This window comes from Streptomyces sp. AK010, assembly GCF_014207295.1.
GTDB lineage: Bacteria > Actinomycetota > Actinomycetes > Streptomycetales > Streptomycetaceae > Streptomyces > Streptomyces massasporeus.
The window spans coordinates 620,249-677,374 of record NZ_JACHCX010000001.1; the positions used below are offsets into that span (position 1 = coordinate 620,249).

54 protein-coding genes and 2 pseudogenes (1 of these 56 running past the window's edge) are annotated in these 57,126 nt (G+C 69.4%); 32 read left to right on the forward strand and 24 right to left on the reverse strand.

From position 1 onward, the window contains the following. Positions 1-889: pseudogene (locus HDC93_RS38075) on the reverse strand (hypothetical protein); the annotation flags it as partial. Positions 890-987: 98 nt separating this feature from the next. After that, a complete protein-coding gene (locus tag HDC93_RS02835) occupies positions 988-1,239 on the reverse strand; it encodes a helix-turn-helix domain-containing protein (protein WP_185006774.1) in 252 nt (83 codons plus the stop codon). 32 nt (positions 1,240-1,271) lie between these two features. On the opposite strand from HDC93_RS02835, the gene map reads away from it, so the two are divergent. Both map and HDC93_RS02845 read left to right on the forward strand, forming a co-directional pair. Next, on the forward strand, positions 1,272-2,039 hold the full coding sequence (gene map, locus HDC93_RS02840; RefSeq protein ID WP_185006776.1) for a type I methionyl aminopeptidase: 768 nt from the start codon (positions 1,272-1,274) through the stop codon (positions 2,037-2,039). Between the two features lie 179 nt (positions 2,040-2,218). Further along, positions 2,219-4,753: an ATP-dependent Clp protease ATP-binding subunit gene (locus HDC93_RS02845; RefSeq protein ID WP_185006778.1), complete on the forward strand. Its 2,535-nt coding sequence runs from the start codon at positions 2,219-2,221 to the stop codon at positions 4,751-4,753. 74 nt (positions 4,754-4,827) lie between these two features. On the opposite strand, the gene ggt is transcribed toward HDC93_RS02845, so the two are convergent. Next, the gene (ggt, locus tag HDC93_RS02850) at positions 4,828-6,636 is read right to left on the reverse strand and encodes a gamma-glutamyltransferase (RefSeq protein WP_185006781.1); all 1,809 of its coding nucleotides are present in this window, start codon (positions 6,634-6,636) and stop codon (positions 4,828-4,830) included. Between the two features lie 104 nt (positions 6,637-6,740). Between ggt and HDC93_RS02855 the strand changes: the two genes are divergently transcribed. Both HDC93_RS02855 and HDC93_RS02860 read left to right on the forward strand, forming a co-directional pair. After that, the gene (locus HDC93_RS02855) at positions 6,741-7,505 is read left to right on the forward strand and encodes a hypothetical protein (protein ID WP_185006783.1); all 765 of its coding nucleotides are present in this window, start codon (positions 6,741-6,743) and stop codon (positions 7,503-7,505) included. A gap of 115 nt (positions 7,506-7,620) precedes the next feature. Then, entirely contained in the window at positions 7,621-9,189 is a 1,569-nt protein-coding gene (locus HDC93_RS02860) for a CocE/NonD family hydrolase (protein WP_185006785.1), read from the forward strand. 223 nt (positions 9,190-9,412) lie between these two features. On the opposite strand, the gene HDC93_RS02865 is transcribed toward HDC93_RS02860, so the two are convergent. Both HDC93_RS02865 and HDC93_RS02870 read right to left on the reverse strand, forming a co-directional pair. Further along, complete coding sequence (locus tag HDC93_RS02865) at positions 9,413-10,156, reverse strand: amino acid ABC transporter ATP-binding protein (RefSeq protein ID WP_185006787.1); 744 nt, start codon at positions 10,154-10,156, stop codon at positions 9,413-9,415. 140 nt (positions 10,157-10,296) lie between these two features. Next, complete coding sequence (locus HDC93_RS02870; RefSeq protein WP_185006789.1) at positions 10,297-10,704, reverse strand: DUF6278 family protein; 408 nt, start codon at positions 10,702-10,704, stop codon at positions 10,297-10,299. A 217-nt stretch (positions 10,705-10,921) separates the two neighbouring features. Between HDC93_RS02870 and HDC93_RS02875 the strand changes: the two genes are divergently transcribed. Further along, positions 10,922-12,703: an SGNH/GDSL hydrolase family protein gene (locus HDC93_RS02875; RefSeq protein WP_185006791.1), complete on the forward strand. Its 1,782-nt coding sequence runs from the start codon at positions 10,922-10,924 to the stop codon at positions 12,701-12,703. Positions 12,704-12,821: 118 nt separating this feature from the next. On the opposite strand, the gene HDC93_RS02880 is transcribed toward HDC93_RS02875, so the two are convergent. From HDC93_RS02880 to HDC93_RS02900, 5 genes are read right to left on the reverse strand one after another with little or no spacing between them, the layout of a single operon-like run. Beyond that, on the reverse strand, positions 12,822-13,601 hold the full coding sequence (locus tag HDC93_RS02880; protein WP_185006793.1) for an exodeoxyribonuclease III: 780 nt from the start codon (positions 13,599-13,601) through the stop codon (positions 12,822-12,824). A 43-nt stretch (positions 13,602-13,644) separates the two neighbouring features. Next, a complete protein-coding gene (locus HDC93_RS02885) occupies positions 13,645-14,280 on the reverse strand; it encodes an MBL fold metallo-hydrolase (RefSeq protein ID WP_185006795.1) in 636 nt (211 codons plus the stop codon). A gap of 34 nt (positions 14,281-14,314) precedes the next feature. After that, a complete protein-coding gene (gene pcaC, locus HDC93_RS02890; RefSeq protein WP_185006797.1) occupies positions 14,315-15,622 on the reverse strand; it encodes a 4-carboxymuconolactone decarboxylase in 1,308 nt (435 codons plus the stop codon). Positions 15,623-15,652: 30 nt separating this feature from the next. Beyond that, complete coding sequence (locus tag HDC93_RS39570) at positions 15,653-16,072, reverse strand: HNH endonuclease signature motif containing protein (protein WP_185006799.1); 420 nt, start codon at positions 16,070-16,072, stop codon at positions 15,653-15,655. A 38-nt stretch (positions 16,073-16,110) separates the two neighbouring features. After that, positions 16,111-17,247, reverse strand: coding sequence for a tyrosine-type recombinase/integrase (locus HDC93_RS02900; protein WP_311774473.1), 1,137 nt, complete (start codon positions 17,245-17,247; stop codon positions 16,111-16,113). A 1,071-nt stretch (positions 17,248-18,318) separates the two neighbouring features. Here HDC93_RS02900 and HDC93_RS02905 point away from each other — a divergent pair. Then, positions 18,319-19,332: an NAD(P)H-dependent glycerol-3-phosphate dehydrogenase gene (locus HDC93_RS02905; protein ID WP_185006801.1), complete on the forward strand. Its 1,014-nt coding sequence runs from the start codon at positions 18,319-18,321 to the stop codon at positions 19,330-19,332. Positions 19,333-19,459: 127 nt separating this feature from the next. Further along, positions 19,460-20,017 (forward strand): HD domain-containing protein, encoded by a 558-nt coding sequence (locus tag HDC93_RS02910; RefSeq protein WP_185006803.1) that lies wholly within the window; start codon positions 19,460-19,462, stop codon positions 20,015-20,017. 15 nt (positions 20,018-20,032) lie between these two features. On the opposite strand, the gene HDC93_RS02915 is transcribed toward HDC93_RS02910, so the two are convergent. Next, positions 20,033-20,503, reverse strand: a complete 471-nt coding sequence (locus tag HDC93_RS02915) for an NUDIX hydrolase (protein ID WP_037706353.1) — start codon at positions 20,501-20,503, stop codon at positions 20,033-20,035. 15 nt (positions 20,504-20,518) lie between these two features. Beyond that, positions 20,519-21,268: a helix-turn-helix transcriptional regulator gene (locus HDC93_RS02920; RefSeq protein WP_185006970.1), complete on the reverse strand. Its 750-nt coding sequence runs from the start codon at positions 21,266-21,268 to the stop codon at positions 20,519-20,521. Positions 21,269-21,376: 108 nt separating this feature from the next. Here HDC93_RS02920 and HDC93_RS02925 point away from each other — a divergent pair, with 108 nt between their 5' ends. Then, entirely contained in the window at positions 21,377-22,066 is a 690-nt protein-coding gene (locus HDC93_RS02925; protein WP_185006805.1) for an HAD family hydrolase, read from the forward strand. A 40-nt stretch (positions 22,067-22,106) separates the two neighbouring features. Here HDC93_RS02925 and HDC93_RS02930 read toward each other — a convergent pair whose 3' ends face one another. The 7 genes from HDC93_RS02930 to HDC93_RS02960 form a co-directional block, all read right to left on the reverse strand. Beyond that, positions 22,107-22,676, reverse strand: a complete 570-nt coding sequence (locus HDC93_RS02930) for a bifunctional 2-polyprenyl-6-hydroxyphenol methylase/3-demethylubiquinol 3-O-methyltransferase UbiG (RefSeq protein ID WP_185006807.1) — start codon at positions 22,674-22,676, stop codon at positions 22,107-22,109. Continuing rightward, positions 22,673-23,983: an MFS transporter gene (locus tag HDC93_RS02935; protein ID WP_185006809.1), complete on the reverse strand. Its 1,311-nt coding sequence runs from the start codon at positions 23,981-23,983 to the stop codon at positions 22,673-22,675. The genes HDC93_RS02930 and HDC93_RS02935 overlap by 4 nt, the downstream gene beginning before the upstream one ends. 77 nt (positions 23,984-24,060) lie before the next feature. Then, a complete protein-coding gene (gene hemC / locus HDC93_RS02940; RefSeq protein ID WP_185006972.1) occupies positions 24,061-24,966 on the reverse strand; it encodes a hydroxymethylbilane synthase in 906 nt (301 codons plus the stop codon). A 233-nt stretch (positions 24,967-25,199) separates the two neighbouring features. Beyond that, positions 25,200-27,191, reverse strand: coding sequence for an ABC transporter ATP-binding protein (locus HDC93_RS02945; protein ID WP_185006811.1), 1,992 nt, complete (start codon positions 27,189-27,191; stop codon positions 25,200-25,202). Continuing rightward, a complete protein-coding gene (locus tag HDC93_RS02950) occupies positions 27,188-27,757 on the reverse strand; it encodes an NUDIX hydrolase (protein WP_185006813.1) in 570 nt (189 codons plus the stop codon). Before HDC93_RS02950 ends, HDC93_RS02945 begins: the two co-directional genes overlap by 4 nt. An 85-nt stretch (positions 27,758-27,842) precedes the next feature. After that, positions 27,843-28,973: an NUDIX hydrolase gene (locus HDC93_RS02955; RefSeq protein WP_185006815.1), complete on the reverse strand. Its 1,131-nt coding sequence runs from the start codon at positions 28,971-28,973 to the stop codon at positions 27,843-27,845. Next, positions 28,963-29,394, reverse strand: coding sequence for an NUDIX domain-containing protein (locus HDC93_RS02960; RefSeq protein WP_185006817.1), 432 nt, complete (start codon positions 29,392-29,394; stop codon positions 28,963-28,965). Before HDC93_RS02960 ends, HDC93_RS02955 begins: the two co-directional genes overlap by 11 nt. A 1,313-nt stretch (positions 29,395-30,707) precedes the next feature. Here HDC93_RS02960 and HDC93_RS02965 point away from each other — a divergent pair. The 9 genes from HDC93_RS02965 (at position 30,708) to HDC93_RS03005 (ending at position 38,598) form a co-directional block, all read left to right on the forward strand. Next, positions 30,708-31,142 (forward strand): NUDIX domain-containing protein, encoded by a 435-nt coding sequence (locus tag HDC93_RS02965; RefSeq protein WP_107405494.1) that lies wholly within the window; start codon positions 30,708-30,710, stop codon positions 31,140-31,142. Positions 31,143-31,179: 37 nt separating this feature from the next. After that, positions 31,180-33,066 (forward strand): radical SAM/SPASM domain-containing protein, encoded by a 1,887-nt coding sequence (locus HDC93_RS02970; protein WP_185006819.1) that lies wholly within the window; start codon positions 31,180-31,182, stop codon positions 33,064-33,066. Beyond that, positions 33,063-33,689: a hypothetical protein gene (locus HDC93_RS02975; RefSeq protein ID WP_185006821.1), complete on the forward strand. Its 627-nt coding sequence runs from the start codon at positions 33,063-33,065 to the stop codon at positions 33,687-33,689. The genes HDC93_RS02970 and HDC93_RS02975 overlap by 4 nt, the downstream gene beginning before the upstream one ends. After that, on the forward strand, positions 33,686-34,420 hold the full coding sequence (locus tag HDC93_RS02980) for a hypothetical protein (RefSeq protein ID WP_185006823.1): 735 nt from the start codon (positions 33,686-33,688) through the stop codon (positions 34,418-34,420). The genes HDC93_RS02975 and HDC93_RS02980 overlap by 4 nt, the downstream gene beginning before the upstream one ends. A gap of 5 nt (positions 34,421-34,425) precedes the next feature. After that, positions 34,426-35,061, forward strand: coding sequence for a hypothetical protein (locus tag HDC93_RS02985; protein ID WP_185006825.1), 636 nt, complete (start codon positions 34,426-34,428; stop codon positions 35,059-35,061). An 11-nt stretch (positions 35,062-35,072) separates the two neighbouring features. After that, positions 35,073-35,969: a protein kinase domain-containing protein gene (locus tag HDC93_RS02990; protein WP_185006827.1), complete on the forward strand. Its 897-nt coding sequence runs from the start codon at positions 35,073-35,075 to the stop codon at positions 35,967-35,969. Between the two features lie 114 nt (positions 35,970-36,083). Next, positions 36,084-36,248, forward strand: coding sequence for a hypothetical protein (locus HDC93_RS02995; RefSeq protein WP_167347975.1), 165 nt, complete (start codon positions 36,084-36,086; stop codon positions 36,246-36,248). Between the two features lie 104 nt (positions 36,249-36,352). After that, positions 36,353-37,273 (forward strand): aKG-HExxH-type peptide beta-hydroxylase, encoded by a 921-nt coding sequence (locus tag HDC93_RS39220; protein ID WP_185006830.1) that lies wholly within the window; start codon positions 36,353-36,355, stop codon positions 37,271-37,273. Between the two features lie 50 nt (positions 37,274-37,323). Further along, on the forward strand, positions 37,324-38,598 hold the full coding sequence (locus tag HDC93_RS03005; RefSeq protein ID WP_185006831.1) for a serine hydrolase: 1,275 nt from the start codon (positions 37,324-37,326) through the stop codon (positions 38,596-38,598). A gap of 422 nt (positions 38,599-39,020) precedes the next feature. Here HDC93_RS03005 and HDC93_RS03010 read toward each other — a convergent pair whose 3' ends face one another. Beyond that, positions 39,021-39,494 (reverse strand): TrmO family methyltransferase, encoded by a 474-nt coding sequence (locus HDC93_RS03010; protein ID WP_185006833.1) that lies wholly within the window; start codon positions 39,492-39,494, stop codon positions 39,021-39,023. A gap of 38 nt (positions 39,495-39,532) precedes the next feature. Beyond that, a complete protein-coding gene (locus HDC93_RS03015) occupies positions 39,533-40,150 on the reverse strand; it encodes a hypothetical protein (RefSeq protein ID WP_260419358.1) in 618 nt (205 codons plus the stop codon). 289 nt (positions 40,151-40,439) lie between these two features. Between HDC93_RS03015 and HDC93_RS38085 the strand changes: the two genes are divergently transcribed. After that, positions 40,440-40,643, forward strand: coding sequence for a hypothetical protein (locus HDC93_RS38085; protein ID WP_260419359.1), 204 nt, complete (start codon positions 40,440-40,442; stop codon positions 40,641-40,643). A gap of 252 nt (positions 40,644-40,895) precedes the next feature. Here HDC93_RS38085 and HDC93_RS03025 read toward each other — a convergent pair whose 3' ends face one another. The 3 genes from HDC93_RS03025 to HDC93_RS03035 are packed head-to-tail and all read right to left on the reverse strand — an operon-like array spanning position 40,896 to position 43,810. Further along, entirely contained in the window at positions 40,896-41,477 is a 582-nt protein-coding gene (locus HDC93_RS03025; RefSeq protein WP_185006835.1) for a GNAT family N-acetyltransferase, read from the reverse strand. 15 nt (positions 41,478-41,492) lie between these two features. Beyond that, positions 41,493-42,374: an aminoglycoside phosphotransferase family protein gene (locus HDC93_RS03030; RefSeq protein ID WP_185006837.1), complete on the reverse strand. Its 882-nt coding sequence runs from the start codon at positions 42,372-42,374 to the stop codon at positions 41,493-41,495. After that, positions 42,371-43,810, reverse strand: coding sequence for a helix-turn-helix transcriptional regulator (locus HDC93_RS03035; protein WP_311774479.1), 1,440 nt, complete (start codon positions 43,808-43,810; stop codon positions 42,371-42,373). The genes HDC93_RS03030 and HDC93_RS03035 overlap by 4 nt, the downstream gene beginning before the upstream one ends. 49 nt (positions 43,811-43,859) lie before the next feature. Here HDC93_RS03035 and HDC93_RS03040 point away from each other — a divergent pair, with 49 nt between their 5' ends. The 14 genes and pseudogenes from HDC93_RS03040 to HDC93_RS03105 form a co-directional block, all read left to right on the forward strand. Further along, positions 43,860-44,396 (forward strand): hypothetical protein, encoded by a 537-nt coding sequence (locus HDC93_RS03040; RefSeq protein WP_185006839.1) that lies wholly within the window; start codon positions 43,860-43,862, stop codon positions 44,394-44,396. Positions 44,397-44,462: 66 nt separating this feature from the next. After that, complete coding sequence (locus tag HDC93_RS03045) at positions 44,463-45,998, forward strand: ISKra4 family transposase (protein WP_185006841.1); 1,536 nt, start codon at positions 44,463-44,465, stop codon at positions 45,996-45,998. A gap of 212 nt (positions 45,999-46,210) precedes the next feature. After that, positions 46,211-46,711 carry an ATP-binding protein gene (locus HDC93_RS03050; protein WP_185006844.1) on the forward strand — a complete coding sequence of 167 codons (501 nt, stop codon included), beginning with the start codon at positions 46,211-46,213 and terminating at the stop codon, positions 46,709-46,711. A gap of 653 nt (positions 46,712-47,364) precedes the next feature. After that, positions 47,365-48,030: a DUF6415 family natural product biosynthesis protein gene (locus HDC93_RS03055; protein ID WP_185006846.1), complete on the forward strand. Its 666-nt coding sequence runs from the start codon at positions 47,365-47,367 to the stop codon at positions 48,028-48,030. Positions 48,031-48,342: 312 nt separating this feature from the next. Continuing rightward, positions 48,343-48,834 (forward strand): LuxR C-terminal-related transcriptional regulator, encoded by a 492-nt coding sequence (locus HDC93_RS03060; protein ID WP_054243485.1) that lies wholly within the window; start codon positions 48,343-48,345, stop codon positions 48,832-48,834. After that, positions 48,831-50,000, forward strand: a complete 1,170-nt coding sequence (locus HDC93_RS03065; protein ID WP_185006848.1) for a protein-L-isoaspartate O-methyltransferase — start codon at positions 48,831-48,833, stop codon at positions 49,998-50,000. Before HDC93_RS03060 ends, HDC93_RS03065 begins: the two co-directional genes overlap by 4 nt. Further along, entirely contained in the window at positions 49,990-50,832 is an 843-nt protein-coding gene (locus HDC93_RS03070) for an SAM-dependent methyltransferase (RefSeq protein ID WP_185006850.1), read from the forward strand. Before HDC93_RS03065 ends, HDC93_RS03070 begins: the two co-directional genes overlap by 11 nt. 303 nt (positions 50,833-51,135) lie before the next feature. Beyond that, positions 51,136-51,444: pseudogene (locus HDC93_RS38090) on the forward strand (NUDIX domain-containing protein); the annotation flags it as partial. A 321-nt stretch (positions 51,445-51,765) separates the two neighbouring features. Then, complete coding sequence (gene fxlM, locus HDC93_RS03080) at positions 51,766-52,989, forward strand: methyltransferase, FxLD system (RefSeq protein ID WP_185006976.1); 1,224 nt, start codon at positions 51,766-51,768, stop codon at positions 52,987-52,989. A gap of 102 nt (positions 52,990-53,091) precedes the next feature. Continuing rightward, entirely contained in the window at positions 53,092-53,232 is a 141-nt protein-coding gene (gene fxlA, locus HDC93_RS03085; protein WP_185006979.1) for an FxLD family lanthipeptide, read from the forward strand. A gap of 107 nt (positions 53,233-53,339) precedes the next feature. After that, on the forward strand, positions 53,340-53,471 hold the full coding sequence (locus tag HDC93_RS03090; protein ID WP_185006852.1) for an FxLD family lanthipeptide: 132 nt from the start codon (positions 53,340-53,342) through the stop codon (positions 53,469-53,471). A gap of 37 nt (positions 53,472-53,508) precedes the next feature. After that, positions 53,509-53,685 (forward strand): FxLD family lanthipeptide, encoded by a 177-nt coding sequence (locus HDC93_RS03095; protein WP_185006854.1) that lies wholly within the window; start codon positions 53,509-53,511, stop codon positions 53,683-53,685. An 85-nt stretch (positions 53,686-53,770) separates the two neighbouring features. Next, positions 53,771-56,875 (forward strand): lantibiotic dehydratase, encoded by a 3,105-nt coding sequence (locus HDC93_RS03100; RefSeq protein WP_185006856.1) that lies wholly within the window; start codon positions 53,771-53,773, stop codon positions 56,873-56,875. Continuing rightward, a protein-coding gene (locus HDC93_RS03105) for a lanthionine synthetase C family protein (RefSeq protein ID WP_185006858.1) crosses the window boundary here: on the forward strand, positions 56,862-57,126 show its 5' portion. The gene runs 995 nt beyond the window's last position; 265 of the gene's 1,260 nt are visible here — the first part of the coding sequence; its start codon is at positions 56,862-56,864; its stop codon lies beyond the right edge, outside the window. The genes HDC93_RS03100 and HDC93_RS03105 overlap by 14 nt, the downstream gene beginning before the upstream one ends.

A 57,126-nucleotide genomic window follows, 5' to 3' on the forward strand; every position in this document is an offset into this window, starting at 1 on the left:
GGTGGGAGAACCCCTCGGATGTGGCACCGGCGGCGGGTTCTCCGAAGGCGCTACGGCTCTGCGGGTGCTGTCGGGCGGGCCATCCGGTCTCGCGGGCGACGGAGCCGGGGCGGCCTGAGGGTCCCGGGGCCGGGTCGGGTGCGACACCAGCGGCCGCCTCTCCGGAAACGCCTCGGACGACCGGGTGGTGCCCGCCGGGCCCCCCGGCCTCCGGGTCGGCAGCGCCGTACCGGCCCGTCGCCCCTGCGGTCGAGCCCGTGCCGCCGCGCTGCGGAGCGCCAACCGGCGATGCCGTCCCGGCACCACGCAGTCCGGCGCCGTCGCCCCACCCCGCCGGGGGCACACCCCGCTCTCCCCACTCCACGGGGACCACCCCCCGCTCGCGCCGGTCGACGTGAGCCAGCCGTGCCCGGAGCTCCTCGCAGCGGGCCGCGGCGCGTTCGTGGTCGTCGCGTGCCCAGGCCAGGTCCAGGCGCAGGGCGTCGGCCTGTTCGGGGGTCGTGGCCGAGGTCAGGTGGCGGGCGAGGGCGGCCTGGCGTTCGGCGGCGTACTTCTGGTCGCGGAGCATGACGTCGAGGCGGTCGCCGAGGGCGTCGCGGCCCCCGGGCCGGGTGTCGTGCACGGCGAGCGCGGCGGCGTGCAGGGCGCGGGCGAGCTCCGTCTCCGGGCCGGCTCCGCCCGGGCCGTACTGCCCGGTGAGGTCCTGCAGCAGCGCCTCGACCACGTCCCAGGGCGGCACGTCACGCCCCTCGAGGCAGGCCCGCATGCCCTCCGGGTCGCGCTGCCAGAACACCGCGCACCAGCCGCCGGACGGATCGAGGCGTGCCAGCAGGCCGTCCAGGTAGGTCACGAACTCGCCGACTTCAGCCGGGAGTTGATCCGCCGCCATCGCTCAACTCCCGTGAGGCCGGAGCATTCCGCCCCGTAGGCAACACCAGTCGTGTTACGGACGTGCTACGGGGAGTTTTCACACGCGGCGCGGGTTCCTCAGAGGGGCACCAGCACGCATTGCCCGGCCAGATCGTCCATGGACAGCCCGAGGACTCCGGCCAGCGCGGCCACGGTGAAGAAGGCCGGGGTCGGGGCCCGGCCGGTCTCGATCTTCCGGAGGGTCTCGGCGGAGATGCCCGCGCTCGCCGCGATCTCCGTCATGCTCCGGCCACCACGCGCCTCACGCAGCAGTTTGCCGAGCCGCTCGCCGCGTTCGCGCTCTTCGGGGGTGAGAGGGGTGCGCACCATGCCCCCATTCTAATACCGGTATAATAATTGGCATGGTGGAGCTGAAGACAGACACTTCTATCGACGCGATGCACGAGGCGGGCCAAGTCGTCGCCCGGGCCCTGACGGCCGCACAGGAGGCCGCCGACGTGGGCGTATCCCTGCTGGAGCTGAACGAGGTGGCGCACGGCGTGCTGCGCGAGGCGGGCGCGACCTCGCCCTTCCTGGGATACCGGCCGTCCTTCGCGCCGACCCCCTTCCCCGCCGTCCTGTGCGTCTCGGTCAACGACGCGATCGTGCACGGCGTCCCGACCCGCTACCGTCTGCGCGACGGCGACCTGGTCTCCATCGACTTCGGCGCCGAACTGGGCGGCTGGGTCGGCGACTCGGCGCTCAGCTTCGTCGTCGGCACCCCGCGTGAGGCGGACCTCCGCCTGATCGAGACCGCCGAGCGGGCCCTCGCGGCCGGCATCGAGGCCGCCGTCGTGGGCAACCGGATCGGCGACATCGCCCACGCGATCGGCACGGTCTGCCGCGGCGCGGGCTACGGCATCCCGGACGGCTTCGGCGGCCACGGCATCGGCCGCCGTATGCACGAGGACCCCGGGGTACCCAACGAGGGCCGCCCGGGGCGGGGCATGCGGCTGCGGCACGGCATGGTGCTGGCGATCGAACCCATGGTCGTCGCGGGCGGCACGGACGCCTACCACGCGGCTCCCGACGGCTGGACCCTGAAGACGAACGACGGCTCCCGCGCGGCCCACGCGGAGCACACGGTGGCGATCACGGACACGGGACCGAGGATCCTGACCGCACGCTGACCGATGCCGGATTTACCCGGATACACCCCAAAGGTGCCCCTCGCCGACGATCGTGCGAAGGTGTTCTACGAGCGCGCCCCAGGTGTAACCGGCTGCCACCCGGGTTACCCGACCCCGGCACGTCGACCAGCGAGGGCGTCCCCCGCCCGCGCGCCGGGGACGCCGGGAACGGAAGGCCCATGAGCAGCGGCTTCACCAGCCCGGAGGGCTACGGCTCGGATCCCTTCGGAGAATTCCTCGCACGGTTCTTCGGCGGACCGCGTCCCGGTCCCCGGCAGATCGATCTCGGGCGGCTGCTGAGTCAGCCGGCCCGGGAGCTCGTCCGCGGCGCGGCCCAGTACGCCGCCGAGCACGGCAGCCGGGACCTCGACACCCAGCATCTGCTGCGGGCGGCGCTCGCCACCGAACCCACCCGCACCCTGCTCAGCAAGGCCGGTGCGAATCCCGACTCGCTGGCGTCGCAGATCGACGACCGGTCGGGGCCGGCCCAGCACGCCCCGGACGACGCCCCGCCGCCGACCGCGCTCTCCCTCACCCCGGCCGCCAAGCGGGCCCTGCTGGACGCGCACGACATGGCCCGGGCCCGCGGCTACGGCTACATCGGCCCGGAGCACGTGCTGAGCGCCCTTGCGTCGAACCCCGACTCCGCCGCCGGGCACATCCTCAACGCGGCCCGCTTCGCCCCCTCCGAGCCGTCCGAGGCGCCGGAGGTCCCCCAGTCCGAGCGCCCGCGCCCGACGAACACCCCGACCCTCGACAAGTACGGCCGTGACCTCACCGAGCTGGCCCGGCAGGGCCGGATCGACCCGGTGATCGGCCGGGACCAGGAGATCGAGCAGACCGTCGAGGTCCTCTCCCGCCGCGGCAAGAACAACCCGGTGCTGATCGGTGACGCGGGAGTCGGCAAGACGGCCATCGTGGAAGGGCTGGCACAGCGCATCTCCGAGGCGGACGTGCCCGATGTGCTGCTCGGGCGCCGCGTGGTCGCCCTGGACCTCACGGGCGTGGTCGCGGGCACCCGCTACCGGGGTGACTTCGAGGAGCGGATGAACAACATCGTGGGCGAGATCCGCGCCCACTCCGACCAGTTGATCATCTTCATCGACGAGCTGCACACGGTCGTGGGCGCCGGATCCGGTGGCGGCGACGGCAGCTCGATGGACGCCGGGAACATCCTCAAGCCGGCCCTCGCCCGGGGCGAGCTGCACATCGCGGGCGCCACCACGCTGGAGGAGTACCGCCGCATCGAGAAGGACGCGGCGCTGGCCCGCCGCTTCCAGCCGATCATGGTGCCGGAGCCGACGCCCGCGGACGCGATCGAGATCCTGCGCGGCCTCCAGGACCGCTACGAGGCCCACCACCAGGTTCGGTACACCGACGAGGCCCTGGTCGCGGCCGTGGAGCTGTCGGACCGCTACCTCACCGACCGCCGCCTGCCCGACAAGGCGATCGACCTGATCGACCAGGCCGGTGCCCGGGTGCGGCTGCGGGCCCGGACCAAGGGCACGGACGTACGGGCCCTGGAGCGGGAGCTGGAGCAGCTGACCCGGGACAAGGACCAGGCCGTAGCGGACGAGAGTTACGAGCAGGCCACGCAGTTGCGCGACCGGATCGTGGAGCTGAAGCAGCGGATCACCGAGGCCGGCGGCGACAGCGAGGTCGACGAGGGCCAGGACCTGGTGGTCGGGGCCGAGTCGATCGCCGAGGTGGTGTCCCGGCAGACCGGCATCCCGGTCGCCAGCCTCACCCAGGAGGAGAAGGACCGTCTGCTGGGGCTGGAGGAGCATCTGCACCAGCGGGTGGTCGGCCAGGACGAGGCCGTGCGGGTCGTGTCGGACGCGGTGCTGCGTTCCCGCGCCGGGCTGGCGGCCCCCGACCGGCCGATCGGCGGCTTCCTGTTCCTCGGCCCCACGGGCGTCGGCAAGACCGAACTGGCCCGGGCGCTCGCCGAGGCCCTGTTCGGCAGCGAGGACCGCATGGTCCGGCTCGACATGAGCGAGTACCAGGAGCGCCACACGGTCAGCCGGCTGGTCGGCGCACCGCCCGGCTACGTCGGCCACGAGGAGGCGGGCCAGCTCACCGAGGTCGTGCGCCGTCACCCGTACTCGCTGCTCCTGCTGGACGAGGTGGAGAAGGCCCACCCGGACGTCTTCAACATCCTGCTCCAGGTCCTCGACGACGGCCGGCTGACCGACTCCCAGGGCCGCACGGTGGACTTCAGCAACACCGTCATCGTCATGACGAGCAACCTCGGCTCCGAGGCCATCACCCGCCGGGGCGCCCAGACGGGCTTCGCCGCGGGCGGCGCCGACGCGGACGAGGAGGCCCGCCGCGAGCAGATCCTGCGCCCGCTGCGCGAGCACTTCCGCCCGGAATTCCTCAACCGCATCGACGAGATCGTCGTCTTCCGCCAGCTCACCACGGAGCAGCTGCGCCGGATCACCAACCTCCTGCTGGACCGCACCCGGTCCCTGGTGCAGGACAAGGGCATCACGGTGACCTTCACCGACCGGGCGGTGGAATGGCTGGCCGAACGCGGCTACCAGCCGGAGTACGGCGCCCGCCCGCTCCGCCGCACGATCCAGCGCGAGGTGGACAACGAACTGTCACGGCTGCTGCTGGACGGCAGGGCCGACGAAGGCGGCGAGGTGACGGTGGACGTGGAGGACGGGAAACTCATGTTCCGGACGCAGAGTCCCGCAGCGCCCCGTTAGGGGCGCGGGGCCATGTCGATGTGCGACTCCCGCCCCGTGGGCGCGACCAGCCCCCACGCACCCCCACACGGCCGTCAACGCGAGGGCCGCACCACCATCGCCGACCCCCCACCCCGCCGCACGGTCTCAGCGGCTGCCAGCCACTTGCCGCCCGGCAGCCGCTGCACACCGGTGGCCGCACCGATCTCCGGGTTCGCCTTGAACGAGTGCCCGATCGCCTCGAGCTGCTTCCTCAATTCGGCGTTGTCGTACAGCCCGGGCTCCAGCTCGGTCTGCGCCGCGTTCCGCTGACTCGCCCGGGGCGCCGCGATCGCGTCGACCAGCGGCAGGCCCCGGTCGACGAACCCGGTGAGCGTCTGCAGAACGGTCGTGATGATCGTCGCGCCACCCGGCGACCCCAGCGCCACCACGGGCTGGTGGTGCCGGTCCAGCACGATCGTCGGCGAGATCGACGACCGCGGCCGCTTGCCGGGCCCGGGCAGGTTGGGGTCGTGCACGGCAGGGTTCGCCGGGGCGAAGGAGAAGTCCGTCAGCTCGTTGTTGAGGATGAAGCCCCGCCCGGGGACGGTGATCCCGCTGCCGCCGGTCTGCTCGATGGTGAGGGTGTAGGCGACGACGTTGCCCCACTTGTCGGCCACCGTCAGGTGCGTGGTGCTGTCGCCCTCGTACGTCGTCGGGGCCGCCTTGTCCCCCGAGCCGCAGCGCGCGGGGTCGCGCGGGTCCCCCGGCGCCACGGGACTGGTGAGCACCGCGTCGTCCTTGATGAGGCACTCGCGCGAGTCGGCGAACCGCTGCGACAGCAGTTCCTTCGTCGGCACGTCCTCGAAGGCCGGGTCACCGACCCAGCGCCCCCGGTCCGCGAACGCGATCCGGCTCGCCTCGATGAAGCGGTGCAGGTACTTCGCCTTGCTCGCCTTGGGCAGGTCGGTCCGCTCCAGGATGTTGAGCGCCTCACCGACGGTCGTACCGCCGGAGGAGGACGGTGCCATGGAGTAGACACCGAGGCCGCGGTACGCGGTCCGGGTGGGTGCCTGGAGCTTGGTGCGGTAGGCCGCCAGGTCCTTCGCGGTCAGGTCGCCGGGCCGGGCGTTCCAGCCCGAGTCGGGATCGACCGGTGGCTTGTCGACCGTGTCGACGATGTCCTGGCCCAGCCTGCCGCGGTACATCGCGTCGACGCCCTTGTGCCCCAACTCCGCGTACGTGCGGGCGAGGTCGGGGTTCTTGAAGGTGGAGCCGACGACGGGAAGCCGTCCGCCCGGCAGGAACAGGTCGGTGGTGTCCGGGAAGTAGCGGAAACGGGCCTCGTTGGACGCCGTCTGCGAGCGGAAGGTCTCGTCGACGGTGAAGCCGTCGCGCGCCAGCCGCTCGGCCGGCTTCAGGACACTGGCGAGCCGCTTGCTGCCCCACTGGTCGAGCGCCGTCTGCCAGGTGGCGGGCGTGCCCGGCGTGCCGACGCTCAGGCCGCTGCTGACGGCGTCGGCGAAGGCGAGGGGCTTGCCGTTCTCGAGGAACAGGTCCTTGCCGGCGCTCAGCGGGGCGGTCTCGCGGCCGTCGATGGTGCGTACCGTACGGGACTTGGCGTCGTAGTACACGAAATAGCCGCCTCCGCCGATGCCGGCGGAGTAGGGCTCGGTGACGCCGAGCGCGGCGGCCGTGGCGACGGCGGCGTCGACGGCGTTGCCACCCTTCTTCAAGACCTCGATGCCTGCGGCGGAGGCGTCGGGATCGACGCTCGAGACGGCACCCCCGTAGCCGACGGCCAGCGGGGATTTCTCACCGCCGGCGCTCTGTGCGGCGGGTGGCGGCGCCGCCGCTCCCACCGACACCACCACGGCGGCCGAAACCGCCAGGACCGTCAGATTCCGCGCGACAGGGCGACGCATCCGCACCTCCAGTCAAAGGCCGTCCGCGCAGCTTAATTCATCGCCATGGCCGCGTCAGGCAGGCGTCGAACACTGGTGCGTCGGGCCCGCTACCATGCGCGCCCATGAATGACGACGTGCGCAACATCGTTCTGGGTGTGGTCGCGGCGGGCATCAGTGCCGCGCTCGGCTGGGTGGCCCGCACCTACCTGTGGCGGCGCAAGCTCCGCCGGAAGCAGGCGTTCTTCGGGCTTCCGGACAACTCCGAGTCCCTGCTGGTGGTGAACCGGGGCGCGACGGGACCCGAACTCGCGGTGATGCGCTACGACGTGTTCGCGCTGCTCGAACTCGCCGCGCTGATCAAGGACTGCAACGCCCACGCCCAGATACTCCCGCACGACACGGCACGCCAGGGCTTCGGGGAGCGCACCGAGTTCTGCGTGGGCGGCCCGGCGTCCAACCGCCGGATGGCGGCCCATCTGTCCTCCCTCCTGCCCGGGGTGCGGGTGAACGTCGACTCCGAACCGGGCCCGGATCGCGGCTCGTTCCTCGTGGGCACGGAGCGCTACCGCGTGGAGAACGGCAGGGAGGAGTACGCGCTGCTGGCCCGGCTCACGGCGGAGCGCAGCCAGAACACCCGTCCGGTGTTCCTGTTCTGCGGCCAGACGTCGATCACCAACCAGGCGACCACGCGTTACCTGGCCCGCAACCACGAGCGCCTGACCCGCAAGTACGGCAACAGCTCGTTCGTCCTGCTGCTGAAGGTGATCAACTCTCAGGCGTACGGCCCGGACGTCGTCGAACTGGTGGAGGACGTGACGCGGCCCGCGCAGACCCCGCTGCCCGCCGCGACCCCCGCCGCTCCACGCAACTCCCACCGGTCCTCCTGAGTTCCTCCACTGCTCAACAATCGTTACTGGCACGTAACTTACCGACGGGTTACCCCTGGTAAGAGGCTGAGGTTACCTTTCGGTCACTTTGCACTTACACGAGTGAGGAGTGACCGTGGGACCCCACCGCAAGGCCCTGCGCACCACCGCCGTAGGCGCCGTCTCGGCGACCCTGGCCGCCGGCACCGCCCTCGGATTCGCCCCCACCGCCCAGGCGGCCCCGAACCCCGTCCGCTTCGTCGACATCGCCGGCGACGGCGGCACCGTCCTCAAGGCCAACGTCGTCACCCCGGCCGGGGCCCGCGACAGCGACCGCTACCCGCTGCTCGTCATGCCCACAAGCTGGGGTCTCCCCCAGGTCGAGTACCTGGCCCAGGCGCAGAAGCTCGCCGACTCCGGGTACGTCGTGGTCACCTACAACGTGCGCGGCTTCTGGCAGTCGGGCGGCGAGATAGAAGTGGCGGGCCCACCCGACGTCGCCGACGCGTCGAAGGTCATCGACTGGGCGCTCGCCCACACCCCCGCCGACGCCGGGCACATCGGCATGGCGGGCGTCTCCTACGGCGCGGGCATCAGCCTGCTCACCGCCGCGCACGACAAGCGGATCAAGGCGGTCGCCTCGCTCAGCGGCTGGGCCGACCTGATCGGCTCCATATACGCCGGGCGAACCCAGCACCTCCAGGCCGCCGCCCTGCTGGACGGCGCGAGCGTGGTGACGGGCCGCCAGAGTGCGGAACTCCGGCAGACCTTCAACGACTTCTACAGCTCCAACCTGGCGAAGGAACCGGAGCTCATCGCCTGGGGGAAGAAACGTTCCGCTGCGACCTATGTCGACCGGATCAACGAGAACGGCGCGGCGATCATGCTCGCCAACGCCTGGGGCGACAGCGTCTTCCCGCCCAACCAGTACGCCGACTTCTACGAGAAGCTGACCGGCCCGAAGCGGCTGGAGATGCGGCCCGGAGACCACGCCACCGCCGAGCTGACCGGCCTGTTCGGACTGCCCAACGACGTCTGGAAGGACACCGGTCGCTGGTTCGACCACCACCTCAGGGGCGAGGACAACGGCATCGACCGCGAGCAGCCCGTCCAGCTCAAGTCCCGTTCCTCCGGCGGCTACGAGGGCTACCCGGACTGGAAGTCGGTCGCCGCGACCGACCGGAAGATCGCTCTTAAAGGCACGACCACGATCCGCGCGAACGTGAACTCGGGTGCGGACGGCGGTGTCGTCTTCCTGTCCAGCATCCTCGACCAGGCGGCCCAGCTGCCGCCGATGGCCTCGATCCCGCTGCTCCCCCGCCGCTGGGCCGCCGTGTGGCAGTCGCAGAAGTCGGCCACGGCCGGGCAGGTGCGCGGAACGACGAAGCTGCACACCACCCTCACCCCGACCAAGGAGAGCGGCACCCTCGTCGCGTACCTGTACGACGTGGGGCCGCTCGGCCTCGGCAAGCTGGTCACCCACGCGCCGTACACCTTCCACGGGCGCACCCCCGGAAGGCCGTTCGGCGTCGACCTGGAGCTGTACTCCACGGCCTTCGACGTCCCGGCCGGGCATCGCCTCGCCCTGGTCGTCGACACGGTCGACCCGCTCTACATCGAGCACAACCCGTCCGGCGCGCAGCTGACCTTCTCCTCGCCGGCGAACGACCCGTCGTACGTGTCGGTTCCGCTGCGCGAGCAGTGATCTCCGGCTGCCGCCGGACGGGCCTGGCCGATGTGAACCGCCGCCCCCGTGGCCTTCGGGCCGTGGGGGCCGCACCCGGCGGGAATGGCCCCGCGGACCGGGCGGGCGGTCTGCTCTTCCCCGGCGGGATCGGCGGCCTTCGGCGAAGTCCCCCTCTCCGACAGGGATGAAGGGCACATCGTAGTCGAGGTCCGATCCGATGAGCCGTCCGGTGCCTGCCCGTTCAGTGCTTGAGGATCTTGGAGAGGAAGTCCTTGGCGCGGTCGCTGGTGGGGTTGGTGAAGAACTCGTCAGGGGTGCGGTCCTCGACGATCCGGCCGTCGGCCATGAAGACGACGCGGTTGGCGGCCGAACGGGCGAAGCCCATCTCGTGGGTGACGACGATCATGGTCATGCCGTCGCGGGCCAGTTGCTTCATGACCTCCAGCACCTCGTTGATCATCTCCGGGTCCAGGGCCGAGGTCGGCTCGTCGAAGAGCATCGCCTTGGGCTCCATGGCCAGGGCGCGGGCGATGGCCACCCGCTGCTGCTGACCGCCCGAGAGCTGCGCCGGGTACTTGTCCGCCTGGTCGGCGACGCCGACCCGGTCGAGGAGTTCACGGGAGCGGTTGTCGGCGTCCTCCTTCTTGCGCCCGCGCACCTTGACCTGCCCCAGGGAGAGGTTCTGCAGGACGGTCTTGTGGGCGAAGAGGTTGAAGGCCTGGAAGACCATGCCGACATCCGCGCGCAGCCGCGCGAGGGGCTTGCCCTCCTCCGGCAGCGGCTGTCCGTCGAGGACGATCTCCCCGGACTCGATGGTCTCCAGGCGATTGACCGCCCGGCAGAGGGTCGACTTTCCCGACCCCGACGGGCCGATGACCACGACCACCTCTCCCCGGCCGACGGTGAGATTGATGTCCTGCAGGACATGCAGCTCCCCGAAGTGCTTGTTGACGTCACGCAGCTCGATCAGCGGCTCGACGGCCATGCTCAGCCCTACTCACTCTCAGCTGTGTGGTGGTTGCCGCAACGTATCCAGGCAAGATCGAACTTGTCGGGCGACACGCACTTTTCGATCATTAGCCGTATTTACGTCTGACTTTGGGCCAAAGGTTGTGGCCATGGGGCTCACGACTCCGCGACTTCCGCGTACAGCTGCGACAGCTCGGGCACCCCGTACGCGGCCCACTCGTGGCCGGAGTCGACGACGTCGAACTCGCGGCCGGAGTCCAGGCGTACGACGGGCTGCCCGTCGGGACGGATCTTCCAGGCGGCGCCCTCGACGGTGCGCACGATGACGCTGCCCAGGTAGAGACCGGCGTCGTTGCCGAGCCAGGTCAGGGTGTCCTCGTCGTCCCGCCAGCGCGGCAGGAGCTGGTCGAGCGCCTCCAGCGAGGCAGCCGTGTCGTCCAGCCGGACACCCGCCCGGGACGCCTGGGAGCGGAGCAGTTCACACTCGGCGAGGAGTTCCGCGATGCCTGCCGGATCGGGGACCCCGACCTTCTGGCGCCGGTTGCCCAGGAAGGGGATGTTCATACGTCCAGCGTGTCATTCGTACCGCCGTACGCACCACAGGGCGCGCGGACCCGTCGATCCCGGTCGAGTTCAGGCCGAGTTCACGCGGCGCGCGTTGACGGGTCACTCCTGCCTCCCTAACTTCACCGTGCGTCTTGCGTCTCGTCCGTCGTTGCCTCTGCGGTTCCGTCCCTGCGTTTGGTGTTGTCGCGTCGTGTGTGAGCGGGAGGAGTCGGCCGTGCGCCGATGTGTCCGGGTGATCCTTGTCGTCCTGGCCCTGTGCGGGTCGCTGGTCCCGGCGGTGGCGGCGCATGCCGCCGGGGAGGGACGGGCCGCGCCGGTGCCGCTTGAGCGGCTGTTCGACAACGTGGCCGTCAGCGACGACAGCTCGCCCGGCCGAGCCGACTTCGACGGCTCCGGCGCATCCCTGCCAACGCGGGACCTCAGCGCCGCGGGCTGGACGCCCGGGCGCGTCCTCACCGTGCAGGGCGCCCGGCTGACCTGGCCGAAGCGGCAGCCCGGGGAGCGGAACAACGTCCGCGCCGCCGGGCAGGACGTCCGGGTAACGGGGCGCGGCGACGCCCTGGCCTTCCTGGTGGCGGGCACCGCCGGTACCGAGGTGGGCGGCCCGGGCACGGTCACGTACGCGAACGGCACCCGCTCCGGGTACCGGCTGACCGCGCCCGACTGGCTCACCGGGCCGCTCGCGACCAAGGCGGTGGCTCTGCCGCACATCAACACGCCGGGCGGCCAACTCGCCCGGCAGGCCCGCCTGTACGTCGTGACGGTGCCGCTGGTCCCGGGCCGCGCGGTCACCTCCGTCCGGCTGCCCAGCGCGGCCGGTCTGCACGTCTTCGCGGTCTCGGTACGGACCGCCACGCAGGGCTGGACGGGCAGCTGGGTTACGGCCACGGGGGGCTACGCCGCCGTGGGCCCCTGGACGGACCGCACCCTGCGACTGGTCGTGCACACCTCGGCCGGCGGGCCCCGGGTGCGGGTGCGGTTCGACAACACCTTCGCGGCGGCTCCGGTACGGATCGGGAGCGCCACGGTCGCGGTGCAGGCGACCGGCGCGGCCTCGCGGAGCACACCGGTGGCGCTGTCGTTCGGCGGTGCGGCGGGCGTGACGATCCCGGCCGGGACACAGGCGTACAGCGATCCGCTCGGCTTCTCTGTCCCGGCGGACACCGATCTCCTGGTGAGCTTCCATCTGCCCGGGACGGTGGCCGCGGCGCCCGTGCACGGCCTCGCGCAGCAGCGTTCCTACGTCAGCGAGCCCGGCGACCACACGGCGGACGGCGCCGCCGGGGCGTACACCTCGGTGATCACCCGCTGGCCGCTGCTCGCCGGGGTCGACGTGAGCGGCGGGCCCGGGTCGGTGGTGCTGCTCGGGGACTCGATCACCGACGGGGACAAGTCGACGATGGACGCCAACCGGCGCTGGCCGAACGTGCTGGCCGGCCGGCTCCTGAGGCAGGACGCCGTCCCGCGCTACGGCGTGCTGAACCTGGGCGTCTCGGGCAACCGCGTGGTCACCGACCGGTACCCCGGCGACGGGGTGTCCACGGACACGGCCGGGGTGAGCGCCCTGCACCGCTTCGACCGGGACGTCCTCGCCCAGCCGTCGCACCGTACGGCCGTCGTCTTCGAGGGCATCAACGACCTGCGGTGGGGCACCTCCGCGGAGCAGGTGATCGCGGGGCTGCGGGAGCTCGCGGCGCGCGGGCACGCCCGGGGCCTGCGGATGCTCGCGGCGACGATCCTGCCCTGCGAGGGCGAGGCGCGGTGCACGGCCGCCGTCGATGCCGAGCGGGTCGCCGTGAACGCGTGGATCCGCGACGGCGAGGTCTTCGACGGCGTGCTCGACTTCGACGCGGTGGTCCGTGATCCCGGGCGGCCCGCCCGGATGCTCCCCGCCTACGACAGCGGGGACCATCTGCATCCGGGCGACACGGGACTGGCGGCCCTGGCGGACTCGGTCGACCTGCGGCTGCTGCGGCCCCGGGGCGACAGGCCCTAGTCCAGAAAACCGATGAAGATCTTGCTCCGGCCGCCGGGATCGCCCCGGATTGCCGGTAAATGCCAATCGCCACGAACCGGTGCTAGCCGGGCGCAATCCCAAGATCTTCAGGACACTCCTAGACGTCCAGGTCCACGACCACGGGCGCGTGGTCGGACGCGCCCTTGCCCTTGCGCTCCTCGCGGTCCACGTACGCGTCGCTGACGGCCTTCGCGAAGGGCGCGTTGCCGTACACCAGGTCGATGCGCATGCCGCGGTTCTTCGGGAAGGAGAGCTGGCGGTAGTCCCAGTACGTGAACGGGTGGTCGTACTTGAGGGGGCGCGGGACCACGTCGGACAGGCCCGCCTCACGCAGGGAAGCCAGGGCCGCGCGCTCGGCCGGGGTGACGTGGGTGGAGCCCTCGAAGAAGGCCGGGTCGAAGACGTCGTCGTCCGTCGGCGCCACGTTGTAGTCGCCCAACACCGCGAAGGGGCGGCTGCCCGCCGCGTCACCGGCGACGGCGGCCTTGAGCGCCTCGAACCACTGGAGCTTGTAGGCGTAGTGCGGGTGGTCCACCTCACGGCCGTTCGGCACGTAGACCGACCAGACGCGGAGCGGGCCGCAGGTCGCCGAGATGGCGCGGGGCTCCACCGAGCCGTCGAACCCGGGGTCGCCGGGCACGCCCTTGACGACGTCCTCGATGCCGACGCGGGAGAGCACCGCCACGCCGTTCCACCGGCCGGTGGCGTGGACCGCCGACTCGTAGCCCAGCTGGCGCAGTTGCTCCGACGGGAACTGCTCCTCGGCGACCTTGGCCTCCTGGAGGCACAGCACGTCCGTGCCGCTGCTCTCCAGCCAGGCCAGGAGCCTCGGCAGGCGGGCGGTGATCGAGTTCACGTTCCAGGTCGCGATGCGCATGCCCCACAACCTACCCGGCGGGTCTGACAACGCCGTCCCGGCGTCAGAGGTCCGCCGACGCCCCCGGGGTGAGCCGCAGGTGCTCGGAGCCGCCGAGCTGTCCGATCTGCCGGTCGTAGATCGGGCGGGCCAGGTCGGTGAGCAGGGCGTCGTGGATGTCGTAGGCGCGCCGCGGCTTCAGCTCGCGGACGTAGTCGATGACCTCGGAGATCTTGCTCCAGGGGGCCATCACCGGAAGCAGCAGCGTCTCGACGGGGTGGTCGGGGACGGTGAGGGCGTCGCCGGGGTGGAAGACCGTGCCGCCGTCGACGAGGTAACCGACGTTGGTGATGCGCGGGATGTCCGGGTGGATCACCGCGTGGAGCTCGCCGTGGACCTGGACGTCGAAACCGGCGGCGGTGAAGGTGTCGCCGTGGCCCACGGTGTGGACGCGGCCGGGGAAAGCGGCGGAGATCTTCTCGGCGACCGCCTTGAGGGTCCAGATCTCGGCGGCCGGATCGGCCTCCATCGCGGCGCGCAGCCGGAGCTCGTCGAAGTGATCGGGGTGCTCGTGGGTGACGAGGATGGCGTCCGCGCCGAGCGCTGCGTCCTCCTCGCTGAACCCGCCGGGGTCGAGGACGAGTGTCCGGCCGTCCTTCTCCAGGCGGACGCAGGCGTGCGACTTCTTCGTGAGCTTCATGGTCTCCATCCTCCCTCGGGGCCCGTGGGCAGGCTCACTCCTGCGGCGTGGTCTCCTCGCGGATGACCTGCTGGGCCACCTTGAACGCGCTGTTCGCGGCGGGGACGCCGCAGTAGACGGCCGCCTGGAGCAGCACTTCCTTGATCTCGCCCGGGGTGAGTCCGTTGCGCAGGGCGGCTCTGGTATGGAAGGCCAGCTCGTCCAGGTGCCCACCGGCGACCAGGGCGGTGAGGGTGACGCAGCTGCGGGTGCGCCGGTCGAGGCCGGGACGGTCCCAGATCTCGCCCCAGGCGTAGCGGGTGATGAACTCCTGGAAGTCCCCGGCAAACTCGTCGGCCTGCGCCAGCGCCCGGTCGACGTGCGCGTCGCCCAGCACCTCGCGGCGGACCTTGATCCCCGCGTCGTACGGGTCGGGCCGCCCCTGCGCCTGCGGCGGTACGGCGACCGGGGCGATCTCGGCGACGGGCCCGGTCTGCGGGGGCTGCGGCGGGGCGGTCGACAGGACCGGCTTGAGGGCGACCGGGGGCAGGACGTTCTGGCCGGTGGAGGTCTCGAACGCGGGCTGCCAGGCGGTGGAGAAGTGCCGCACCAGCAGGTCGGTGACGGCCGCGGGCTGCTCCACCGGGACCAGGTGGGAGGCGCCGGGGACGACGGCGAGGCGGGCGTCCGGGATCCCCGCGACCAGCGTGCGGGCCTCGGCGGGGCCGGTGATCTGGTCGTCCGAGCCGACCAGGACCAGGGTCGGCACACCGACCCGCCCGAGCTCGGGACGGACGTCGAACGAGGCGAGCGCCTCGCAGGAGGCGATGTAGCAGCCGGGGTCGGTGGTGCGCACCATCTGCACGGCCCACTCCGTGATCGCGGGCTGCGCGGCGGCGAACCCGCCGGTGAACCAGCGCTCGGGCGCGCTGCGGGCGATGGGGTCGAGGCCGTTCGTGCGGACGATCACGCCCCGCTGCCGGAACTCGTCTGCCGTGCCGAAGCGCGGCGAGGTCGCGATCAGCGCGAGCGAGGCGAGACGCTCCGGGTGGCGCAGGGCCAGCTCGATGCCGACGGCGCCGCCGAGCGCACAGCCCGCGTAGCCGAAGCGGTGGACGCCGAGCCCTTCGAGGGTGGCCAGCAGCCGCGTGGTGAGGTCACCCACCGCCCCCGCCGGGTACGCGGGGGCGCCGCCGTGGCCGGGCAGGTCGAACCGGAAGACGCGCCACTGCTTGATCAGCTCGGGGATCTGGCGGTCCCACATGTGCCATGTGGTACCCAGTGAGGGACCCAAGATCAGGACCGGAGCGTCTTCTGGCCCGTCAAAGCGGTATTGCAGGGTGTTCGACGGTGTCTCACTCACGCCTCAGACCCTCTCACGTATCACGAAATCTCACACAGCCCGAGGAACCCGACGGCTCCTGACCCTCTCGGCGCGGCACGTCCGGCACTGCCGGAACCCTCGGGGATCCAGATACGAGTTCTCCGATGAGTACGCGTGGCCGTGGGGACAGTGCGTCCTCCTGGCTCGCGCGCTCTCCCAGTCCCTGCGCCGCAGAGCTTCCTTCTTTGGCACGGCTTCCAGGTGGTCTCGGTTGCAGCAAAGCGTAAAGTGCCGTCCCCAAGGATCGGCATGACGCACCTGGAAGCCCTCCGGAATCTCACCGACCAACAACCTGAACACCACACGGTGGACAAGCTGTGTCTTTCCCTCGTAGGAGACTTGGCCGTAACCTGACTGCCCCTCCCCGTTGCAGCTACCGGTCCACAGCCAGCAGCCGGTCTCCGGGCCCACCTCGATCTTGGCTGCCATACGGCTGGGCAGGTCGCTCGGTCGGTAGGCCGCCTGACTCACGCTTGCCCCTCAGTCGCAACACCGTGCAGGCCATCCCACGTGGTGGCGGCTTCGCGAAGATCCTCTACGTCGGGCTTCACGTACCACTTCTTGGTGGTCTTCACATTCGTGTGTCCAGCCCACCGCGCAAGGATGTGATCCGGCACGCCGTTGTTGGCCAGGTACGTGAGGCACGACGAACGAGCGTCATAAAGACGAACTCGGCGGAGACCAAGGATCACCATGAGCCGGTACGCGCGTCGACGGAGCTGCTTGATCGTGAAGGCTTCTCCGGTCTCGTGCACCAGGACATAGCCGGACTCTGCGTATGCCTCACCCAGAGCCAGCTTCTCCTTGGCCTGGAGGGCCTTGAACGACCTGAGCGCAGCCAGCACCGGAGCCGGCAACGGGAGTTCCCGTTCACCGGCCAGAGACTTGGTGTCCTTCTCCACGACGTAGCGATTGCCCATCATGGTCCGCGTATTGGCTATGGTGATCGTGGCGTTGTCCGGGTCGACGTCTTCCCACCGGAGCCCACAGACTTCAGCCGGACGTAGACCAATGAGGGACAGCAGGAGCGGAGCGTAGAGCCGTTCCCCCTTGACGCCCTGAACGAATCTCTGAACCTCCTTGACGTTCCAGGGCTTCACCTCCTCCTTCTTCTTCCGTTCTTCCTTGCGCGCCCTTCGCGGAATAGTCACGTGCTGGGCCACGTTCATGGTCACCAGCCGACGCGTCACGGCTCGGTTGAGAGCGTCCTTCAGCCGAGCAAGGCTCATGTCCACGCTCGTCACTCCGAGCGGAGTTCCGGCCCTTCCACCGCGTACGCGCCCGTGCTTCAGAGCCCAGTGCATCCACCCTTCTACGTCCTCTTCAGTGAGCTCCTGAAGACGGATGTTGCCCAACTTCCCCCGCACCCGGTCCAGGGTGATGCGGTAGTTGTAAATAGTGGTCTCTTCCAAGTCGTCAGCCTTCATGGCCAGCCACTGGTCGAGCCATTCATTCAAGGTGACCTTATTCGGCGGTGCGAGCGTCCCTTCCTGGCGACGGTTGGTGATGCGGGCATACTCGGCCTTCGCTTCCTTCAGCGTGCCGAATGTACGAGTTAGCTGCTTGCGTTTCCCGGTGGCGTGGTCGATGCCTACATCGACCACGAACCGGTACCGGATCTGCCCCTTCGCGTTCGGTGGCAACTTCTTGATCGGATCGGACAGGGTTACTCACTCTCCTTAGGCCATGAAAATTCCACATTGACGGAGGGCCGCAACGCTTCAGGGAAGGGACGCCGCGGCCATCAAGGCACCAGCAGACGGTGCCGTTCTCTGCGGGTTTGCGGCGCCATTTACTGCATCCGCTACTGCTCCACCGCCAAGCGCAGCCGCATGCGAACGCCCTCAAATGGTCGTCACGATCGCCGGTTTGGCTAACCGGCGATCGTGGTCTATGTTTCGCCCCACACAGCTCAGAAGAACAGCCAGTACGACCAGAAACCCAGGGCCGGGAACACTGACACCCGGGCGACGTCTCCGGGGTGGGCCGAGTGCGCGAAGACCGCTCGGTACCGGCGGTCCGCCGCGTAGCAACAAGCCCTCACCGAGCAGCCCGGCAGTGCGAACACAGAAAGTCATCACTGCGGAAAGGGCACCACAGTCCTATCGCCCCTATGCGCTCCACGCGCCCAGGTCGCCAAGCGGATGGGGAGCAGGGAAACGGGCGGATCGGAGAGTCGCATTCGACAGGTGATGCTCCTTGTTCAGGGCCTCTACGAGGAGGCCGAGCACGTGAGATACCGGCTGGCTAACGTCGTGGTCGGCCTCCTGCCGACCCGAAAACCCGCCCCTCCAATGACCTGGTATTTCCGGGATGTTGTACGTTGACATGCTTCCGGAGCAGGTTCCAGTCTCTTCGGGCTCTTTCTCGTCTGCCGTGGGCGAAGTGAAGGTCTCCGGCAGATACTCACTCGCTTTTCGGGGCCTCGCTGCACATGTATCGACGCCTCAGCCGCGCCGCGGAAACGGGAAGCGGCAGTGCCCGAGCAGGGCTAGATACAGAGGAAACGCTGCGCGAGGCGCACCGGGTGCTGCCCGCGCTGACGAGCCGTCGCACCGTCCTGCTGACCTTGCGGTGCCCCTCGACGTTCCGGCCGCGCCTGGCACGGCCGATAGAATGTCCGGGCCCGGCCGCCACCCCGGTGCGGGGCCCGTGCCCGGCGAGAGGACCCCGCAGTGAGCCAGCACCGTTCCGCCCGTGCGGCGGTGTTCTCGGCCGGCTCCTGGGGTACCGCAGTCGCCAAGATCCTGGCCGATGCCGGCACCAACGTCATCGTGCACGCCCGACGGGACGAGATCGCCGAGGCGATCAATACGGTTCACCGTAACCCTGGTTACTTCCCGGACGTCGAACTGCCCGCCTCCCTGGCGGCCACGACCGACCCTGCCGCCGCGCTTCACCGTGCGGACTACCTCGTGCTGTCCATCCCCGCACAGTCCCTGCGGACCAACCTCGCTCTGTGGACGCCGCACATCGGGCCCTACACCCTGATCGTGTCCCTGATGAAGGGCATCGAACTGGGCAGCGGGGAACGGGCGAGTCAGGTCATCACCGAGGTAACCGGCGTGAGCGCGGACCGGGTCGCGGTGCTGTCCGGCCCGAACCTTGCCCGCGAGATCATGGACGGCCAGCCTGCCGCCGCCACCGTCGCCTGTCCCGACGAGGACGCCGCCCGCCGCTTCCAGCAGGCGTGCCACACCTCGTACTTCCGGCCCTACACCAGCACCGACGTGATCGGCTGCGAGCTGGGCGGCGCGGTGAAAAACGTCATCGCCCTGGCGGTCGGCATCGCTTCGGGCATGGGCCTGGGCGACAACGCCTCGGCGATGCTCATCACCCGCGGGCTGGCCGAGACCACCCGGCTGGCTGTGGCCATGGGCGCCCACCCGGCCACCCTCGCAGGGCTTGCCGGCCTCGGCGACCTGGTGGCCACCTGCTCGTCCCCGCTCTCCCGCAACCGCACCTTCGGCACCCACCTCGGGCACGGTCTAAGCGTCGAACAGGCGACGGCCGCCACCCGGCAGACCACCGAGGGCGTCAAATCCGCCGAGGCGATTCTCGCCCTGGCTCATGCCCACGGCGTTGAGATGCCGATCACCCAAGTGATCTCCGCCCTGCTGTACGAGAAGGTCACCCTCGACGAGGCCGCCGCCGCGCTGATGCAGCGGCCCCCAAAGCCCGAGCGCTGACCCCCCGATGCTCGTCCCGGAGACGATGCCGTATGCCATCGCAGCCGCGGATCGAAGCGGAAGACGTCCCAGGACGTCCGGCCGATCACCGCCCGGCCCTCGCACCTTGCGTCGTAGTCTGCCGAGCATGGATCTCACCATTTGGGCCCATGACCTGGCCGGGTCTCTCCTCGCCGAGCCCCTGCCTCGGCGCTGGGCACACTCTCAGGGCGTTGCCGCAAGGGCGCAGTCCCTGGCGGGAATCCTGGGCGACGATGCGGAACTCCTGTGGGCCGCGGCGATGCTGCACGACATTGGTTACACGCCGTCGCTCGCCACGACGGGGTTCCATCCGCTGGACGGCGCCCGCTACCTGCGCGACCGTTCAGCCGCGGACGAGCGCCTGGTACGGCTGGTCGCCAACCACTCGTACGCGCTGTTGGAGGCGGAAGAGCGCGGGCTGCGGGAAGAGTTGGAGGCCGAGTTCCCGGTCCTCGACCACGCCGGGCTGGTGGATGCTCTCGTGTACTGCGATATGACCACCACCCCGGACGGTACCCCCACCACCGTGGATGCCCGGCTGGCGGAGATCCTCACTCGGTACGACTGCGACAGCGTCGTCGGCCGATTCATCCGCCGAGCCGATGGGGATCTGCGAGCTGCTGTACACAGAGTTGAGGCCCGGCTGATCTTGGCAGAGCGGTAAGGGAGGCTCTGGTGCTCAGTCGACGTGAGGGAACATCCCGTCCAGGTAGTGGGCGATCTGCTTCCGCATGGAGTGGTGGATGTCGTAGGAGTCCAGTTCGCCGGGCAGGATCCAGCGGACGCCATCGGCCTCGTCGTTGATAGTGGGCTCGCCTCCGACCGGCCGGCCGATCACGGTGACCTCGTATGCCTGCCGGATCTCCCCGTCCGTGTAGGCCACCACATGCTCAGGGACCGAATACACGCCGAGGAGCCCGGTGGGTTCGGCGTCGATTCCGGTCTCTTCCTTGCATTCCCGGACTGCGCACTGCGATGGGGATTCCCCTATGTCCATGGCTCCCCCGGGCAGAGCCCACTGCCCCGTGTCGCGGCGCCGCTGCAGGAGGATCGCCCCGTCCGCCTCCCGGACTACCAGCATGTTGCACGCCGGGATCAACGTGTTCGGCTTGGGTGCGTTCTCGTCGTACCAGTACTCCGTACGTCCCATCGCGGGCCGCGCTCCTCACATGGACTCGGGTGACCAGGGCTTTGCAGTCTCCCAGACCGCGTCGAAGCTGCCGGCGTAGTGGTCGAACCAGCCGTCTTCCTCCAGGCGCCGCAGCTCGAACAGGGGGTTTGCGCTGGCGGGCTGCCCCCAGACGTGCGGGTTGACCAGGAGCACGTCATCGAAGCGGAAGAGGCTGTTGTAGAGGGTGGTGTCGTGGAGGCGCACCTCGCACCGGGGCGTGCCGATCAGCTTGCGGTAGTAGGTGAGGGACGCCCTGATCTTTGCTGAGAGGGTTCCGCCGATGCCTTCTTCCTCGTCCCTGACGGCGACCGCCTTGCCCGATGGGTCACCGAAACAGAGGCGGACCTGAACTCCGGCGTCGGCGCGCTCGGCGAGCATCGCCGCAACGCGCGGGTTGGTCTGGGCGAAGAACGTGCCGCTGAACACCAGTACGTCGATGTGTTCCTGAGCGGTCTTCAGGAGGCGGACCCAGGACTTCCGCGGGAAGCTCGCGCGGTTCGGGAAGGCAGCGACCAGTTCGGTCTGCTCGGTCGGCTGCCCCTGCGCCTCGTCCTCCTCAGGCGGCCACAGGTACGCCATGTCCACACCGAGATGCTTTGCAACCGCCCATTGGTGCCGACGGAGTGGCTGCCGGCCGATGCTGATCCAGCGCTCCACCGTCTTGACATCAACTTGGCACGAGGCCGCGAGCTCCTCTGGGGTGATCTGCCGCTGAAGCATCACCGTACGCAACCGCTCGTTCACCATCGCATCCTCGCAGGACGTCCTGGGACGCGGCAAGATCTTGCGGGACGCCAGGACGTCCCACAAGGCCACTTTTAACAGGTAGTTCACGCTGCCTACCCTGGTCACGTGCAGCGAATTGTGTTGTGGGACGTGGACCACACCCTTGTGGAAAACTCCGGTGTGAGCAAGGAGATCTACGCCAGCGCCTTCAAGGCACTAGCTGGGCGGGAGGCCGAGTTGCCTGCTCCAACGGAGGGGCGTACGGATCGGGCGATCATGCGCGAGATGTTCATCCGGCACGGTTTGCCGGTTCCTGACTGGGAGCGGGCGCAGCAGGCACTGGAGGAAGCCGGCCGTTGCCGCGAAGCGGATCTGCGCCGGCGGGGTCATGTCCTGCCCGGTGTCGAGGACGCGTTGAAGGCACTCGCGGCGGACCCAGCTATCTGTTCCTCAGTCCTCACCGGCAACATTTCGGCCAATGCCCACGTCAAGCTGCGTGCGTTCGGGCTTGATGGCCTGCTCGACATGGCTGTTGGCGGGTACGGCGAGGACAGCGACGATCGAGCGCGTCTCGTCGACGCCGCCCGTGCCCGTATCCATGCCGCCCACGGCATCCCACTCGTCTCGCCGACCGTCCTGATCGGGGACACGCCCCGCGATGTGCGCGCCGCGCATGACGCCCAGGCACACTGCATCGCCGTCGCCTCCGGGATCCACTCGGTGGCAGAACTCCGCGCTGCTGGGGCCGACGCCGTCGTCCCTGATCTGACCGACACGGAGGGCTTGTTGACCCTCCTGCGGGAAGTCCTGACCTGAGTGGACAGCAGAGCTCCGGGACCAGAGACCGGTGACCGGGTCAGGGGCGCAACGCGTAGCAGCGCAGCGTGTCCAGATCTTCGCTGTGGACCGAGGACCAGGACGCGGTCAGCAATTCGGCGTGCTGCCGGCTGATCCCGATGGATTTCCGTTCGTCCGGGAGGCGTTCAGCGAGCGGGGTGACGACCCAGAACGTCCCGCCGGGTGGGAGAAGGTATCGGACGCGGGCGAGGAAGGCCGCCTTGTCCTTGATGAAGGCGAACACCAAGCGGCAGGTGACGGCGGCGTAGCCCGCCTCCGGCAACGCTCGGATGTCCTCGGTCTCGAAGTCCAGCCGCTGAAAATGCGGACCGTCGGACGTGTCCTGCTCGGCCTGGGCGATCTTCAGCGCGGCGGAGGAACAGTCGATCGCTGTGGTGCGGTATCCCAGGTCACCATGTAGATACCGGGCAAGGACACCGTCGCCGCAGCCGACGTCGAGCGCGGGCCGGCCGTGGCCGGCGCCAAGGAACTGGCCGGTCAGCTGCTGCTCTTCGAGACTGAGGCGGCGGTAGCGGCGCCCTGATGTCCACAACGGATCCCAGTACGTGGCCGGGTTGTTGATCGTCACGGATTCGCGGGCTCCTCGGTAACAGTCAGGGCAGCGGGGGCGACCGTCCTCATGTCCCGCACGGGTGAGTTCCAGAGCACAAGGAACGGGATGACCAGGGCCACGGTGATGAGCGTGAGGGTGAGGTGCAGCCCTAGCCACGTGCCGAGGCCGCCAGCGGCGAGGGCGGCGAAGGGTCGCAGGCTGAAGGCGAGCCACGCTCCGGTGGCCTGGGCCCGTCCTTGGAGTTCGTCGGGGGCAAGTTCCTGGCGGACCGCCCTCTGGAGTCCGCCGTGGCACACCGCAGCGCCGGTTTGGATGACCATGCCGATGCCGATGGCGATCTGCCCGCCAAGTCCGGGTCCGACGAGAACCAGAGGGATTTGGGCGAGTGGGTTGAGGGAGAGCGCTCCGAGCATCACCGGGCCTGGGCCCCAGCGTCGTTCCAGGGGCTGCCAGACCAGGGCGCCGAGGATGCCGCCGGCGCCGCCGGCGCCCATGACGATGCCGAGGGCTGTCGGGCTCCAGTGCAGCTCGCGCAGCAAGTACAGCGACCAGAGGGCGCTACTGGCGGCCAGGACGAAGGAGGTGGCGGTGTTGGACAGCACGATGGACCGCACGACAGGGGTGCGCAGGGTGTAGGTGAGGCCCTCGCGGATCTCGGCCCATTGGCTGGTGCCGGCCTTTCGGGGTGGCGGCGGGTCTTCACGGTGCTTGATGCGCCACAAGAGCAGGGCGCTGGCCAGGTAGGAGGCGGCATCCACGGTGATGGCGCGGGCGGCGCCGAGCGCCACGACGAGGGCGCCGCCGGAGTTGGTGCCGATGAGGTCGGCCAGGGAGTTACCGGCGCCCATCTTGGCGTTGCCGTCCTTGATTCGTCCCGGGCCGAGGAGGGAGGGCAGGAAGCTGATGGACGCGTTACTGCCGATAACCTGCAGGGCGGCCACCGTGAAGGCTACCGCGTAGAGATGGATCAGGGTGATGCGGGCGAGAAGCTGTGCGGTGGGAAGGGTCAGGAGGACAGCGGCGCAGAGCAGATCGCAGGTGATGATCAGGGGACGTTTGCGTCGGCGGTCGGCCAGGACCCCGGCGTGGAGGGACAGCAGCAGGGGTGGGAGTTTGGAGGCGAAGGCGATCAGCGCGACGTTGAAGGTGGAGGCGTGCAGTTCGACGACGGCCAAGACGGACAGCGCGATCGTGGTCACGCCGCTCCCGGTAACGCTGATGCCCTGGGCGACGGCATAGTGCCGGAAGTCTCTGTCTCGCCACAGGCTTCCTGGGGCGTGGGGTCCGGATCGGTGCGGCACGTTCTGCGAACTCCCCCTCATAGGTATGGCTGTTACGTCCCCGCCATGCGGTGTCTCGTCCCGTGTTGGGCTCCCGCTGGCGACCGGGGCCGCACGGGTCAGCGCGGCAGGAACCGTTCGACGCCTTCGCCGTGCAGCAGCTGGGTGATGTTCTCCACGAGGCCGCCGAGGTCATCGGCCGGTCCGGTGGCTGCGACGCGGATCGCATCGCCGTGGGAGGGGTGGAAGACGGCAGCGTCGACTCTGATCCGGTGGGGTTTGCCGGTGTAGTAGGCGTGGACTGAGCAGGCGGTCTGGCAGTTGCCTTTGAGCTGGGCGAGGACGCCACGCTCGACGGCCAGCAGCCGGGCGGTGGCGGGGTCGTTGATGGCGTCGACGAGGTGGGCGGCGATGGTGTCGCCGCTTCGCTGCTCGACGACGAGCGTGCCCGCACCGGTGGCCGGGGCCAGCACCAAGACCGGGATGAGCTGTGTGGCACGGTCCGCCTGGGACACCCGGCACAGTCCGGCATAGGAGACCACGAGGGCGTCGAGCGGCTTGTCGCCTTCGCCGGCATCGAGACGGGCGAGGCGGGGGATCAGGTTGCCGCGCACCGGCTGGATGGTGAGGTGGGGGTAGCGGGTGCGGAGTTGGGCGATGCGGCGGGGCGCGCTGGTGCCGAGGACGCTTCCGGATGGGAGGTCGTCCAGGGTAGCTGCGGGCTGTCCGGCCGGGAGGACGAGGGCGTCCCGGGCGTCTTCGCGGGGCAGGACGGCGCCGATGGTGGTGTCGGTGCCGCGCTCGTGGGGGCCGGGGAGGTCTTTGGCGCACGAGACGGTGACATCGACGCGTGCGGTGGCCAGCGCCCGGTCCAGCTCGCGTACCCAGGCGGTCTTGCCGCCGATCTCCGCGAGAGGTCCCTGGTGCAGGTCGCCGGCGGCTTTCATCGGGTTCACGTGGACGGCGACTCGGGGGAAGGCGTGTTCGAGTAGTCCGGCGACGTGGGCTGCTTGGACCAGGGCCAGGTCGGAGTCGCGCGGGTTCCGATGACGAGCTTGGGCGGGAGGTGGGTCACGGACGGATCCTGTGGTCGGGGAAGTGGGAGGTGAGGAGGGTGACGATCGTGGTGATGGCGAGGCCGGCCGCGATCACGCCGAGGCAGCCCAGCAGGTCGCGCAGCGTGCTCCACAGCGGGTCGGCGGCCCATTTGCTAGGCCGCCGCGCACCGGGCCGGGCGGTGCGCGGCGGGTGGTGGGTGTCAGTCGGGGGTGCTGGCGGCATGTGATTCGCCGTTGGCCGAGGGAGTCGGTAGCACCAGTGGCGCGGCGGTGCCGTACTGGTTGGCCTGCATGAGGTACATGCGCCGGTACTGGGAATCAGGCCGCGCCATGAGCTCCTGGTGGGAACCGCTCTCCACGAGGTGTCCCTCGTCCAGGACATAGATGATGTCGGCGTGCTGGACGCCGGCCATGCGGTGGCTGACCAGCACGACGGTCTTGCCTTCGTCGGCCAGGCGGCGGATGCGTTCGAAGGACTCGATCTCGGCCTCGGGGTCGAGGGCGGAGGTGGGCTCATCGGCGATGACGAGGCTCGCCTGCCGGTGCCGCAGCCGGGCTTGCCCGACCGTCTGCCACTGTCCCCCGGACAGTTCCTGGCCTCCGCGGAACTGCCGGGCCAGCAGGGTGCCGAGACCGCGGGGAAGAGCGTCGGCGAGCTTGTCGGCGCCAGAGTAGGCGGCAGCGCGGGCGATGTCGACGTCCGCGTTGCGTTCCGGCTGGCCGATCTGGATGTTGGTTCGCAGGGTGAAGGGCCAGCGCTGGAAGCCCTGATCGAGAGCGGCCACGTGCCGGAAGATGTCCACCCGGTCGGCCTCGACAAGATCGGTCTGCCCCCACAGGATGCGGCCGGCCGTGGGCCGGTGCAGGCCGGCGAGCAGCTTCACCGCGGTGGACTTGCCGCTGCCGTTCGCGCCGACCAAGGCGATGACGGCCCCGCGCGGGAAAGTCAGGGTTACCTCCTGCAGAGCGGGGGTGTCGCGGTCGGGGTAGGTGAACGACACGTTCTCGAAGGTGACCTGGTCGGGAAAGTCGCGCACGGGCTGGCCGCCCGTGGGGATGGCCCGGCGTTCGGCTTCGTCACGGAAGTGGTCGAGGTCGCGGACGTAGAGGGACTCCTCGTGCAGCCGCAGGATGTTGTCGACGAGGGCGCCGAGGCTTGCTGAGCCGGTACGGATCGCGAGCGCGGCCGTGGCCACGGTGGCGGCGCTCATGTGGCCGGTCAGCCACAGAACGCCCAGGCCGGCAAACGTGGCCGCCGACGCGAGGCCGGCCATGGCCGCGGCAATCAGTTCGGTGACCGCGCGGCCGTCGGCAAGGCGGGTCTGTTCGGCCTCGGCGGTCTGGCCCATCTCGTGGAAGTGATCGAGCAGGAAGGGGCCGACCTGGTGAACGCGGATCTCCGTGGCAGATTCCCGGGCGGTGATGAGGTTGTTGACCAGGCGCTTGGCCCGCTCGTGCTCGATCCACTGCATCCGGGAGGCGTAGCGGCGCCGGGCCACATGCATGGCACCCCAGCCACGGGGCAGCGCGATGAGCAGCAGCAGTGGCAGCAGGACGGGGCTGAGGACCGTGACCACGCCGGCCGCGGCGACGAGGGAGAACACGCCGTTCACCACGGCAACGCAGACGCCGATCATGGTGCGGGAGGACTGGGCGCCGAAGTACGCGGAGTCCAGGAGCGTGCGGAACTCGCCGTCTTCGATGGCCTCGAGTTCCGCGCGGGCGGCGCCCTCCAGGAACTGTTCGGTGGCCAGCCTCTCGACTTTCGGTTCCAGCCGCCCGGTGCCCGCCGTCGATAGGCAGGCCAGGATGGTGCCGACCACGGCGATGATGCAGCCGACGATCAGGGCCGGCAGCGCGGCGTGCAGCCGGGAGACGTTGTCCCCGTCCTTGAGTAGGGCTTGGATCACCTGGTTGGTGACCAGCAGCCCGGCGGCTTGGGTGATGCTCTGGCCCACCTCGGCGATCCCGATGGTCAACAGGGCATGGCGGTCCGCCTGCCAGGCCAGGCGCAGGGTGCTGCCCACCAGCGCCGGCACCATCCGGGCGGCCTGCCCGAATTTGGTGTCCAGTCGCGCGTACTCGTGGCGCACCCAGCCGAAGTCGTAGCGCAGCGCCCCGCCGAAGAGCGCGACCTCGGACTCGGAGACGGTCTGTTCCGTCTTCCAGACCCGTTTCAGGAGCCGCTTCACCACGCCTCCGACACGGCCGAGCTGGACAGGACGTGGGACTTGCCGTCGATCAGAACGGCAGGCACACCAGTGAGGAGCGCGGCGTGCGCCGCCTGGATGCGGCGGGCGAGGCGGTGCGGCAGCCGCGCGAGGGCCTCCTCGACGGGGAGGAACTCGGCGGCGCCGATCTCCCCGTCCGCGAAGCGCAGGGACTGTGTCTGCTGATCGGTGAGGGGACCCACGTGGAACACCGTGACGACCATGGCCCGCCCGTACCGGGCAGCGGGGACCTGGTCCAGGACGAGGAACCGGCCGATCGGCACGCCGGTCAGGTCGAGTTCCTCGGCCAGTTCACGTGCCAGGCCCTCGATCTGCGTTTCGCCAGCCTCCACCATGCCGCCGGGCATGTCGAAGCCGTCCTTGTAGGTCGGGTCGACCACGAGAATGCGGCCGTCGGCATCGGTGATCAAGGCGGTGCAGGAGGCCATCGGCGCCTCAACCTGGGCCCAGTACGCCCGTTGCTCGTCGGTGACCACGCGGTCAGGGCTGCCGACAGTCTGTTCGGTGGTGTCAGGTTCGCCGGACATGAGAGTCCTCCTCCAGGGCCAGAAAGGCGGTGCAGGGCGTCGCGCCGGCAGGACTCCGGCACGAAGTGCGCGTCACGTGCGGACGTCAAGACAGGAGCGCCGCCATGCCCGTGTGGGGGATCTCGATCGCGGCCTGCGGCGGACTCAGCGGAATTCCCCAGCGGGCTGCCGCCATTCGGGCCGCGTACTCGGCCTGTTCAGCTCCGGCGCGTCCAAGGCCGAGCAGCTCGCTCGCCTGCACCGGGCTGACCAGCAGCCGGCCGTAGGTGATACCGGTCGCGACATCCGGTGCCGCCGGCCCCACGGAGTCGATGCGTGCGATGTAACGTGCCCGGGCGTTCGCCCCGGTGCCTGGGCCGTAGACCGCACCGTCCGGATCAAGGAGGTAGCCGAGGTAGGCGGCACCGTGGAGGCGCAGAGCCGCCTCTTCGGCGGCTTCACGCAGTGCCGCCGCCTTCGGCCCGTCGTCGTCCATTTCGACCGTTCCGCCCGGCAGGACGACATGGCCGTCGCGCGGATCCACGAGGACGACGACCCGGCCGAGCGGGTCGAAAGCCCACACCCACGCTTGCTTCACGGGAAGGCCGGCGGCGGGCTCCATGGCCGGGTGCCAGGCGATGTCCTGGTAGCCGATCGCAATACGGGGGACGACGTCCAATCGCTGCAGTGCCTGTCCGAGCCCGACGCTCTCACCGTCTTCCAGCACGGCCGGTCCGGCACGGTCGATCCGGGCGCGCAAGGCAGCGAGCATCCGTCGCCTCTCGATCGGGCGCATCCGGCGTGCGGCCTGCGCCGGCGGAAGGAAGTCAAACGAGGTGATCTCGTCCTCAGGCAAGCGAATCCGGGCGATGTCACTCTCCTCCAGGACTCCACCGTCCCAAATGGAGACGGTTTCACCGGGAAAGCCGTACACCTTCCCGAACTCCGGATTGCCCCTGCTGACCCAGTCCACCGCCAGCAGCTGGCGTACACCGACGGACAGCCCGAGTTCCTCGGCTACCTCGCGCACCGCCGCGGCCGACGGCCGCTCCGCCTGGTCCACGGCCCCGCCGGGCAACAGCAGCCTTCCGGGCCGGTATGCCGGGTCCAACACCAGGACCTTGCCCTCGGCATCAGTGAAGAGCACCGCGGCGCCGCCCCAGAAGACCGCGCGTGAGTGCGCGTAATATTCCGGCGCCATCAGCCCCACCGGCTCGCGTTCATCCTCAGCCGGCATCGGGCCACCCCAGCGTGCTCGCGCTCTGGCCCCGCAGAATGCAGATCAGCGCCTGGCGAGTGTAGCGCACGAGCTTCTCCGGCAGAGCCGAGAGCGGCCACCACTGCAGCTCCGCACACTTGTCAGGTTCCGCGACATGAGGGCGCCCGGCGTACTGATCGGCGGTGAAGAAGACTTGGAGCCGGCTCTCGCGAGTCTTGGGGTCGTAGTCGTGGACCGTGTGCGCGACCACCAAGTCCGCCTCTTCGAGAGCGATGCCCAACTCCTCCCGGGCCTCACGGACCATGCCCGCAAGGAAGGACTCCCCCTCCTCAAGATGGCCAGCCGGAACATGCCACCATCCGTCACACCAAGCAGTGCCCGCACGGAAACCGAGCAGCACCCGGCCCTGCTCGATCAGAACCAGGTGAAGTCCGATCACGGACCGGTATGGCAACGCCTTCTCCTCCTCGACATGGCGGTGCGATCGGAGGCCAGTTGACAGCGCGGTCCGCAGGCCAACTGCCCAGGCACGGAGCGATCCGTCCTGCGAACGTGCCAGCTGAAGAGCACGCGGCCTTCTGGCAGGCGACGGAAAAGGTTCGGTCAACGCCCCAGCAAGAGCGCCGGGGTGAAACCGACGGCGCCTAGCAGGCAGCACAGACGGCACAGTGGGCCTCCCGAAGCATGAGGAATTCAATGCGTACGCCGCCTGTGACCGCAGCGACTCGGGTGCCCGTTGCCGGACTCCGCAGAGTCTATCTAGCTTGAGTCCTAGGGGTGTTGGGCGAGCCCGTGTTCTCGACGCTTCCACCCGTTGCGGTGTCTCTTCGAAGCCTTGGGCGCGTCGAGGCGTGCGACGGCAGGGTAGCCCAGCCTTCTCCGTTAATGGGAACAGCCGTGGCAGGCCAACGTCCCCGACTCATTGCGGGACTCCCCACTCGCATGGACGAAGACCAACGCACCCGACCGCGAGGTGCGCGAGCAGCTCGGCGGGCCGTCCAGCCCCCCGGCCCGTCCGACCGCAGGCGCACCCACTGGCCTGAGGCCAGCTGACGGTCACCGAGGCCGCGATGTTCGCTCTTCGACGGCTGCTGTCCCACACCATGGCTACAGTCATCGAACAAATGGCTGAATCACCCACACGAAAATGCCCGACACCCTTACGTCACCGGAGATAGACTCGTCAACGTCCGGCAGCGGGCACCCGAGCGTCGCGGTCACAGACGGCATTGGACAGGATTCGTCGTCCCCGGGAGCGCTGCCTCGTGACATACACGCCCACGTTTGCGCCAGAGCCGACTCGCCGACAAACTCACCCGCGCTGGCGTCGAGCACCTCAGCGCGGATCCGGGCCGGCTGGAGGCCGCGGTACGCAAACTGCTGGCCTTGGCCTGTTCCGTCTCGCTGAGCACTTTGCCGCGCGGCCTGACACGGGGGCCGCGGCCCTCGGTCGACGAGCTGGAGCCCCAGCCACTCCTGCGGGGGAAGCAGATTTGGTTCCGGCTCAGCGGCACCACCGCCGAAGAGGGGCGATGCCGACGCACCGCAAGGGTGTTGTTTCAGCCCATCTCGCCGATTGCGTAAGCCAGTTCGACCATTCTCGGGCTGTCTTGACGTGCTGTCGCGCGGCCTAGACTCAAGGTCGTTTGCCCGGCGTCGGCCGCCCGTCATCAAGGGGTGCCTGCCGTGCGCCCTGGCTTTGGGCGCCGCCGGGTGCGCGACCGATTCCATCGAATGCAGAAGGGTGTTCTCGTGCCCGAGAAGGTCACCAAGGACAAGGTGCTGTGCTACGTCGTGCGCGACGGGAAGTTGCTGGTCTTCCGGCACACCGACTACAGCTACGAGGAGGTGGGCATCCAGGTCCCGGCCGGCAGCATCCGCGAGGGCGAGACGTCGGAGGCGGCGGCGCTGCGCGAGGCCCGCGAGGAGACGGGCCTGAAGGACTTCAAGATCGTGCGGAAGCTCGGCGAGACCGAGTACGACATCAGTCCCTACCGGTTCGAACTCCAGCACCGGCACGTCTTCCACCTGGAGCTGACCGAGCCCACCCCGGAGCGCTGGATGAGCCAGGAGGACCACGACGGGGAGCAGGAGCCCACGCACTTCGAGTGCTTCTGGATCCCGCTGGAGGCCGCCCACATCCTGCAGTCCGGCCAGGGCGCCCTGCTGGGACGCCTGTACGACTGATCCCGCTACCGGTCACGGCCACCCCGGGAGGCAGCCGATGCACCGCACCACCGAACAGCACGACCCGATAGCCCAGCTGTACCGCGGCCTGGACACCCAGGACACGGACAGCGCGGTATCGGTGATCTTGAAGCTACGCGGTGAGACCTGCGACATCGACTGCCTGTACTGCTACGAGAAACGCAAGGAGTCCCCAGGCGGAGCGCGGATCGACGCCGGCCAAGTGCGCCGGGTCGCCGAGCTCTTCCAGGGGCGTCCTCTCGCCGTCGAACTCCACGGTGGCGAACCATTGACCGCCGGCCGCGAACACGTCGCCGACGTCCTGCGCGAACTGGCCGCCCAGCCCACCGTGGTCCGAGTCTCCCTCCAGACCAACGGCGTGCAGCTGAACGAAGAGTGGCTGGACCTCTTCGACGCCCTGTACCCGGACCTACAGATCGGCATCTCACTGGACGGGGACGCGGCGGGCAACGCCTGGCGCGTCGGCTACGACGGCCAGCCGGTCTACCCGCGCATCGCCGCCGCCCTGCGGCTGCTGGCCGCACGCGGCCGGAAGACGGGTGTGATCACCGCGGTCACCCCGCCGGTGCTCGGCCGCGCCGAGGCAGTTCTGGACCACCTCGCTGGCTTCGAGGCGGTCAACGCCGTCAGCTTCGTGCCCTGCTTCGACGCCTCCGTCCAGCGTTCCACCACCGCTCAGGGGCGGCGCCTCCCGGCGAGCCGACTGCTACAGGAAGCTGCGGTCCGCGGCTCCGATGGGCCCGCCTGGGCGATCAGCCCGGACGAGTACGCCGAGTGGATCCTCGCCGCGGCCGTCCGCTGGATCGACGCCGGGTATTTCGCCCGCCTGAAACTGGAACCGGCCGTCTCCACCATCAGGCGGCTGCGCGGTCTGGAAAGCGGCTTCTGCCACTTCTCAAGCATGAAGTGCGACCACGTCTTCACGCTCTACCCGGACGGACGGCTCGGCAGTTGTGACGAACTGCCCTGGCCGGAGGCCCAACTCGGCCGCCTGGGCCAGATCCCCGACGAGGCCGGGGTCGTCGCCGCTCAGCGGCGACTTCCGCTACTCAACGCGGGCAAGGCCCTGATGGACCGATGCACGACGTGCTCGTACCGGTCCGCGTGCGGCGGCGGCTGTGTGGCCACCCGATGGCGCCAGGACCAGGCCGGGGACCAGGACGCCTACTGCGACTACCGAATACGGGTGATCGACGGCATCGCCGCGCTCCTCGCCCAGCCCGCCCACCCGGCGGGTGTCTGGTGCCGTACGGTGCGCTGGCGCCCCCGCACCCCCAACAGCATGCGCAACGTCGCAGCATTCCTCGCCCGCTGGGATCGCACCGACGCCCACCGCGCCCCGGTGCGGCTGCACACCAGCGCGCACGGCAATATCAACACCGTTGGCCTGCCTGGCGTGCACGAGGCGGACGATCTGGACCCGGCCCACCCGCAGTGGCACGAAGCAATCGAGCCCAGCGTCCGCCCCCTGGTCGACGCATTCACCCGATCGTGGGGTCTGGTCACATACGACAGCTGCCAGGGCCACCCGTACACCGGCCATGACCTTCCGGCCACCGAGCGCCGCGTCGGCATCCTCCCGCGCGACCGGGCCGAGTACGCCCAGGCTGCCGCAGCTCTGTGCCGGACGGTCACCGCAGCGGCCCCCGAGCTGCCCGCCCCGGTGCAGGTCACCGTGGGGCGGGCGGAGCTGACGTGCGAGACCACCGGGGCCACAACGCCTGTGCTCGACCTGGCGCTACACCCGGCCCTCGGGTACGACTGGCCGGCGTACTTCCAAGCCCTGGAGGCGGCCACCCACGTCGTCGCGGACGCACTGCGCGGCGAACGACCCGCCGCAGGCGACGCCTGCTGCTGCCCGGTCCCGCAGACGACCACGCCCACGAGGGAGGTGCCGGCGTGAGCAGCGCCACCGACGCGATGACGATTCACCAGTTACTGGGGCGGGTCGTGTACTTCCATGCCCTGTTCATCGAACCCGCGCTCCAGCCTGGCCCATCGCCCGGGGCAGGCCCGGCGTGCTGCAATCACCGTGCGGCGCCAGGCCGCGAGTCCACCGCCGGCGAGTTGCTAACGGACTCCGCCTGGGCAGCCCTCATCGAAGCCGCCGCCACCCTCCCGGCTCATCACGAGCCATGCCCGCAGACCGGCAGCGGGTGCTGCGTCACCTGCCGCATCGCTGCCGCAGCCGGGACGGTCGCCGTCGGATGGGCACAGACCGAATACCGCACCTACCAACGGGCCGAGCCCACCGAAACGCTCCTGCGCTCCTGCGCCCACGCGGCGGCGGCCCGGCTCGGCCGGGTCTTCGCCGCCCAGCACGCCGTCTCCTGCCCGGCGCTAGACCGGCTGACCGTGCCGGACGAGCTGCCCAGCTCCGAGGAGCTGCCGCTGACCGCCGAGCTGCTGGGCCTGTGGGCCAACCCGACCGCTACCACCCGCCACCCTGTGGCCAGTTGGCTCAACCACTGCACCGGTCTGGACGACGTCCGACGCGTGCTTGAGACGAGGAGGACCGGCTCGTGATCCATATAGCCGAGACCGTCACGGTCGGCAGCATCGAGGACTTCCTGAACCCCGAGGAGCGCGCCCGACTCGCCGCCATGATGAACACCTTCCTCACCGAGGAGAACCGCGCCCACTTCGGCACGCAGCGGGCCACCTCCATCCACGAGATCCCCGGCCACTCGCACGAGCAGGCCATGGCCGTGTACGAGCCGGCGGGCCGAGTCGAGGTCCCCAAGATCCCGGACGAGCCCGAGCACCTGCTCCAGCACGCCTTCGACCGCGCCCGCCCCGCCCTGTCCCGCGTCATGCCGTCGATCACAGCCTGCCGCCCGTGGACCTACGTCGAATACGGCCCCGGCCAGCACATCACCGGCCACCTCGACGGAATCGCCCCCGATCCGCTCGCCTGGCCCCGGCAGATCGCTGGCATCAGCGTGGTCATCCACGCGGCGGAGGCCGGCGGCGCGTTCTACGTCGAAAGCGCATCCAGCGACCGCCTGTGGGACACCCGCCTGGACCACGATGCCCAGGGCCACGGCTATGCGGACGGCATGTGGCTGGCCCATGACGGCGCCGACCACTCTGCCGACTGGTACGCAGCCATGCCCCGCACCCGGTGGAGCGTGAGCCCCGCCGTGGGCACCGCCCTGCTCTACGGCTCCCAACTCACCCACGGCACCGAACCGGTCACCCGTGGCAGGGTCGCGAAGTTCATCAGCTGGCTCATCGCCGAGAAACCCGAGGGGTGAGGCCCGTGCTGTTGGCCCTGGAAGGAATTGCCGGAGCCGGGAAGAGCACCCTGCGCGACCGGCTCCTGGGCGTCACCGCGGCCGACAATCGCGTCCTCGGGCACATCGGCCAATTCTCCTGGCTGTCGCTGCCAGCCACCCGCACCATCATCGGCCTGCGGGCCGGCCGCCCGGCGGCCACTGCCGAACACGCGGTCGCCGCCGCCCGGTTGGACCTGGAGCTCCACGCCCGCCACAACCTCGCCCCCGCCCTGTCCCTGGGCCCGGTGGTCGCCGACCGCCTCACCCTCTCTACAGCTTGCCTGCTCGCCCTGCTCCACAACCGCCCCGTCACCGACTACGTGAAACAGCTCGCCAGCGTGAAGGCTGCCAGGGCGGAGCTGACCGTCCTCCTGACCACCGCGCCCGAGCTGTGCCGCACCCGGCTTTCCCACCGGGCCACCGCCCGCCGCTTCGGCGAGGACCCGCCGACTGCCGCCCGGCTCGCCGACCTGTACGAGCAGGCCGCCACCGCGTGGACCGATACAACCGGGCTGCCCGTACTGCGCCACCCGTGCACCGACGAGCCCGACCTCGACCTACTGACCGCCGCCTGCCTGGACCGGCTGCACAACGCCGCCCCGCCCACGGCGCGAAGATGAGGAGCCGCCCCATGCACCTGCACCCGATGCACCCCGCAGCCTGGGTCCTCGACCAGCTCCGCCACGACGGCTGGCACGTCCACGACCTTCTCTCCTTCACCCGCGCCAGCACCCTGGTCCTCGCCAGCCACGACGATGGGCCCCCTGTGGTCCTCAAGGCCGGCTTCGGCAGCAACCACGTCCTGGCCGAACTCGACGAGAGCGCCCGCAAGGCCGCCTACGGCTTCTACTGGTACGCAGAGATGACGGAAACCGAACGGGCCCTGACCCGCGAGGACTTCCGTCACGAGATTGCCGTCACCCGCGCCGCAAAAGGCGCGCACCACGTCGTGCCACTGCTGGAGGAGGGCAGCACCGACCGGTTCGACTGGTACACCATGCCCTTCTGCCCCGGCGGCAACTTCCGCTCCCATCTCACCACCGCCCCGACTCTCACGCCTGGCGAGAAGGCTGCCGGGCTGGGCCTGCTGGCCGACGTCGCCGAGGGCCTGCGCACCCTCCATGAGCGCGGAATCGTGCACCGCGACGTCTACCAGGAGAACATCCTTATCCACGATGGCCACGGGCTGATCACCGACCTCGGCGCCGCACGCCACACCGACACCCCACGCGGACCCGCCACCCGCGGCCCGGAAGTGCACTGGCCCCCCGAGTACGCCACCTCCTACGACCGCGCCACCCCGGCTGCCGACGCCTTCAGCCTCGCCGTCCTGACCTACCGCTTCCTTTGCGAGGACATGCCCCGGCACGGCCACTCCCGCCTCGGCGCTGCCCCACCGGACCTGCGCCTGCTTATCTCCGCCGCGCTCGCCCCCACGCCCGAGGACCGGCCCGCCATAAGCGAGCTGCGCGAAGCCCTGCGCCAGGCGGCCACCCCCGCCGCCACGCCGCCCCCGCGCAGCCACTGAACCCGCCGCCGTCCGGAAGGAGACCGCGATGCCCACCGCACGCTCGCCGCCGCGGTGCCCGGTCCCAGAAGGTGCACCGCCCTATCACCCCTCATCGGAAGGACGAGCACACTCATGACCGACGACCGAATCAGCGAGTTCCTGGCTGCCGTGGACGACCTGCGCGGCGACGACACCACCGTCCGTACCACCGCTCACACCTCCAGCGTCTCCGCGAAGGGCTGGCCGACCGCCGAGGCCCCCGCGATGACCGAGGCCCCCGCAGGCACCGACGCCTGAACATCGCGCACCATACCGGCAGCACATCGCCGGTGAGCACCTCCTGGGGCCGGACCGCCAAGGGCCCGGCCCCAGGCCCAGCTGCTGTCGGAAGGACCCGCCCCGTGGACGCTCCCGCCACTGCCCTCTCCTTCGCCCCGATCCCGGCCCAGCACCGCGACCGCACCCACCGGATCCGCACCGTCCTCAAATCCGCCGGCCAGCACCAGGACGGCACACCCGATTCCGGGAATTCGGCCGCCGACTACTGCCTGGCCCACCACGTCCTCGAAGGCGCCGAGGCCGCCGCCCGCGCCCGCGACACTGCCACCTTCGACTGGTACGGCGCTCACCCGGACGCGAACGCCCCGGCGCTGTCCGTGCCCACCGTCATCGGCCCGCGCATCGTGGTCGCGCCCGACCCGGACCGCATGCCCCACTCGGCGATCTCCGAGACCCCCTACTACGTACTGGGTCCCGACACCATCCCCGCCCCACCGGACCTGCGGGAACTCGCCGCCGCCGCGTACGACGTCGGCGCCCGCCACGGCTTCGCCGGTCTGCTCGCCGGCCACGCCGTCGTCCTATGCTTGCTGCACCGCAAGAAGCTCGGCGACACCCTCGACAGTTGGACCATCACCCGGCTGCCCGGCACGATCTACTGCGACCACGTCGACGACCCCGTCGTGCTCGCCCGCGACCTGGTCCATGAGGCGGGCCACAACTGGCTCAACGACGCCCTCGCCGCCAGCGCCTGCAAGATCAGCGAGGAAGCCACGTTCTACTCCCCGTGGAAGAGGACGGTGCGGCCCGCCTTCGGCTTCCTTCACGCCTGCTTCGCCTTCCCCCTCACCATGATCTACACCGCCCGCGTCCTCCCCTCCACCAGCGGCGATCTCCACCGGTTCCTGTCCACATATCTGGACCAGCAGCGCGGACTGCTCGCCGGAACCGTCGACGACCACGCCCACGCGCTCGATCTGATCACCGATCCCGACCTCCGCCAGCACCTGCACACCGTCCACCACGAAGCGATCAGCCTGTGAGCCCCGACAGCACCCCGACCACCCCCACGGACCGACTAGCGCAACCCGGTGTGATCCTCCTGGTCCATGCCGCCGACGGTCCGCGAGTCCAAGCGCACACCGGGACCGCCAGCCTCGAACTCGCCGTGTCCATCGGGGAGAACACCGCATTCAACGTCGGCTCCATTGCCAAACAGATCACCGCCTACCTGTGCGTACGCGCCGCCCGCGACGGCCTCCTCTCCCTGGACCGGCCGGTGCGCGACATCCTGCCCAACTTCCGCATCCCCGACGTGACCGTCGCCGACCTCATCCGGCACCGCGGCGGCATCCGGGACGCCGAGACCCTGCTGTCCCTGGCCGGCTTCCGCGACCTCGACCACTACACCGCCGACGACCTGCTCCAACTCGCCTACCGCCAGCAACGCCGAGCCGTCGAGCCGGGCCGTTTCCTGTACAGCAACACCGGCTACCTCCTCCTCGCGGAGATCCTCACCCAGGTCCACGGCGCCGGGCTCCAGCAGATCGCCGACCGGCAGGTCTTCGCGCCGCTCGGCATGACCGCGGCCCGCTTCAAGACCGATCCCCGCGAGGTCATCCCCGGTGCTGCCGCCAGCTACCGCGTCACGGCCGACGGCTGGCAGCACCAGCAGGGCCCGGTCACAATGCCCGGCCCCGGCTCCCTGTGGTCCACCGCCGCCGACCTGGATCGCTGGCTAGGATACCTCTGGGAGGAATGGAGCGAGTCAGCCGACGACGGACTTCCGCATGAGCGCCATGTCGACTACCGGCCGAGCGACCACCCGCCGTTCACGTATGGGCCCGGGCTGTATGGCGACCCGCGGCCCGGCCGAGCGGCCGTCTTCCATTACGGCCATGAGCAGGGCTTTTCCGCCGCCGCACACCTCACCCGCGCGGGGCTCCGCATCATCTGTCTGTCCAACCACGCCAGCATCGCCGCCGACCAGGTCGCTGCCGCTGCCCGCGCTGAACTCGGTCGCACACTCGAAGCCGACCTGTCCAAACTCCTGCACCGCCAGCCCGAACCCACACCCATCGTCGCGGAAAGGAGCTGCGCCGACACGCCCCATATCCCGCTCGGCACATACGCCTGCGACGAGGTGCCCGGCACCCTACGCCTGACGCGCAGCAAGAGTTCGCTCTACCTGTGGCGCAGAGGAACGCACGACTTTCTCACCCGCACTGGCGCCGCGACGTATGCGGCGAAGGGCTACACTCTCACGCTCCCGACCGCGCCAGCCGACGATAGCGCGCCCACGCCCGACAGCTTCATACTCGATCTCGACCGCGCGCCAGGACTGCAATACCAGCGGCGGTCGGACTGACCAATTCCCCACCGCAACCTCATAAGCAGCTTCAAAGCCAGTGTCGGCGAACGACCTCGCCACCCATCGTGTAGCCGCTGATACCCGGATACGCCGGGGCTCGCTCCCGAAGAGTCGCCGTCCTCGCGCATCAGCGACCAGGACTGTGAGCCGTACGCGTTCACGGTCGGGATGAAGCCGCGACCGATCGCCGCCTGCCCTTCACCGGCTGTATCGGCCATTTGTATGGCTCAAGTCGCCTGGTGGGGTCGACGGCGGACGCCCTAGCCATTCTCCGAGTTGGTCACCAACGCCGTCGAGCACAGGACCGGAGGCGTGGGACATCGGGTCCACTACCCCGACAGCGAATTGCGGATCGAGGCCACCGACGACAAATCGAGGTCACCGACGACAACCTGCCCCCAGCCGAACTGCGCCCCTCTTCAGCCCTTCTCTGCCCAGTAGTTCTCCAGCATCTCACTAGGCCACGCGGGTTCGTGAACCGGGCCGCGCGGCCCCATCTCGATGAAGAACGGAGACAGGTCGTAAATCTTCGTGCCGACCACGGCGTCCAGGTCGGTCACCCGTAGACGGAGGCCGTTGACTCCCAACAGGCGAGGGAAGGACTGCGCGAGCTGATTGGGGCGCCGGTGGTTGCGGTGCGCGAAGGTGCCTGTTGCCGGCCACTGCGGGTTTCCTCGCGGGCTGCGGGCGTGGTACTCGACGTCACTCGGGGACGCTTGGTCGAAGTGCCACACAACCACCAAATGAGAGAATTCCTCCAAGCCCTGCACAGAGTCGAGTGGAAACTCATCCTCATCAAGCTGAATTACCGACTCGATGTCACCCCAATAGTCGTCCGCAACCTCCCTACGGCCCGCGACGACTTCCCCGATCGGCTTGATCTCCAGAGTCATGGTCCAGCCTTTCGATTACGCCTCAACGACACTTGCGTTCAATCTACTTGGGCCAGGTACGCCGCAGCGCGGGCATCAAGTACGCCCACCGTGGAGATGCCGCGCTTCCGGTAGGGCGACAGAAGTTGTCGCATCTCGACGACCCTCTGCCGCGCCCGGCCGGAGTAGATCCCGTCCTCCATGGCGTCCAGGACGCTGGTCCATGTCGCGCAGGCTTCTTCGACGCCACCCTGTGCGGTTTGCGTCGCGCCCATGTACCCGAGGGTCACCGCGTGCGTTCGCCGGAACGCAGTTCCACGGGTGCGCACGGAGCGTCGGAACTCCTTGATCGCCCGCTGGTGATCACCGAGATCCCGCAGTGTGCATGCGGTCTCGTGCGCCAACGACGCCTCGCCGAAGAAGAACGTGCGGTCCGGCTCTCTGATGCCAGCGTGGGCGTTCGATAGATCGTCCTCCGCTCGCAGCAGGGCGCAGGCTGCCTCTTGGTTGTGGCAATTGGCCGCGAGAGTCCGTGCGTGCACTACACCCAGGAGAGCGCGCTCTCGGGGGGTGGCGGCTGCGTACCGCTCGCCGTCCACGGAAGCCTGCGCGATCTGAAGGGCTTCGCGCCGGAAACCTAGGTTGAAACGTCGCGTGCGTCGGCGTTTCAGGTCCATCGACGGGACTCCTCGGTCCAGCTTCCGACCTCGGGCGCTCTGGTGCTGGTGGTCTCGATGGTTTGCGGTGATCCGGCCAGCGCCTAGCGTTCTCGCGCACGGACCAGCGGCGCGGCGGCGGGCACGGCCGGCGCGCGGTCGACGAGTACCTGCGGCATGAGGCCCGCTGGAGCGCGATCGCATGCTCGCTGTTGTCGAAGGCCATCCAGCCCGACAAATACGCCAAGAGATCGACGGTGAGACTCGGCTTTCCGGCCTCGGTGTGGCGGCGGAGGCGGTCAAGGGACGCGTGAGGTGGTCGAACAAGCTCCGCCAGGACCACCGTCTCCTGGCCGCCCTTGAGAAGTTGATGCAGCGGCTCGGCCCGGCCGGCTCCAGGGTGCCAGTTCAAAACGTCGCCAAGGTCGTGCCGTTCGTGGGTGTCTTCATCGGTGCCAGCATGAATTCCGCGATCCTCGGCAGCGTGGCCGCCGACGCCCAGCGGTACTGCTAGACCCGATTCCTGTGCGACAAGTACGGGCTGCCGCTGCCGGCCGCACTGGCGACCGGCCGGGACGACGGCCCCCAGACCGACGCCACGTAAGCGATGGCCGCTGGGTCCACGATGCAGCCTCTACGGGTCCCCACTTACGGGCGAGCACCTCGCCCCATCAGGTCGTGCTTCGCCGTCCCGGTGAGACGTGCCGGTAAGGGTCTGCTGGGAGATTCCGAGCTCCTTGCAGAGCTCGGCGACCTTGGTGTCGGGCTAGTGATCTGGTTCGGAAGGAGTCTTGCACCGGGTGGCAAACTGCCACTCTCGGTCGAGGATCGCGTGCACGACGGAGTCTCGCCACTGCCCGGCTTTCAGGACGTGTTCGCGGATCACTCCTTCCTCGACCATGCCAGCGACTGCCATCGTCTTGGCCGACGCGTCGTTGAGGGGGGACCGCGCTCCCCAGATGCGGTGAAGGCCCAGGTCGTCAAACCCGACGCTGAGCAGCAACCGCACCGTCTCCACGCCGTAGCCGACGCCCCACGCGTCTGGGCGCAGAGCGAAGCCCAAGGTGGCTCCGCACTGCTGATGTGGGTCGGTGGCAAGGCGGCCGAACCCGATCAGCTCATTCATGTCCCGTTCGATGACGGCGAGCGCGTACTCCGTGCGTGGGGTCGCGGTGGCGGAAGCAATCGACCGGGCCACAATCTGCGCAACCTGCTCACGGGTACGCGGTTCGAACGACAGGTGTTCCGTAGCCTCGGCGCTTCCGTAGATGGCGAGCACCGCATCCACGTCCTCAAGGGCGAGTTCGCGCAGAGCGAGGCGTGGGTTGGAACGTTCAACCGGATACATGGAATACGCCCTCCGCTACATGATCCCCTTCCAGCGCCAGGGGCGCGGCTCTGCACGGCCGCGCAGGCAGTCAACGCGATACTGAGCCTCGGCTTGCCACTGGGGACGCGTCGCGGCGTGCTGGGCCGCGTAGGTGGTCATGCGCAACTCGCGGGCACCGGCGAGGAGGTCGTACCCCTCCCATTGCGTGACGTCCGTGCCGTACGCCGCACAGAACTTGGCGTACTCGGCCGCGGTGACGGCGCCGGTCGTGGTCATTTTGACCGCGGTGGACACCAGGTCCCACTCTGGCGGCCCGACGGAGGCCCGCTCGAAGTCCAGCATTACCGGCCCGGCCGTCGTGCGTACGACGTTGCCCACCCACGCATCACCGTGCACGACACACTCGGGCAGGCCATGGGGCCGGTGCTCCCAGCGCTCGCGAAGTTCCACATGCCGATCCCGCAACCAGACGCGATCATCCTCCGACAGCGATGTGGCCGCCTCGATCCGCTCGGACACACGTACGAACGGGTCCAGCCTGTCGAGCGGCAGATCCGGGACCGGCAATGCGTGAAGTTGCTTCAGCAACGTGACAACATCCATGACGTTGCCAGCCTCATGCGCCGGAAGCTCGACCCAAAACGTCACGGGTCGTCCGGCAGCCTCGACGGGCTGCTCGGCCGGCAGCGCGCGGACGGCCGACACCCCGTTGTCGGCAAGCCACCGAGCCACGAGGATCTCACGCACCGCGGCCTTCCACTGGCCTGCGCGGGCGATACGGACGACCACATTGCCGGGGAGGCGCCAGATTTCGTTCTCGGCGATGCGAACGGGCTCGGCGCCTGCGGGCTCGAGCCCGGCGAGGGCGCAAGCCTCTTCCAGTACGGCACGGGCGGGTCCAGCCGAGATCGTCATGCCTGCAAGGTAGTCGTGATTCGCTGCCGGAGGTGCGCCGCCTCCTCCAACGTGCGGTGCTCTGACGCGAATCGGCGGAGTTCCTTGAGGTCATCGCCCGCCCTGCGCGAGGTGAGGCGTCCGACGTCACTGAGCGCCTTGTGGCCGATAGCAATGGCCTGCATCGGGTCTCCCTTCGCCATAACGAGCGACGCCAGCTTCGTACGGGAAATCCCACGAGAGCGAGCGTAGTCGTCGCTGTGTCCAGCGACCGCCGTTGTGAACCGTTCCGCAGCCCGACCCGGGTCCTGGTCGGCGTGGATGGCTAGGTCCCAAAGCGCATGGGCTGTGTCGCCGTGGTGCTGCGCCTCGTCGTAGTACGCCATCCACGGCGGGTCCTCCGCCGGGTTCGAGTAGGCGAATGCGTCGTCGGCCGCGCCGACCGAGGCCAGCGTGCCCTGCACATCGTGCATCTTCCCGAAAGCGCGGGCGCGGGCGCTATGCAGCATGGCTTGAATGGTCGGGGTTAGCCGGTCGGAGCGCACCAGCCCTTTCTCGGCGTAGGTCAGGCCCTCGTCCGGATCGCCGAGCCAGATCGCCTGACGAGCCAGGAAGGAGAACGTCTTGGCGCGTAGCCACCAGTCCCCGGCCTCCTCCGCACATTCGGACGCGACCTTGAAGGCAACCCGGGCTTCATCGTGTGCGTAGGCGTCGAAGTGCGTGGCGCCGACGACGATGCCCAGCCGCGCGACGCTGCCGAGGAGCTCCGGGCGAAGCCGTGATGGGCAGTCGACGGACAGCAGCCGTACAGCCCACTCCATCGAGCGGCTAGCGAAGTCGCCGACCAGGCCCCCACCACCTTGGGCGTTGTCCCAGCGGTGGATGCCGTCGGCGATGAGGCGCAACTGCTCAAGCTCGGTGGGACGAATCCGCTTAGGGAGCTCCGGCGGTGCGGCCGGGGCTACGAGTCTGGCGAGGTCTATCGGAGTGATGGCGGCAAGGCTGGTGGCGGCCAGGAAAGCGCGTCGGTCCACTGGCGGAAGGCTCCCAGGTAGCGGGACTGGAGTGTATCTGCCCAGGATGCGTCCTCCGTGGACCTGAAGAGCCCCCTCCACCGGCCCCTGGCGGACACTATCCGCTTCACGCCGCTTTTTATCCGCATCGCCGAACACCATGCCCCAGGCTCGGGTGAGCACGCCGCCGGTCTCGAGGACCGCATCCAGGCGCTCTGCGAGGTCGTACCGGCACCGGTATTGCCCCTTCTCAATCTTGGAGATCACATCCGGGCTGACCTGCACCATTGGCCCGAGCTGAGCGGCACGCAAACCGGGATGGCGCTTGCGCCAGTAGCGCAGTTCTGCACCAAACCACTCCTGCGGTGAGGCGTCTGGGTTGAGCGCTTTCTCTGGCGGGTGCGGCTCGATTCGAGGGATGGGGTGACCTGGGGATACGTTGATTGGCTTGCGGGTGGGCAGGTCTTCTTCCTGAGGGGAGGAGGCGGTGTCGATGGGCTCGCTGTTCGAGGTGATCGAGGCCGAGGAGGCCGAGGTTCGGGAACGGGTGGAGCAACTGGAAGAGCGGTTGGCCGAGTTGACCGAGCGGTTGGAGGCTGAGCGGGAGAGACTCTCGCGGTTGGTGATCACTCGTGAGACGGCTCGTGCGCTCCTGTCGAGGGTGACGGACGACAGTGCCGCGGACGTGCCGGTGCGGGAGGCGCCTCCAGCCGGGAAGCGGTCGCCGTTCGAGGGGGCTGAGCGCCGGGTGGTGGGGGTGCTGTCGGTGCCGAAGTGGCAGCCGGGCATGGAGCCGGGTGTTCTGCCGCGGGTCTACCAGGACATTCTCGAGGTCGTCGGTGACGCGCCGGGGCCGGTGCGGGCCAAGCAGGTGGCACCCAGGATCGGCCTGCCGGCGGAGACGGGGAAGATCGAGGGGACGCGGTCGAAGCTGAAGCGTCTGGTGGTGCGGGGCTGGCTGGACGAGACCACTCCGGGCCTGTTCACCCCCTCTGATGCCAGAAAGACTCATTCGTCCAACTCGCCCTGAAAGAGGGGCTCTTCCTTCTAGATTCGTAGGTGCGAACCAGAACGAACCCTGAGAGAAGAGCCCCGGATGGAACACTACGACAACCTGGACATGCCTGAGGCGTTCGCGCGCTCGGTCAGTGCCTTCGAGACGCTGAAGGCGACCCTGTCGGGAGACACGGCCGAAGAGTGGACCCACGGTGAGCTGGAGGAACACCTCCGGGAAGCGGGGCGCGCGCTGCTGCGCCAGCTGCTGCAGGACCACCTCGACCTGCGCGCGATACGCGAGGAAGAACATCTGCGTGCCTGTCCGGATCTGCGGGTGACGGGCCCGGACGGCCGCGTGCGTCCGTGGCGGGAGCGGAGCCATGAGCGATGGCTGTCCACCGTCTTCGGCCTGGTCCGGATACGACGCATCGCGCATCGCGGGCCCAGGGTGAGCAACGTGCATCCCGCGGACGCGCTGCTGTCGCTGCCCGCGGGCCGACACTCGGCCGGCCTGCGCCGCATGGCCGTCGTCGAAGCGGTCCGCGGCTCCTTCGACCAGGCCTTGGCAGCCGTCGAGCGGCAGTGCGGCCCGGTGCTGGGCAAACGTCGGCTCGAAGAACTCGTCGTCGACAGCGCCACGGACGTCGACAGCTTCTACCGGGCGAAAGTACCGGTGCCCTGCAGCCGGGACATGCCCCTGGTCATCCAGGCCGACGGCAAGGGCGTGGTCATGAGGCCCGAAGCCCTGCGCGAGGCCACCCGCCGCAAGGCCGCCCAGGCCGCCGCCGCGGGGCGGCGGGGCCGGCTGGCCCCGGGAGAGAAACCCAACCGGAAACGGATGGCCACCGTGGCCTGCGTCTTCGACACCCGCCCGGCCCCACGCCGCCCGCACGATGTGATCGGGCCGCCCGAGGGCCGCAGCAGCCAGCGCACCCGCCGCCCACGACCGAAGGCGGAGAACAAGTGGCTGACCGCCTCCCTGGTCAAAACCCCCGAGGAGGTCATCTCCGAAGCGTTCGACCAGGCCCAGGCCCGCGACCCGCACCACTTGCGGGACTGGATCGTCCTGGTCGACGGCGCCCGTCACCAGCTCGATGTCGTCCAGGCCGAAGCCGTCCGCCGAGGCGTGACGATCCACGTCCTGATCGACTTCGTTCATGTCGCGGAATATCTGTGGGACGCCGCCCATGTCTTCCACAAAGCCGGCAGCAGCGAGGCCGAAGCCTTCACCGCGGACCGGCTCACCGCGATCCTCGCCGGTCACGCCGCCCGCGTCGCCGACGAACTTCTCGGCCAGGCCCACCGGGAGAACCTCTCCACCTCACGACGCGAAGCAGTCATCGCCTGCCACCGCTACCTCACCAACCACCTCGACCAGCTCCACTACGACACCGCCCTGGCCAAGGGCTGGCCCATCGCCACCGGCGCGATCGAGGGCGCCTGCCGGCACCTCATCGCCGACCGCCTCGACATCACCGGCGCCCGCTGGGGCCTTGCCGGCGCCGAAGCCGTCCTCAAACTCCGCGCCGTCACCAGCAACGGACACCTCGACACCTACTTCGCCCACCACACCGCCCGCGAGCACGAACGGCTCTACCCCACCGCTGACCAGGCCACATTCAGACCGACCGCCTGACCCGAGACGTTCACTTCAGAGGAGCCGCACCCTTCTCTGGCTGCGGCATCGACGGTCCCTGGGTCGTGATGCGGATATCTCAGGTCTCCGCATCCGGATCTGCACGCGGGTCTCGCGGCCTGACTGAATGGTGGCTGACCGGTTCCGCACCAGTACACACCGCAGTCAAACCTCGTTGCTGAGGATTCCACCAGACCCGAAGTGGACCTGTGATGGCCGACCTCTTGGAAGTATCCGCTGCGCCAGCCACCGGCGTGCGCGCTACGACGCGCAGCACGCCGGGACATCTGGCGATAGACCTCGATGTGACCGAGCTGGCCGTGCCCATCGTCAGGACCATCGTGCGCGCCCACCTGAAGCTTTGGGGCCTGGCTGATCTGGCCGACGGTACGACCTTCGTGGTTACTGAACTGCTGACCAACGTCCTGCGGCACGTACAACCCACCCTGCACACCGGGGCGAGGAACACGCAGCTGACGCTCACCCGCCTCCCGGGGGCACTGAGCGTCTGCGTGCGCGACTTCGATCCCGCGCTGCCCAAGCCGACTCACGCAAACGATGAGGCTGAGCACGGCCGGGGGTTGCCCCTTGTCATGGCGTTCGCCGACGACTTTGGCTGCTCCCCGTTCAAGGGCGGGAAGGACGTGTGGGCGACCGTCCTTATCAGCAACAACGGCACGAACGGGAACCCGCAGGCGCGGGAGACGTCATGACGGGCCGGGAGACGTCCAGAGAGCGCACGCGCCGGTTGAGCGGGCCGACGCTGCCCTCGACCAAGTCCCCTCGGCGTCAGGAGAGCTGGTTTACCAGATCACGATGCCGTCGACCGCATTACAGCTTCTGCCTCCGGCACAGAGGGGGGAGGAAGGACGAGCGGCATGCCGTCGCAGCCCGCCAGTTCACCCGTCTGTCGAGCCAACTCTCCTTTGCCCAACGTCTGCTTTGCGGCGGCAAGTTCGGTCTGAACGTTGAGTCGACTCGTGGGACGTCCCAGGACGTCCCGACCGAGTCCTGTGCGGCGGTACCGGCGTCTGCGAGCTCCCTGAACGATGTCCGTGTAGCTCGCCGCGCCGTGTCTTCCTTGCACGAACCGCCCTTGTCGGCGAGTGGCGGCTCGAATTGCCTCGGTGGCTCCTCTGGGGCCGTCGAGGTGGCTCCCCGGTCGCCAACTTCGGATCTCACTAATGGAGTTGTCCTTATGCCTCGCACCACGACCTCAGCCCCCACAATCGGCGGTCGGCATGGGGACGGCGTGTCCTGGCCGGAGGGCTCATTCAGGGAACTGGGCCGTGAACTGCGGACCGTTGTATCGACCCTCGCACCCGGACCGTCGCCTCTCGCGGTGCAGGAGACCCTTCATCGCGAAGTGACCAGACTGGTCTTCGGCGAGTCTGCCTCCGTCAGCGAAGACCCGGACGAGCGACACGTCCAACTGCTGCTTATGCGCGGCCACTTGATGCGACTGCTCGGAGCAGTCGTTCCCCTCGATGCCAACGAGCCTCCTATGGAAGACGATCGACTGGTCGTACGCGTGCGTGCCCTACTCGACGAAGAGATTCCCGGCGACGCCGTGCGTGCGGCGTCCCTGCACCGGCGGATGTCCGAGGTCGGGCGGGAGCTGCTCGCCGTCCTTCCTGCTGTCGATACCTCTGACGACGTGGTCGACGGCTGGGGGAGGACTGTGTGCGCCGGGTTCGATTCGACGCGTATCCGCGAAGCCATTCGTGCGGCGAAGTCCTGGGAGCAGGCGGGGGTGTACCCGCATCCACACACCCTCGCGGCGGTCACGCAAGCGCTGAGCGGATACGTCACGACGCTCGTCCCCTACGTCTCGATCCACTTGGAATCGCTCACCGCCGGGAGCCGAGGGTGGTCCGCATGCGGTGAGGCGATCGAGCGCTCACAGGAGGCCCGCGATGCCGCGCCGGGAGAGGGGCTCAAGGCGGCGAGGGAGCACGCATACCGTCTCGCGGTCCACACCGAGGCCCTGCTGCGCTACGCCGAACAGGACTGCGAGCGGGGCGGTGAGTGACGTGACCGGGTCCTATCGCGCGGCGCACCCTCAGCGGATTCATCGTGCTCCGGCCTCCCCGCCGATTTCGGGCTCACCCCGGAGAGACGAGCCGGCCCCAGGGCGCGTTCGACGTGGCTGGCAACAGGCTCGCGCGCACCGGGGCGCCGTCCTCCTCGCTACCGCCATCAGCCTGCCCACCGTCTACGTCCTCGCCGAACTCGCCCTGCAGCTCTACGGCGGTTCGTAGCTCACGCCCCAACCAGCCGATCAGCAAAGTGGGCCGGCCCCGATAAGACGACGACTGTGCCAGAACACCGAAGGAGTACGACCATGCCGGCCCCGGACGAGCCCATCTCGCCGCCGCTTTCCCCTCAGGAGCGGGAGGCTCTGCTGGGCATCTCTCAGGGAAGGACGACCACAGAGACGGCCTGCGACATGGGAGTGTCCGACAGCACGGTCAAGACGTACATCCTCCGGATCGGCGGAAAGCTCGGAACCTCCGAGCGGGCGGGCATGGTGCACCTCGCCTACCGCCACGGACACTTGGACGTCCCCGGGCCTGTGGACTACATCGTCGAGCTGCCGGAGGAGCAGCGCACCGTCCTGGCAGGGCTCGCCGGCGGAAAGACCGTCCAGGAGATCGCGGCCGTCGCGAAGCGTCCGCTGGACGACGTACGCAAGGACGCTCGACGCCTGCTGCGGGCGCTGGGCGCTTCCTCGGCCGCGCACGCCGTCACGCGAGGATGGCAGTTCCGTCTCCTGGGCCCCGCGACCGGCCGTGACAACTCCGGAGACGTCGTCGCCATGGCAGGACAGGCATGAACGCCCGCGTCGAGGCCGACAGCCTGCGACCTGGCAGTGGCCACGTTCACCAGCACGCGGGGGACGTGTTCACCTGCGATCGGCGACAGGACTTCGTGCCCCACGTGATCCGTACGCACCGAGGTGGTCGCTGGCGCAGGGTGGACCGGAGTAAGCACGCCGGCGAGTGGGCGAAGTTCGTCCATCGCTCCGAGATGCTCGTCTTCGACATCGACGACGGTGGGGAGGGCGGCCCCGGCATCGTCACGGGAGTGATCCCGTCCAAAGAAGACGCCACGGCGCGCCTGGCCGCACTCGCTCCAGTGCCGGGGACTGCCGTTGCCGAGATCGGCACAGACTGCGGCTGGACGGCAGCCTCTCTGGACCACCTTCTCCAGGGCGGCAAAGTGGTGACGGCCGCGGACACAGAACGTCTCGCCGAGATCGCCCGGCAGCGCCTACGCCCCTACCCGCGGGTTCGCGTGGTCAGCGGATCGCAGGCCGAGGTCTTGGGACCGGCGGGCTCGTTCCACGGCCTCCTGTCCCATCGTGCAGTACGCCGTGTGCCGTGGGAATGGGTCACCCGGGTTCGTCCAGGCGGCCGACTGTGCCTGCCCGTCCGTACCGCGCTGGGCGGATCCAGCACGCTGCTCGTCCTGACCGTGGCGCGGGACGGGGCGTCGGCCAGCGGACGTTTCCACGCCGGACCGGCTCCGCAGACCGTGTGGCTGCGCGAGCACCGACCTGGTGAGGGCACCCCCGTCGAGTCGCAGGGCAGCCCGAGGACATCGGAAGCCCTGGACCCTAGGGGGGCGCACGTACGGACGGCGGCCCGGTTGTTCGCCGGCCTGCTTCGCCCTGAACTTCGAATGCAGGTCGTGCGCGGCGTTGCGCAGCTCGAAGGCGACGTTGCCGACCGCCTGCGTATTCATGACCACCAGGCGTCTCGGGCGGTGGTCTTCCTCCACTCCCCCCGCATCTACGAGTGGGGGCCGCGCGATCTCGGCTCCGATCTGTTCGACGCGCTCGGTCAGTGGCACGCGGCCGGAGAACCAGAGGTTGAGCAGCTGGGCGTGACGATCACGGAAACGGAACACACTCTGTGGCTCGGTGCACCGGACGGTCCGTCGAGGCGTCTGCCCGAACTCCACACGATCACCGGCGAGGTGGAGCGGCATGCGACCTGACCATCCGATGCTCCTCCACCCCTCCGCAGCGATCGCCGAGTTGCAGGCACGGCCGTCGAGCGCCCGGATGCAGAACTACCTGCTCGGCGGGCGGGACCACTACATCGTCGACCGTGACGGGGCCCTTCGGGCGGCCGACCGCATGCCGTTCCTGGAGAGCGCCGTCCGCCACGAGCGCCTGTACGTGCTCCTAATGGTGCAGGCCCTGGCCATCGCGGGCATCCGGCAGCTGGTCGACTTCGGCTGCGGCCTTCCCCACGGCCCCACGCCGGTGGATGTCCTGACCCGCATTCATCCCGGCGCCCGCGCCGTGTGCATCGACAACGACGTGCTGGTGCACACTCACGCCGACGCAATGAGGACGGCCAAGGCGCCCGCTGTCGTCGAGAGCCTGTGCGCCGACGTACGCGAGCCCGAGTCGATCCTCGCCTCCAGAGAAATTCTGGAGACGATCAACTGGCGAGAACCGGTCATCCTTCTCCTCGGCAGCGTGCTCCACCACATCGAGGACACCGCGGCGCAGCCCCTGACCGTCCTCGTCGACCAGTACAAACACGTAGCCGCCCCCGGCAGCGCTCTCGTCATCACGCACGCCACCGCCGACGTCTCGGGCAAACCCGTGCGCCGATTCGCCAAGACCATGACGGCGGCCGGCTGCCCCGTCCACCTGCGGACGAAGGAACAGATCGCCCAGCTGTTCGACGGCTGGCAACTGACCTCCCCGGGCCTGACCGCGCCACAGACACTGGCACTCGAATACCCGGTCCTGCCCCAGGCCGCGTCATACGCCGGCACGGCCCGAAAGGAGACCGCGCATGGCCGAGCTGTGTGATCAGCAGACCGGCGTGATCAAGCCGGTGACCAGCCAACTCCCCATGGTGTCCCGGCTAGAATCCGTGGCGTCCGGAAACGGGCACCCGGGCGTCGCGGTCACTGACGCTGGACGTCACGTCTGCACCCCGGAGATCCGCATGCCCCACACCCGCGCGTTCCCGCGCGTTCCCGAAAACCCCTTTGCGGGTTGGTTAGCCGACGCTACGCCCTGGTGCCCGGACGCGAGTCGGCGCCGGCCGCACCCGCATTTGGCAGGCCAGCGGTGAACGGGCAGACAGCCTCGCATCGGGGCGGGAACGACATGGCGCAGCGCCATCGGGAACCGGTCGACGTCCATCTCATCCTGCGGCGTGGCGGCGAGGTGCTGCTGAGCCGGCGGGCGGGCGACACCTACGCGTCGGGCCTGCTGCACATGCCCTCCGGGCACCTCGACGGAGACTTCGAGGACGTGGTCACCGGGCTGGTCCGGGAAGCCGAGGAGGAGCTGGGCGTCGTCATCCGGTCGGCCGATGTCCGCGTCGCGCTGGTGATGCAGCACCGCAGCCCCAAGGGTCACAACCGCACCGGCTGGTTCTTCGAGGTCACCCGGTGGGTCGGCGTCCCGCGTATCGCCGAGCCGGACCGCTGCTCACAGCTGGACTGGTTTGCCCTCCATGACCTGCCCGACGACATGGTGGCGTACTGCCGGGCCGGCCTGGATGCGTACCGCAACGGGCACTCCTTCGCCCTGCACCTCCAGGAACCCGACGACCCGATCGCCTACGACGCGAACGGGCCAAGCCGTCTGCACCCCTTGCCCGCGCGGGCGCCGGACCCCTACGCCGTCGAGCAACAGCTGGCTTCTGCCAGCCGGCATCCATCGCCGAACCACCATGCCGTTGGCGCCGACGCCGGAGGCGAAGGCGCACGAGGCCCCGTAAGGAACCCCTCTATGACCGATGTGGCCGTGGCCCCCGACGAGGCCACCCGGCTCCGCAACAAGGTCGTCGACCAGCTCAAGGAGGACGGCACGATCGTGTCACCCGCGGTCGAGGCCGCCATGCGCAAGGTGCCCCGGCACCTTGCCGTACCGGAGGCGTCGCTCAGCGACGCATACAGCACCTACAACGCCGTGGCCACGCAGGAGGACGAGCACGGCTATCACACCAGCTCGGTCTCTGCCCCGCAGATCCAGGCGATGCAGCTGGAGCAGGCCGACATCCGCCCCGGCGACAACGTGCTGGAGATCGGCACCAACGGGCCGAACGCGGCCTACCTCGCAGAACTGGTGGGATCCACCGGGCAGGTCACCACCGTCGACATCGACCCGGCGCCCGCCGACCGCGCCAGGCGGTTCCTCGCCGAGACCGGCTACACCGACGTCAACGTCGTCGTCGCCGACGCCGAGAACGGCCTGCCCGAGCACGCCCCCTACGACGCGATCGTGGTGACCGTCGGGGCCTGGGACATCCCGCCCGCGTGGACCGTCCAGCTCAAGGAAGATGGTCGGCTGGTCGTGCCCCTGCGTATCAACGGCCTGACCCGCACCTACTCCTTCGTCCGGCAGGCTGACCACCTGTTGGCCACGAGCGCTCACGTGTGTGGTTTCGTGGCGATGCAGGGCGCCGGCTCCCACGCCCAGCAGGTGATCCAACTGCCTGGGGACAAGGGCGTCACCCTGCGATTCGACGAGGGGCTGCCCACCGACCCGTCGCTCCTGGACGGCGTCCTGGACACTGCCCGCGCCGAGACGTGGACCGGGGTGACCGTCGCCAGCCAGGAGCCCATCGGCACCCTCCAGATGTACCTGTCCACGCAGGTCCCGGCGTTCTGCTTCATGTCCACCACCCCCGAGTTGGCCACCGGCAACATCGGCCCGACGGGCAGCAGCTGGTCCATGGTCGCCATCGACGGGCCGCACTTCGCCTACACGGTCGTGCGCCGCGACACCGAGAAGAAGACCGCAGAGTACGGCGTCCACGCCTTCGGGCCCGACGCGGCCGAGTTCGCTGAGCGAATCGCCGACATCTTCCGCACCTGGGACGAAAAGGTCCGCGGCACGGACGGCCCGCGCATCGCTGTCTACCCGGCGGGCACGCCCGATGACCCGATCACCGGCGACCGGATCATCGACAAGAAGCACAGCCGGATCTCGATCTCCTGGCATCCGGCGTAGCCGCTGGGTGCCAGGACGTCCTGCAACAACCGACCAGCAACATCGCACTGAACAGGAGGACTTGCTGTGACATCTGCTGTGACGACTTCTCGGCCGGCGCACATGGCGGCGGTGCCGGGAGATCCCTTCGATCTGGACGTTACCTTCGTCGAATCCAGCCAACTGGTCGGCACGGTGGCCGCTTCTGATGGCGGCTGCCAGGCCACGTGTGGCAGCGGCGCCTGTACCTCCAGCGGCGCCTGATCACCCCATCAGACCCCCGACACGGTGACCCAACCGTGCCGGAAGCCCGCCAACAGGCGGCACACACAGCGGCTTTGACCGCACAACCTCAGAAGGAGAACCCGCACATGGAGAACGACGAGTTCGACCTCGACATCAGCGTCCTGGAGTCCGGCGACGGCTCGACCACGCTGGTCAACCTCACCGACGACGGCTGTGGCAGCACCTGCTCCAGCCCGTGCGCCACCGCCGTCGCCTGAGCACCCTCCGCGGAATCGACGAGTAGGGAGACCCCACATGGAGGCGAGCACGGTCAAGCAGCAAGCCAGCCCGCCTGCTGCACCGGTCGGTGACCCGTTCGACCTGGACATCAGCGTCCTGGAGTCCGGCGATGGGTCCGCCGTCCTGATCAACCTGACCGACGACGGCTGCAAGCCCACCTGCAAGGGGTCCTGCGCCACCAACGTGGCCTGACCCGTCGCATCAACCGGTGCCGGTCCGCACGATGTGCGTTCGTCGTGCGGACCGGCACCGCACGGACACGGAACAGGAAGGGCTCATGAACTCGAGGCACGAGGTGCTCTACCAGCGCGCGGACGTGGCGCTGGTCAGGGCCGCCCGCCACACGCGGTTGCCGCTGCTTCCGTGGCCGGACGTCACTGGCGACTCTCCGGGCCAAGTGCAGCAGTGGCTTACGTGGCTCCGTGCGGTGTGGGCCCTCGACGAGGTCTCGGATGCCGTTGAGCAGGCCAGTCCCTCGCTCGCACGGCACATGGACGCACTGTGCGCGACGACCGCCGTCCCGCAGGCCCGACAGGTCCGCCGGATGCTGGTGTCGGTGATCCGGTATGTGCAACGGATGACCGGCCGCGCGACGCCGAACGGCCTGTTCGCCGGGATCGCGCTGGCCGCACTCGGGGAGCGACCGGAGGTGCACTGGGGCAGGGGGCACCGGGCCGTGGCCCGTGCGGACGCCGCCTGGGGAACGGAGGTGATCCGTCGCCTGGAGGCTTGCCCCGAACTGCTACGACGTCTCCCCGTGGTTGCCAGCAACACCTCGTTCGTCCGGGGGGACCGATTGATCGTCCCCTACCCTGCCCGGTCTCGAAGCACCGGCAAGCCGACGGCAGAGGTGTCAATCAGGTTCACCTCTGCGGTGCGGGCCGCGCTGGACGCTGCGCGATCCCCGATCAGGTACGACCTCCTCGCGGGCAAGGTGCAAGCCGGGTTCCCCCAGGTTCCGGAGTCGCGGGTCAGGGAACTGGTCACGAGCCTGATACGGAACGGCGCACTCGTCAGCAGCCTGCACGCCCCTTCCGCCGTTCTTGATCCTCTCGACCACCTCGTACGGCAGCTGGACGCCGTCCACGCCGACGACGTAGCGCCCGTGGCGGCCCTGCTCACCGGCCTGCGAGCGGTGCGCGACACCGTGGCCCAGCACAACCAGGCCCTCACGCCAACGGACGGACGGCGCCTGCGCCGCGCGCTCTGCCAGAAGATGACGGAGGTCGCCGCCGCAGATCACCCGGTGGCGCTGGACCTGCGCATGGACTGCTCGCTCGTACTGCCCACCCAGGTCGCATGCGAGGCGGAGCAGGCGGCCACCGTACTGGCCCGCCTCACGCCAGCGCCGTTCGGCATGCCCGGCTGGAAGGAGTACCACACCCGCTTCTTCGAGAAGTACGGCATCGGTTCCCTGGTGCCGCTGCGGGACGTGACAGACCCCGATGCCGGGCTCGGCTTCCCCGCCGGCTACATGGACAGCGAGCCGGAGGCGCGCGAGACGCTGTCCAAACGGGAGCAGCGGCTTCTTGCCCTCGCCCAGGCCGCCGCTCTTGAGTGCCGCGACGAGATCGTGCTGGACGAGGACCTGATCAGCCGCCTTCAGGTCGGGGACCAGGACGGCATGCAGGTACCGCCGCACATGGAGGTCTCCTTCCGCGTCGAGGCTGCTTCCGCCGACGCCCTTGCCCGCGGTGATTTCGCGCTCTGCGCGATCCACCCGTCACGCGGCATCGGCACCACGAGCGGGAGGTTCCTCGCGCTCTTGAATGCCGACGACCGAGCGCGCGCCGCCGCAGTGCTGGAAGGACTCCCCGTCAACGCACCCGGGGCGCTGCCGGCGCAACTCTCCTTCGCCCCGCTTGACCGAGCGGACTCCAACGTCAGCCGCGTTCCCGAGATGCTGCCAGCCGTCATCAGCCTGGCTGAGCACCGGATCACGGACGAACGCACCATCGACCTTGACGACCTGGCCGTCGGCTGCGATCGGCGCAGGCTCTACCTCGCCTCCCTCTCACGCAAGTGCCTGGTGGAACCGCACGTAATGCACGCCCTGGACCTACGGGCCCACACACCGCCCCTCGTCCGGTTCCTCGCCGAGATCAGCCGCTCCCAGTCCGCAGTCGTCACCGACTTCTCGTGGGGAGCCGCCGCAGCCCTGCCCTACCTCCCGCGCGTTCGATACGGGCGCGCTGTTCTCGCGCCCGCCCGCTGGCTGATGCACGCCTCCGAGGTACCCGACACAACCGCGTCATGGGACGAGTGGCACACGGCTGTTGGCCGGTGGCGCACGCAACGCCGCGTGCCCGAGACCGTTGCCCTGACCGAAGGCGATCAGCTTCTCCCGCTGGACCTCTCCGAGAGCGCCCACCGCGCCGTACTGCGCGCCCACCTCGCGACGGCCGACACCGCCGTGCTGACCGAGACTTCCCCCGACGGAGGCGGCTGGTTCGCAGGCCGCGCCCACGAGATCGTCATCCCCATGAGAGCCACCCGCGCCCCGAAGTGGCCAACGGTTCCCCCCGTCACCGCGGACCGCCTGCTCACCCGCGACCACGGACACCTACCCGGCACCAGCCCCTGGCTCCTGGTCAAGCTCTACGGACACCCGGAACGACACGCCGAGATCCTGTCCCAGCACCTACCCGGCCTCCTCGCCCAGTGGGAGACCCCACCGACATGGTGGTTCATGCGCTACCAAGACCCTCGACCGCACCTGCGGCTACGGATCGCCACCCCCGAACCCACGTATGTGGGGCAGGCCGTCACGCACATCAGCGACTGGGCCGCGCATCTGCGCCGCGCCGGCCTCGTAAACGATATGCAGTTCGCCACCAACTACCCGGAAACCGGGCGCTGGGGCACGGGTCCGCTGATGAGCCTCGCCGAAGACGTCTTCGCCGCCGACTCCCGCGCCCTCGCTGTGCAGTTCGCCCAGCCGAGCCGCCCACACCCACGAGTCCTCGCCACAGCGAACTTCGCGTCCCTCGCCACCGCCTTCACCGGCGGCGTGGCCGAAGCGATGGAGTGGCTGTCCAGATACGGGAAGATCACAGATCCGCGCCCACTCGACCGGCAGGTCCTTCCCGAAGCGGTCCGCCTGGCTGACCCGACCGACGACTGGACGGCCTTGCGGGCCCGCGCCGGCGGGGAGGCCATCACCGCGGCCTGGGCACAGCGAGACCAAGCCATCGCGCGGTACCGATCCCGGCTGCGCGAATCCGACCTCGATCCCCACCTCGTGCTCGATTCGCTCCTGCACGCCCACCACATCCGGGCCACTGGCATCGACAGGGACGACGAGCGCATGTGCGTCCGGCTGGCCCGCGCCGCAGCCCTGGCCTGGACGGCACGGAGGGGAAACAACCATGGACCTGCGTGAGACCGCCCGCCTCGCAGCCGGAGCCATCGCCGACCGGCTCGCCGCCCCGGACGACGTGCGCGACCTCGACCTCAAGCAGGGGTGGTGGCCACAATCCCTCGCGCACGGCGCCGTCGGCGTGGCTCTGCTGCACATCGAGCGCGCCCGCGCCGAGCAGGGCCCTTGGCAGCGCGTACACGACTGGCTCGCCTGCGCGGTCGACGGCGGAGCCGTTGGCGGAGCGGACGCCCACCTCTACTACGGAGCGCCCG

Excerpts from the sequence above, each read along its gene's own strand:
- HDC93_RS02835 (WP_185006774.1), bottom strand. The coding sequence starts at position 1,239 with ATGGTGCGCACCCCTCTCACCCCCGAAGAGCGCGAACGCGGCGAGCGG.
- map (WP_185006776.1), top strand. The coding sequence starts at position 1,272 with ATGGTGGAGCTGAAGACAGACACTTCTATCGACGCGATGCACGAGGCG.
- HDC93_RS02845 (WP_185006778.1), top strand. The coding sequence starts at position 2,219 with ATGAGCAGCGGCTTCACCAGCCCGGAGGGCTACGGCTCGGATCCCTTC.
- ggt (WP_185006781.1), bottom strand. The coding sequence starts at position 6,636 with ATGCGTCGCCCTGTCGCGCGGAATCTGACGGTCCTGGCGGTTTCGGCC.
- HDC93_RS02855 (WP_185006783.1), top strand. The coding sequence starts at position 6,741 with ATGAATGACGACGTGCGCAACATCGTTCTGGGTGTGGTCGCGGCGGGC.
- HDC93_RS02865 (WP_185006787.1), bottom strand. The coding sequence starts at position 10,156 with ATGGCCGTCGAGCCGCTGATCGAGCTGCGTGACGTCAACAAGCACTTC.
- HDC93_RS02870 (WP_185006789.1), bottom strand. The coding sequence starts at position 10,704 with ATGAACATCCCCTTCCTGGGCAACCGGCGCCAGAAGGTCGGGGTCCCC.
- HDC93_RS02880 (WP_185006793.1), bottom strand. The coding sequence starts at position 13,601 with ATGCGCATCGCGACCTGGAACGTGAACTCGATCACCGCCCGCCTGCCG.
- HDC93_RS02885 (WP_185006795.1), bottom strand. The coding sequence starts at position 14,280 with ATGAAGCTCACGAAGAAGTCGCACGCCTGCGTCCGCCTGGAGAAGGAC.
- HDC93_RS39570 (WP_185006799.1), bottom strand. The coding sequence starts at position 16,072 with ATGGCAGCCAAGATCGAGGTGGGCCCGGAGACCGGCTGCTGGCTGTGG.
- HDC93_RS02910 (WP_185006803.1), top strand. The coding sequence starts at position 19,460 with ATGGATCTCACCATTTGGGCCCATGACCTGGCCGGGTCTCTCCTCGCC.
- HDC93_RS02915 (WP_037706353.1), bottom strand. The coding sequence starts at position 20,503 with ATGGGACGTACGGAGTACTGGTACGACGAGAACGCACCCAAGCCGAAC.
- HDC93_RS02935 (WP_185006809.1), bottom strand. The coding sequence starts at position 23,983 with ATGAGGGGGAGTTCGCAGAACGTGCCGCACCGATCCGGACCCCACGCC.
- HDC93_RS02950 (WP_185006813.1), bottom strand. The coding sequence starts at position 27,757 with ATGTCCGGCGAACCTGACACCACCGAACAGACTGTCGGCAGCCCTGAC.
- HDC93_RS02955 (WP_185006815.1), bottom strand. The coding sequence starts at position 28,973 with ATGCCGGCTGAGGATGAACGCGAGCCGGTGGGGCTGATGGCGCCGGAA.
- HDC93_RS02970 (WP_185006819.1), top strand. The coding sequence starts at position 31,180 with ATGCACCGCACCACCGAACAGCACGACCCGATAGCCCAGCTGTACCGC.
- HDC93_RS02990 (WP_185006827.1), top strand. The coding sequence starts at position 35,073 with ATGCACCTGCACCCGATGCACCCCGCAGCCTGGGTCCTCGACCAGCTC.
- HDC93_RS02995 (WP_167347975.1), top strand. The coding sequence starts at position 36,084 with ATGACCGACGACCGAATCAGCGAGTTCCTGGCTGCCGTGGACGACCTG.
- HDC93_RS03010 (WP_185006833.1), bottom strand. The coding sequence starts at position 39,494 with ATGACTCTGGAGATCAAGCCGATCGGGGAAGTCGTCGCGGGCCGTAGG.
- HDC93_RS03015 (WP_260419358.1), bottom strand. The coding sequence starts at position 40,150 with ATGGACCTGAAACGCCGACGCACGCGACGTTTCAACCTAGGTTTCCGG.
- HDC93_RS03025 (WP_185006835.1), bottom strand. The coding sequence starts at position 41,477 with ATGTATCCGGTTGAACGTTCCAACCCACGCCTCGCTCTGCGCGAACTC.
- HDC93_RS03030 (WP_185006837.1), bottom strand. The coding sequence starts at position 42,374 with ATGACGATCTCGGCTGGACCCGCCCGTGCCGTACTGGAAGAGGCTTGC.
- HDC93_RS03040 (WP_185006839.1), top strand. The coding sequence starts at position 43,860 with ATGGGCTCGCTGTTCGAGGTGATCGAGGCCGAGGAGGCCGAGGTTCGG.
- HDC93_RS03045 (WP_185006841.1), top strand. The coding sequence starts at position 44,463 with ATGGAACACTACGACAACCTGGACATGCCTGAGGCGTTCGCGCGCTCG.
- HDC93_RS03050 (WP_185006844.1), top strand. The coding sequence starts at position 46,211 with ATGGCCGACCTCTTGGAAGTATCCGCTGCGCCAGCCACCGGCGTGCGC.
- HDC93_RS03060 (WP_054243485.1), top strand. The coding sequence starts at position 48,343 with ATGCCGGCCCCGGACGAGCCCATCTCGCCGCCGCTTTCCCCTCAGGAG.
- HDC93_RS03065 (WP_185006848.1), top strand. The coding sequence starts at position 48,831 with ATGAACGCCCGCGTCGAGGCCGACAGCCTGCGACCTGGCAGTGGCCAC.
- HDC93_RS03070 (WP_185006850.1), top strand. The coding sequence starts at position 49,990 with ATGCGACCTGACCATCCGATGCTCCTCCACCCCTCCGCAGCGATCGCC.
- fxlM (WP_185006976.1), top strand. The coding sequence starts at position 51,766 with ATGACCGATGTGGCCGTGGCCCCCGACGAGGCCACCCGGCTCCGCAAC.
- fxlA (WP_185006979.1), top strand. The coding sequence starts at position 53,092 with ATGGCGGCGGTGCCGGGAGATCCCTTCGATCTGGACGTTACCTTCGTC.
- HDC93_RS03090 (WP_185006852.1), top strand. The coding sequence starts at position 53,340 with ATGGAGAACGACGAGTTCGACCTCGACATCAGCGTCCTGGAGTCCGGC.
- HDC93_RS03095 (WP_185006854.1), top strand. The coding sequence starts at position 53,509 with ATGGAGGCGAGCACGGTCAAGCAGCAAGCCAGCCCGCCTGCTGCACCG.
- HDC93_RS03100 (WP_185006856.1), top strand. The coding sequence starts at position 53,771 with ATGAACTCGAGGCACGAGGTGCTCTACCAGCGCGCGGACGTGGCGCTG.